The 43,597-nt window shown below is 34.1% G+C and carries 44 protein-coding genes; 5 read left to right on the top strand and 39 right to left on the bottom strand.

The window, feature by feature from the left end:
- Window positions 1-105 precede the first annotated feature (105 nt).
- The 16 genes from fusA to gap all read right to left on the bottom strand — a co-directional run bounded on the left by fusA (window position 106) and on the right by gap (window position 12,776).
- Window positions 106-2,178 (bottom strand): elongation factor G, encoded by a 2,073-nt coding sequence (fusA, locus tag Q0F04_RS03910; RefSeq protein ID WP_295750382.1) that lies wholly within the window; start codon window positions 2,176-2,178, stop codon window positions 106-108.
- A 10-nt stretch (window positions 2,179-2,188) separates the two neighbouring features.
- The gene (locus Q0F04_RS03905; protein WP_117571872.1) at window positions 2,189-2,860 is read right to left on the bottom strand and encodes an ankyrin repeat domain-containing protein; all 672 of its coding nucleotides are present in this window, start codon (window positions 2,858-2,860) and stop codon (window positions 2,189-2,191) included.
- Between the two features lie 222 nt (window positions 2,861-3,082).
- Window positions 3,083-3,463, bottom strand: coding sequence for a VOC family protein (locus Q0F04_RS03900; protein ID WP_295750379.1), 381 nt, complete (start codon window positions 3,461-3,463; stop codon window positions 3,083-3,085).
- Window positions 3,456-5,522: a ribonuclease R gene (rnr, locus tag Q0F04_RS03895; protein ID WP_295750377.1), complete on the bottom strand. Its 2,067-nt coding sequence runs from the start codon at window positions 5,520-5,522 to the stop codon at window positions 3,456-3,458. The genes Q0F04_RS03900 and rnr overlap by 8 nt, the downstream gene beginning before the upstream one ends.
- Before the next feature lie 45 nt (window positions 5,523-5,567).
- The gene (gene secG / locus Q0F04_RS03890) at window positions 5,568-5,798 is read right to left on the bottom strand and encodes a preprotein translocase subunit SecG (protein WP_003866033.1); all 231 of its coding nucleotides are present in this window, start codon (window positions 5,796-5,798) and stop codon (window positions 5,568-5,570) included.
- Window positions 5,799-5,852: 54 nt separating this feature from the next.
- Entirely contained in the window at window positions 5,853-6,623 is a 771-nt protein-coding gene (locus Q0F04_RS03885; protein ID WP_295750375.1) for an HAD-IIA family hydrolase, read from the bottom strand.
- A gap of 24 nt (window positions 6,624-6,647) precedes the next feature.
- Entirely contained in the window at window positions 6,648-7,193 is a 546-nt protein-coding gene (nusG, locus tag Q0F04_RS03880; protein ID WP_117925674.1) for a transcription termination/antitermination protein NusG, read from the bottom strand.
- Window positions 7,194-7,203: 10 nt separating this feature from the next.
- Window positions 7,204-7,401, bottom strand: coding sequence for a preprotein translocase subunit SecE (gene secE / locus Q0F04_RS03875; protein ID WP_117571877.1), 198 nt, complete (start codon window positions 7,399-7,401; stop codon window positions 7,204-7,206).
- Between the two features lie 9 nt (window positions 7,402-7,410).
- A complete protein-coding gene (gene rpmG / locus Q0F04_RS03870; protein WP_117571901.1) occupies window positions 7,411-7,560 on the bottom strand; it encodes a 50S ribosomal protein L33 in 150 nt (49 codons plus the stop codon).
- Between the two features lie 44 nt (window positions 7,561-7,604).
- Entirely contained in the window at window positions 7,605-8,201 is a 597-nt protein-coding gene (locus Q0F04_RS03865) for a hypothetical protein (RefSeq protein WP_295750373.1), read from the bottom strand.
- A 75-nt stretch (window positions 8,202-8,276) separates the two neighbouring features.
- Entirely contained in the window at window positions 8,277-8,993 is a 717-nt protein-coding gene (gene rlmB, locus Q0F04_RS03860) for a 23S rRNA (guanosine(2251)-2'-O)-methyltransferase RlmB (protein WP_295750370.1), read from the bottom strand.
- A complete protein-coding gene (locus Q0F04_RS03855; RefSeq protein ID WP_117571880.1) occupies window positions 8,990-9,376 on the bottom strand; it encodes a ribonuclease III domain-containing protein in 387 nt (128 codons plus the stop codon). Before Q0F04_RS03855 ends, rlmB begins: the two co-directional genes overlap by 4 nt.
- Window positions 9,376-10,707: a cysteine--tRNA ligase gene (gene cysS, locus Q0F04_RS03850; protein ID WP_295750367.1), complete on the bottom strand. Its 1,332-nt coding sequence runs from the start codon at window positions 10,705-10,707 to the stop codon at window positions 9,376-9,378. The genes Q0F04_RS03855 and cysS overlap by 1 nt, the downstream gene beginning before the upstream one ends.
- 71 nt (window positions 10,708-10,778) lie before the next feature.
- A complete protein-coding gene (locus Q0F04_RS03845; protein ID WP_295750365.1) occupies window positions 10,779-11,459 on the bottom strand; it encodes a hypothetical protein in 681 nt (226 codons plus the stop codon).
- Window positions 11,452-11,628 carry a hypothetical protein gene (locus Q0F04_RS03840; protein WP_186998664.1) on the bottom strand — a complete coding sequence of 59 codons (177 nt, stop codon included), beginning with the start codon at window positions 11,626-11,628 and terminating at the stop codon, window positions 11,452-11,454. The genes Q0F04_RS03845 and Q0F04_RS03840 overlap by 8 nt, the downstream gene beginning before the upstream one ends.
- A 134-nt stretch (window positions 11,629-11,762) precedes the next feature.
- The gene (gap, locus tag Q0F04_RS03835; protein WP_117571883.1) at window positions 11,763-12,776 is read right to left on the bottom strand and encodes a type I glyceraldehyde-3-phosphate dehydrogenase; all 1,014 of its coding nucleotides are present in this window, start codon (window positions 12,774-12,776) and stop codon (window positions 11,763-11,765) included.
- A 193-nt stretch (window positions 12,777-12,969) separates the two neighbouring features.
- Between gap and Q0F04_RS03830 the strand changes: the two genes are divergently transcribed.
- On the top strand, window positions 12,970-13,464 hold the full coding sequence (locus tag Q0F04_RS03830; RefSeq protein WP_295750363.1) for an Lrp/AsnC family transcriptional regulator: 495 nt from the start codon (window positions 12,970-12,972) through the stop codon (window positions 13,462-13,464).
- On the top strand, window positions 13,464-14,624 hold the full coding sequence (locus tag Q0F04_RS03825) for an aminotransferase class I/II-fold pyridoxal phosphate-dependent enzyme (protein ID WP_295750359.1): 1,161 nt from the start codon (window positions 13,464-13,466) through the stop codon (window positions 14,622-14,624). The genes Q0F04_RS03830 and Q0F04_RS03825 overlap by 1 nt, the downstream gene beginning before the upstream one ends.
- A gap of 56 nt (window positions 14,625-14,680) precedes the next feature.
- Here Q0F04_RS03825 and Q0F04_RS03820 read toward each other — a convergent pair whose 3' ends face one another.
- The 8 genes from Q0F04_RS03820 to Q0F04_RS03785 all read right to left on the bottom strand — a co-directional run bounded on the left by Q0F04_RS03820 (window position 14,681) and on the right by Q0F04_RS03785 (window position 22,659).
- A complete protein-coding gene (locus Q0F04_RS03820; RefSeq protein WP_295750385.1) occupies window positions 14,681-16,369 on the bottom strand; it encodes a phospho-sugar mutase in 1,689 nt (562 codons plus the stop codon).
- Window positions 16,370-16,442: 73 nt separating this feature from the next.
- Entirely contained in the window at window positions 16,443-16,709 is a 267-nt protein-coding gene (locus Q0F04_RS03815) for a phosphocarrier protein HPr (protein WP_003866017.1), read from the bottom strand.
- A gap of 61 nt (window positions 16,710-16,770) precedes the next feature.
- On the bottom strand, window positions 16,771-17,196 hold the full coding sequence (locus Q0F04_RS03810; protein ID WP_295750356.1) for a DUF523 domain-containing protein: 426 nt from the start codon (window positions 17,194-17,196) through the stop codon (window positions 16,771-16,773).
- Window positions 17,196-18,635 (bottom strand): glycogen synthase GlgA, encoded by a 1,440-nt coding sequence (gene glgA / locus Q0F04_RS03805; RefSeq protein ID WP_118116602.1) that lies wholly within the window; start codon window positions 18,633-18,635, stop codon window positions 17,196-17,198. The genes Q0F04_RS03810 and glgA overlap by 1 nt, the downstream gene beginning before the upstream one ends.
- The gene (gene glgD / locus Q0F04_RS03800) at window positions 18,635-19,750 is read right to left on the bottom strand and encodes a glucose-1-phosphate adenylyltransferase subunit GlgD (RefSeq protein ID WP_295750351.1); all 1,116 of its coding nucleotides are present in this window, start codon (window positions 19,748-19,750) and stop codon (window positions 18,635-18,637) included. Before glgD ends, glgA begins: the two co-directional genes overlap by 1 nt.
- A 2-nt stretch (window positions 19,751-19,752) precedes the next feature.
- Window positions 19,753-20,892: a glucose-1-phosphate adenylyltransferase gene (locus tag Q0F04_RS03795; RefSeq protein ID WP_227992608.1), complete on the bottom strand. Its 1,140-nt coding sequence runs from the start codon at window positions 20,890-20,892 to the stop codon at window positions 19,753-19,755.
- Between the two features lie 115 nt (window positions 20,893-21,007).
- Window positions 21,008-22,228 carry a chloride channel protein gene (locus Q0F04_RS03790; protein ID WP_117571890.1) on the bottom strand — a complete coding sequence of 407 codons (1,221 nt, stop codon included), beginning with the start codon at window positions 22,226-22,228 and terminating at the stop codon, window positions 21,008-21,010.
- 62 nt (window positions 22,229-22,290) lie between these two features.
- A complete protein-coding gene (locus Q0F04_RS03785) occupies window positions 22,291-22,659 on the bottom strand; it encodes a desulfoferrodoxin family protein (RefSeq protein ID WP_295750344.1) in 369 nt (122 codons plus the stop codon).
- A 61-nt stretch (window positions 22,660-22,720) separates the two neighbouring features.
- Here Q0F04_RS03785 and Q0F04_RS03780 point away from each other — a divergent pair, with 61 nt between their 5' ends.
- Window positions 22,721-23,512, top strand: coding sequence for an RluA family pseudouridine synthase (locus tag Q0F04_RS03780; protein WP_295750342.1), 792 nt, complete (start codon window positions 22,721-22,723; stop codon window positions 23,510-23,512).
- On the opposite strand, the gene Q0F04_RS11895 is transcribed toward Q0F04_RS03780, so the two are convergent.
- Genes Q0F04_RS11895 through Q0F04_RS03765 form a run of 4 tightly spaced genes read right to left on the bottom strand, consistent with a single transcriptional unit; the run spans window position 23,485 to window position 26,726 of the window.
- Complete coding sequence (locus tag Q0F04_RS11895) at window positions 23,485-23,946, bottom strand: prepilin peptidase (protein ID WP_366510368.1); 462 nt, start codon at window positions 23,944-23,946, stop codon at window positions 23,485-23,487. The genes Q0F04_RS03780 and Q0F04_RS11895 overlap by 28 nt on opposite strands.
- A gap of 52 nt (window positions 23,947-23,998) precedes the next feature.
- Window positions 23,999-25,195 carry a cation:proton antiporter gene (locus Q0F04_RS03775; protein WP_295750339.1) on the bottom strand — a complete coding sequence of 399 codons (1,197 nt, stop codon included), beginning with the start codon at window positions 25,193-25,195 and terminating at the stop codon, window positions 23,999-24,001.
- Window positions 25,196-25,210: 15 nt separating this feature from the next.
- The gene (locus tag Q0F04_RS03770) at window positions 25,211-26,098 is read right to left on the bottom strand and encodes an RluA family pseudouridine synthase (RefSeq protein ID WP_295750336.1); all 888 of its coding nucleotides are present in this window, start codon (window positions 26,096-26,098) and stop codon (window positions 25,211-25,213) included.
- Window positions 26,085-26,726, bottom strand: coding sequence for an HAD-IA family hydrolase (locus Q0F04_RS03765; RefSeq protein WP_295750333.1), 642 nt, complete (start codon window positions 26,724-26,726; stop codon window positions 26,085-26,087). Before Q0F04_RS03765 ends, Q0F04_RS03770 begins: the two co-directional genes overlap by 14 nt.
- Window positions 26,727-26,863: 137 nt before the next feature.
- Here Q0F04_RS03765 and Q0F04_RS03760 point away from each other — a divergent pair, with 137 nt between their 5' ends.
- A complete protein-coding gene (locus Q0F04_RS03760) occupies window positions 26,864-28,381 on the top strand; it encodes a 4Fe-4S dicluster domain-containing protein (protein ID WP_295750330.1) in 1,518 nt (505 codons plus the stop codon).
- A 65-nt stretch (window positions 28,382-28,446) separates the two neighbouring features.
- Window positions 28,447-30,351, top strand: a complete 1,905-nt coding sequence (locus Q0F04_RS03755; protein WP_295750327.1) for an NAD(+) synthase — start codon at window positions 28,447-28,449, stop codon at window positions 30,349-30,351.
- Between the two features lie 15 nt (window positions 30,352-30,366).
- Here the strand turns inward: Q0F04_RS03755 and Q0F04_RS03750 are convergent, their stop codons facing one another.
- From Q0F04_RS03750 to Q0F04_RS03700, 11 genes are all read right to left on the bottom strand, one after another.
- Window positions 30,367-31,245, bottom strand: a complete 879-nt coding sequence (locus Q0F04_RS03750; RefSeq protein WP_295750324.1) for a YitT family protein — start codon at window positions 31,243-31,245, stop codon at window positions 30,367-30,369.
- 118 nt (window positions 31,246-31,363) lie between these two features.
- Entirely contained in the window at window positions 31,364-31,669 is a 306-nt protein-coding gene (locus Q0F04_RS03745) for a type II toxin-antitoxin system RelB/DinJ family antitoxin (protein ID WP_295750322.1), read from the bottom strand.
- A gap of 79 nt (window positions 31,670-31,748) precedes the next feature.
- Entirely contained in the window at window positions 31,749-32,333 is a 585-nt protein-coding gene (gene yihA, locus Q0F04_RS03740) for a ribosome biogenesis GTP-binding protein YihA/YsxC (RefSeq protein ID WP_295750320.1), read from the bottom strand.
- A 1-nt stretch (window position 32,334) separates the two neighbouring features.
- Window positions 32,335-34,641, bottom strand: a complete 2,307-nt coding sequence (gene lon / locus Q0F04_RS03735) for an endopeptidase La (protein ID WP_295750317.1) — start codon at window positions 34,639-34,641, stop codon at window positions 32,335-32,337.
- 64 nt (window positions 34,642-34,705) lie between these two features.
- Window positions 34,706-35,983 carry a trigger factor gene (tig, locus tag Q0F04_RS03730; protein ID WP_295750315.1) on the bottom strand — a complete coding sequence of 426 codons (1,278 nt, stop codon included), beginning with the start codon at window positions 35,981-35,983 and terminating at the stop codon, window positions 34,706-34,708.
- Window positions 35,976-36,707 carry a DUF3196 family protein gene (locus tag Q0F04_RS03725; RefSeq protein WP_295565178.1) on the bottom strand — a complete coding sequence of 244 codons (732 nt, stop codon included), beginning with the start codon at window positions 36,705-36,707 and terminating at the stop codon, window positions 35,976-35,978. Before Q0F04_RS03725 ends, tig begins: the two co-directional genes overlap by 8 nt.
- Before the next feature lie 115 nt (window positions 36,708-36,822).
- Window positions 36,823-38,199, bottom strand: coding sequence for an MATE family efflux transporter (locus Q0F04_RS03720; RefSeq protein WP_295750312.1), 1,377 nt, complete (start codon window positions 38,197-38,199; stop codon window positions 36,823-36,825).
- A gap of 1 nt (window position 38,200) precedes the next feature.
- Window positions 38,201-38,968: an InlB B-repeat-containing protein gene (locus Q0F04_RS03715; protein ID WP_295750310.1), complete on the bottom strand. Its 768-nt coding sequence runs from the start codon at window positions 38,966-38,968 to the stop codon at window positions 38,201-38,203.
- Between the two features lie 55 nt (window positions 38,969-39,023).
- On the bottom strand, window positions 39,024-41,960 hold the full coding sequence (locus tag Q0F04_RS03710) for a DEAD/DEAH box helicase family protein (protein WP_295750307.1): 2,937 nt from the start codon (window positions 41,958-41,960) through the stop codon (window positions 39,024-39,026).
- Between the two features lie 228 nt (window positions 41,961-42,188).
- Window positions 42,189-42,590 carry a hypothetical protein gene (locus tag Q0F04_RS03705; protein ID WP_295750304.1) on the bottom strand — a complete coding sequence of 134 codons (402 nt, stop codon included), beginning with the start codon at window positions 42,588-42,590 and terminating at the stop codon, window positions 42,189-42,191.
- Entirely contained in the window at window positions 42,562-43,161 is a 600-nt protein-coding gene (locus Q0F04_RS03700) for a hypothetical protein (protein ID WP_295750301.1), read from the bottom strand. Before Q0F04_RS03700 ends, Q0F04_RS03705 begins: the two co-directional genes overlap by 29 nt.
- Window positions 43,162-43,597: the final 436 nt, after the last annotated feature.

Here is a 43,597-nt window from a genome sequence, read left to right as displayed (position 1 = left end):
TCTAAAATAAAACAGTTGATAATCACTGATTTGGATTATCAACTATAAGCACGACTGCCTGTCGTACAAAAAGACAACGATTTCTCGTTGCCTTTTCTCTATGTCCTATTCTTTGTCTTTCTTACTATCTTCAATCACTCTTGAAGCATAAGGTTCTGGCACTGGATCATAACGGTCCATTTCCATTGTATAAGTACCTAAACCTGTTGTCATACTTCTTAATTCAACACAATATCTAGACATATTTGCCATTGGAACTTGTGCATCGATTTCTTGATCTGAATCCACTGGAGTCATACCCATGATTGAACCTCTACGCTTGTTCAAATCACCAATGACAGCACCTGTAAATTCATCTGGTACACGAATCTTAACATTCATGATTGGTTCTAATAAGATTGGACGAACTTTTGTCATCGCATCTTTATAAGCTAAGTGAGCCGCCATCTTAAATGCCATTTCACTTGAGTCAACATCATGATATTTACCATCTAATAATGTTGTCTTCACATTTACCATCTTATATCCGGCTAAAGGACCTTTTTGGCAGCATTCACGAAGTCCAGTTTCTACAGCTGGGAAGTATTGTTTAGGAACAGCTCCACCAAATACCTTTTCTGCGAATACCATTTCTTCTTCATCAGGATTTGGGCTGAATTCAACAAATACATGTCCAAATTGGCCATGTCCACCTGATTGTTTCTTATGACGACCTTCACCAACAGCTGTCTTTGTGATTGTTTCACGATATGTGATTTTTGGATCACTTAATACAACTTCCGCTTTAAACTTAGAATTCAATTTATTCACGATCACATCCAAGTGCTGATCACCAATACCATAGATCACTGTTTCTTTTGTTTCTGGATTGTTTACAACTTTAAATGTTGGATCTTCTTCCTGTAAACGAGCAAGTCCATTTGATAAACGATCCTCATCATTTTTAGTCTTAGGAACAACAGCCTGTCCATACATTGGAGTATCGAATACGATTGGATCGGCCATCAACAATTTACCTTTATCGCATAAAGTGTCATTTGTCTTTGTATTTTGTAATTTTACTAAAGCACCAATATCACCTGTAAATAATTTACCAGCCGCTGTCTGGTGTTTACCTTTAACGATATAGATTTGACTGATCTTTTCTGGTTTACCATTATTGGCATTCACAACTGTACTATCCGCTGCAAGTACACCACTCAATACTTTGACATAACTGATTCTTCCTACAAATGGGTCTACGATTGTTTTAAATACTTGGGCTGTTAAGACTTCTGTTTCACTTGTCAACAATTCAACTTTAACACCATTTGGAGTTGTAGCTGTGTACATACCTCTTTCTGAATATGTTGGGAAATAATCAACAATTAAATCCATCAAACGTTGAATACCAATTGAATTGACTGCACTACCAGAATATACTGGACAAATTTCTCCATTACGTACACCAATACGCACACCACGTTTTAATTCTGCATCACTAAATTCTTCACCAGAGAAGAATTTTTCCATTAATTCATCATCACCCATCGCTACAGCTTCGGCAATCTGATCTTTATAAAGAGCTACTTCTTCTTGCATAGATTCAGGTACTGGACAAGGTTTATCCGCTAATTCTGGACTATAATACCAAGCTTTATTTTTGATGATATTGACAGATCCAATGATTTTTCCATCTTCAACAATTGGCATTTCAAATGGAATAACGCTCTTACCAAATTCTTCACGCAATGCTTGATAGCTTGCATCAAAGCTTGTGTGTTCTTCATCTAACTTATTGATGAAGAAGATTGTAGGTTTCTTTTCAGCAACGGCTTGTTTATAAGCCAATTTAGTTCCTGATTGTAAAGGTTCTTTGGCATTCACGACAATCAAACTTGAATCACCTACCGAAAAACCACCTTGTTTTTCACCAACAAAGTCTAAGTAACCTGGTGTGTCGATGAAATTGATTTTACTATCTTCCCATTCAATTGGAACGATTGTTGAATAAACAGATAGTCCACGACGAATTTCTTCCGTATCGAAATCGATCATTGAACTTCCTTCTGTCGTTTTACCAAAACGATCTGTTGCCTTTGTATAATACAACATAGCTTCTAGAACACTTGTTTTTCCAGCTCCACTATGTCCGATTACACTTACGTTACGTACTTCAAAACTCTGATAATCTCTCATACGCTTAACCTCATCTTAAGATCGGCTCTAATTGAGCTCTACAGTGTTCACGAACATAATCTAATGCAACGCGACCTTGTTTATCCGTCATATCTTTATCAGCACCATATGCCAATAATTTTTCTACTAAGCTTGGATATCCTCCATAAGCTGCACGCATCAATGCAGTTACACCATTATTATCAAATAAGTTTACATCTGCGTTTCTTTCAAGCAATAAGTGAATTGTGTCACGTTTAAACGCAATACAAGCTTCCATTAAAGCACTACGACCTACTTCATCTTGATCATTGATTTTTGCCCCAGCATCTAATAATACTTCAACACAACGATCTTGTCCTAATAAGCAAGCACGCATTAAAGCTGTACGTCCTCTGTCATCTTTGGCATTTACATCTGCACCTGCGTCAATCAAAGCCTTTAAGATTGTTTTATTGCCTTTTTTTGCAGCTGTCATTAAAGCTGTTTTCCCTTTATTATCTGAAATATTCACATCTGCCCCATTATCAAGTAAAACCTGAACAACATCTTTACGATCACGTTTACTTGCACGCATCAATGCAGTACGTCCATCACCATTCTGATAGTTTACATCCGCTCCTGCTTTGATTTGAGAACAAACCATTGGGAAATCTCCATTTGCACATGCATCCCAAAATACCTTATTAAAATTCTGATCCATTTCAATCATCCTCCTCATCATTATTGCTCTTGAAATCACAGAAAAACTGGAATGATCGTTCACCCCAGTTTACATATGCACAAAGAAAAGATTGAAATTTTTATTTACTTTTACACCTTGAACTTGATTCATCTCAATCACTCCTTTGTTTAACTGATTCCATTCTAACAAAGAAAATATTAAGTGCAAATCAAGTACCAACTTGGACAGAAAACCTACCAATTATGCCTTTTCACAGAATAATTCAATAGATTCATGAAGCGGACCCTCAATAAAAGCCACACGAATTGGAAATACAGGATCTGTTTGCATATCTACATCTTTTGGTTCTACACTCACTTTATAACCAGCATTACGAACTCTTTCAACAATTTCATTCACACTATCCGTCGCAAACGCAAAATGACGAATACATCCTTCACCGACTGGTTTTGTACCATCCAAAAAGATTTCAATACAACTATTAAAACAATCCAAATGAATGCCTGTATTCCACTTTCTTAATATTGGAAGTTCTAATAATTCATGATAGAAATAAATCATTTCATCATATTGTTCTTGTGTCTCACATTTAAATGCGACATGATGAATTCCCTTAATCATAATTTTTTCTTTCTAACAAACTAAATGTCACTTGTCCTTTTTCTCTTTGAACATCCGTACAAACAACACGTACTCGCATTCCCATTTGGAACACTTTACTATGTGTTTGTCCCTTTAAAGTCATTGTATCCTCATCATAATCGTAGAAGTCATTAGCCAATGTATGAACCGGAACGAGACCTTCCACTGTATTATCCATTTCCACAAAGAAGCCGAAACTCATAACACCGACAATGGTTCCTTCAAAAACTTGACCAATTCTTTTTTCCATGAACTGTGCCTTCTTATAGTCATTAACCATTCTTTCCATCATGATCGCATCTCTTTCTTTTTCAGAAATATGGAAAGCCTGTTTTTCTATTTTCTTTTCATCATTTGATGGTGTACGCTTTTGTTCATGAAAACAATACGCATGCAACATGCGGTGTACAACTAAATCGGAATAACGACGAATCGGACTTGTGAAATGACAATACTCTTCTAATGCCAAACCAAAGTGACCTAAACAATGCGCATCATAACGAGCCTTCTGCATAGAACGTAAAGAAACCATAGACAAGACTTCATGTGCATTATCATCTTGAATCGATTCTAAGAATTTTTGAATTTGGCTCGCATTGACTTCATCAGGATAAAAATCAAATGGAATACGTAAAGAATTCGCAACCGTACAAATCGTAGCCACTTTTTTAGGATCTGGATTTTCATGTACACGATACATACTTGGAATTTTATTGACATGCATATGGTGAGCCACACAAACATTGGCTAAAATCATACATTCTTCAATCATTTGTTCGGCAAAACCACGTTCTAAAACTGTTACATCTACGGGATACCCATTTTTATCCATAATGATTTTTGCTTCTTTTGTATTAAAATCAATACATCCACGATTATGCGATTGTTTCTTTAATAATTTAGCTAAAGACTCTAAAGTAAACAATAAATCTTTCACTTCTGAATACTCTTCCAATATCGTTTCATCCCCAGCTAAACAAGCATTTACCTTTTTATATGTACAACGCTTGTCGGAATGGATCACACTTGGAAAAACATTGTAAGTCATTAAATTTCCCTTTTCATCCACTTGCATAGCACAAGTTATTGTCAATCGATCCACATTTGGATTTAACGAACAAATACCATTACTTAAATCAAATGGAAGCATAGGCACTACACGATCACATACATAGATTGAGTTTCCTCTTAAGTACGCTTCTTGATCAAGAGCACTATTTTCTTTTACATAATGAGAAACATCGGCAATATGTACATATAATAAATATCCCTTTTCATTTTTCACAATTGAAATCGCATCATCAAAATCCTTGGCATCATCCCCATCAATTGTGACAGTTAATAAGTTTCTTAAATCTTTACGATTTTCAAGTTCATCCTTTTGTACTTTTGCAGGAATTCTTTTACACTCTTTTACAATCTTTCCATTAAATACCTGACGAACCTGATTACTTGTAAGCATCGCACTAATATCCACTCCAGCATCATCTGGATGCCCTAAAACTTGGATAATCCTCACTTCTAAAGGATCTGCATACTTCACAATTTGACATACAACTTTTGTGCGTTTTTTAAAACTAAATTCTTTTTCATTGACCACACGAATTGAACAATGTAAATCTAAATCGCTATAAAAGAATGTTTTCTTCTTTTTAACGATCATGACTCCTGTAATATTTGTCAATCCATGATTAAACACCTTGATCAAAGATGGTTCTGGCTTTAAGCGAACTAACACTTCATCTTTGTCAAAAATCTTCATCTTTTTATTTTTAGGAACATATACCTTGTTGTTTTCATTAAAGACAGCAATTTCATATCTAGAAATATCTTTTGCACTTCCAGCCATAAAATGTATATCATCAATCAAATATAGGCTTGTATGATCATTATAAATCAATTTTTCATCCTCTAATTCATTTAAAGACTTTACCATTTCAGTAAATTCTTTACTTGACTTAGGTCGAACGACTTTTTCTAAATCGCGTATTTTACATTCTTTTTTTTCTTCTAAATATTGAATGATTTTCTCTTTCATTTTTTCCTCCTTTAAAACAGAAAAAAGACCTTAACGGTCTTTTAATTACACAATCTGCAATGCGATCACAATCGCAAAGAACAAAATTCCACAAAACAAAGTTAAACGAGAGATAACTTTTTCAGGTCCTCTTTCTTTTTGTACCGCAAACAAGTTCAAATCTCCACTTCCTGTAAAGGCAGCAGACAACCCGTCTGATTTACCACTTTGCAATAATGTCAATATAATAATAACACCAGATAATGTCATTAAAACCACGTTTAATATATCTTTCATTTTTTATCACACCTTCTACGATATTTCGATTATACCAATAATTCAATAAAAATACTAGTCAAAATTATAGTCTACTAAATCCATCAACGTATTCACTACATGAGTTGGATAAATTTTTAGTCGTTCAATATCTTCCTTGTTGTGAACCCCCGTCTGTACAAGCACGGTTTCAATATTTTGTTCATACCCAAGTTTAATATCTGTTTCTAGATTATCACCAATCAATACAATTCCATCTTCTTTTAAGCCAAAATATTCTAAACACAAATCAAGAATGGCTCGATTGGGTTTACCAATACGAGGTGACTTTTGATTAGCTGCATATTCAAACATATCTACGACACTGCCATTACCAACTTCAAATCCACCTGGTTTTGCCAAAATACGATCATTATTTGTACCAATAATTTTGGCTCCATTTAAAATCAAAGATAGAGCTTTTGAGTAAGATGCATATGTGGCATCTTTATCCAATCCTATAAAGACAAAATCTGGATTTTCATCATCAATCATAAATCCTTCTTGATCCAACGCATCTTTCATGCCTTGTTTTCCAATGTAATAAGCCTTATTTCCTTCATAATGTTTCTTAACATATTGACAAGCTGCCATGGCACTATTATAAAACATGGATGGTTCTATACCTGTATATCCCATATCTTGCATATGCTTCACATTTTCTTGTGGTGTACGCATAGAATTGTTTGTCAAAAAAATAAACGGAATCTTATTTTGGATACAATAATCTAAAAATTGATGAGCACTTTTAATAATCTGCGTACCACGATACATTGTGCCGTCTAAGTCAAATACTAAAGTCTTCATAAACTTACCTAAAAAAAGAAAGTCTTAGTCGACTTTCTTTAAATCCATGTACGGAATTTCTGTTGGTGTTTCACGACCAAATAAAATTAATAGAACTGTAGCTTCTTTCTTTTCTTCATCCATAGCTTCAATAACACCTTCTGAGTTCTTGAAAGCTCCATTTGTGATTTCTACACGGTCTCCCACTTCAAAATCAACTTGAACATTTACATCCTGACGTCCTAGACGACGTAAAACAGCATCTACTTCTTCTTGAGCTACTGGGAATGGTTTAGCACCCTTTCCACTTGATCCGATAAATCCAGTTACACCTGGAGTGTTACGTACAACATACCAAGCTTCATCTGTCATGATCATTTGTACTAATAAATAACCAGAGAATAGATTGTGTGTTTTTTCTACTGGTTTACCATTTTTATATTCAATTTCTTTTTCTTCAGCAACGACAATCTGGAACAAAGAATCTTCAAGACCCATAGTTTTTACACGACGTTCCAAGTTTTCTTTTACACGATTTTCTTGACCTGCATATGTATTTACTACATACCATTCTTTTTTTAACTCTGACATAATTTCCTCCCTATGCGCCAACAATCATTTTTACTAGACCGCTTGATAAAACCTCACAAACAAAGAAATACAAACCAAATAATACTGTAAATACGATTACCAAGCCACTTGATGACATTAATTCTTTAAATGTTGGCCATTTAACAGTTTTTAATTCTTTGAACACTTTTGATGGTGAATATGTTCTTTCTTTTTTTTCTTTACTCATATGGATTCCTCACTTTGTTTCCTTATGCAAAGTATGTTTGCCACACTTTGGACAATACTTTTTAATTTCAAGACGTTGCGTGTTGGTCTTCTTATTCTTTGGGGTCGTATAATTTCTTGATAAACACTCTGTACACGTCAAAACAACTTTATCTGCCAATTCCTTCACGCTCCTTAACTCAATAAATGTACCATTTTACCCAGTCAACTGTCAATTGTCGTATACCACTTTTTTACCTTTTCAAACATAAAACTCACCTTTGAAGCACTTAATCCAAGTTCTTCCGCAATATTTTTTAAGGTATAGCCCTCCATACGATAGTCAATAATCTGTACATAATCTTCGCCAAAAACTCGGTTGATACGATTTTTTGTATATTCCCACATAAGTTTATCTAAAACAACATCATGTACTTCTAATGAATCGAACATGTTCACTTCGCCATAATAAAGTTTTGTATCCTCACGAATTCTTTGATCTAAACTAATACACGTTTGATTTAAATAACACTGCGTTCTTATGTTATGGCGCAAAATATCATAGGCCTTATTTTTAGTACAACGTCTATAAAATCCTGTAAATGAAAGTACACGATCCATTCGATATTCAAAAATGCAATGATACAACAATAAATCGGCATGGCGATAGAATTCTTCTCTATCACACAAAACTGTATTTGTCTTTCGCACAAAGACATCCGCCCATATTTCCGTCACCATAGGTCTATAGTATTGAATCAAATTTTGCATTTCATTAAAATCATTCATTTGAACCATGTATATACATTCATATATATTCATCTTTATCACCTAAATCCATTATAACGAGGCAATGTGAAAAAGACATTAAAAAAGCCGATTTTATAAAAAATCGACTTATTTGATTGGATTTCTTTGATTGTATACTTCATACATCAAGACAGCTGCCGCAACACTCGCATTTAATGAAGTGATACTTCCAACCATTGGTAGATACACCATATAGTCACATTGTTTCTTTACAAGATTTGAAATGCCCTGACCTTCCGATCCAATAACCAATACAGTTGGTGAATCATACATTCCTTCACGATACTCTCTTGCATCCTTCATATCTGTACCAACAACCCAATATCCATCTTGTTTCAAGTTTCTTAGTGTCTGCGATAAATTCGTCACAATGGAAACCGGTACAGTATAAGCAGCTCCTGTACTAGCTTTTACAACAGTAGGTGTTAATCCACAACTATTGTGTTTTGTCAAAATAACACCATCCACACCTGTACAATCACAAGTTCTTAAAATGGCACCTACATTATGTGGATCTTGAACACCGTCTAGTGCCACTAATAAACCAGGTTTTTTAGCACGTCTAACTAATTCTTCAATACTATATGTTTCAATTTCGCTTACTTTAACCGCAACTCCATTATGATGTGTCGAATTCGCTATTTTATCTAATTTTGCTCGGTTACAATACTCTACCCTTAAATTTGATTTTTGAATCGATTTTAAAAGCTTTGCATCCTTCAAACCTTGAAGTACATATACTTTTTCAATTGAATCCGGATCATTTTGAAGTGCAGAATACACATTTTTTCCATATACGATCATAGACTGTCCCCTATCTCAATTATTCTATCTAGACAAACCTTAAGTCTATCCTGATGTCCATATAAATATAAATATCCCAACATAGATTCTAATGCGGTTGCCTCTAAGTATGTTTTGTGTGTCGCATTTTTAGCCTTTGAATGAATCGTCGCATTTCTTCCACGTGCAAGAATCGTTTTCTCTTCTTCCGTAAAAAAATCTTCATCCATCATTGTATTCAACATAACAGATTGCCCTTTAGCACTACAAATTACTGCATTTTTCTTTTGAAGAACATGGGCCTTGCGATAACCTAAACTTAGAAGGTGTTCACGCACAGCCAAAGACATAACGGCATCACCAATCCATGCTAGACTTGTCGCATTCTCAGTTACAATTTCCATTACAGAATTCCTTTTTCAATCAATGCAGCACGAAGTGTATCTGCCGTTTCAAAGTCTTTTTCTTTAACTGCACTTCTCCAGTTTTGATACATTTCTTTATCTTCTGCACTCATTGTGACCTTATCAAATTCAATTCCTAAAATATAAAGCATTTTTTCTAATGTATGTACTAAAACCGCTACATTTTCTACATCCATTTCTCTTTGACGAACCGCCTGATTGATTTTCTTAACGACTTCATAAACAACACTGATCGCATTTGGTGTATTTAAATCATCATTTAATGCATCAATAAATGCTGTATATGTTTCATCAAATGTAGTTGCTTCTGAAGCGTTAGATAAAGCAAGTTTTACACAAGCTTGTTTATAAGCAGCCGCAATCTTATCTAATTCCTTCTTTGAAGTTGCGAAGGCTTCTTCATTTAAGTTTAATGGTGCACGATAATGTGTAGAAATCATCAACCAACGCGTTAAGTTTCCTCCGTGGTTTGCAATCAAGTCTTTAGCCCACCATACATTACCTAACGATTTAGACATCTTGATACCATTGATATTGATCATACCATTGTGTACCCAGATATTTGACAAGTGTGTATTGTTGCATACTTCGCATTGGGCAATTTCATTTTCGTGGTGAGGGAATTTCAAATCTAAACCACCACCATGGATATCAATCAATGTTTTCTTAAATACATCCTGAATCATCACCACACATTCTGTATGCCATCCTGGACGTCCTTTTGACCATGGTGAATCCCATTTAATACCTTCTGTTGTTTCTTTCCATAAAGTAAAATCCAATGGATTTTCCTTCTTTTCGTTTTCATCAATACGAGCACCAACCATTAAATCATCGATACTTTGATGAGATAGTTCTCCATACTTCGCATCACTATTTACACGGAAATAAACATCACCACCCACTTGATAAGCTGATCCATTTTTAACCATCTTATCAATAAACTCAATAATACGATCCATAGTTTCTGTAACACGAGGTGCATAATCAGGAAGATCTGCATGCAGTCCTCTACGAACATCATTGTAGGCAATAATGAATTTATCTGTAATTTCTTTTTCAGATACATTTTGTTCGATAGCCGTTTTAATGATCTTATCATCCACATCTGTATAGTTGGAAGCGAAAGTAACTTCATATCCTTGTGCAGACAATGCCTTTTTTAATGTATCAAATACAACGATAGGACGAGCATTTCCAATATGTGGATAGTTATAGACCGTTGGTCCACATACATACATGGAAATCTTTCCTGGTTCGATTGGTTTTAATTCTTCAATGGTTTGAGAATAACTATTATATAATTTCATAATAAAATGTCCTCCAATTCATATTGTTTATTATACAATACAAAACATGAAAAAAAAAGCTAACCAAATGGTTAGCTTACATGTAAATTCGTCATGATACGACGAATATCTTCTTCATATGGAGTGCCTGCTAAATTTTCTAATGCAGGGTTAAAGTATTCCATCATATGATCGATATCTTTTAAATATGAATATTGAAGACCAATTAAATACTGAATGGTTCCAACAGGGAATTTTTTATTGTTGTCAAGATCAGACTTACCATCCCACATACCATTTAAAATTTCTTTACAGTCATCAATATATTTGGCTTCTTTCTTCATTAAGATACTAAATTGAATCTGCATATTCTTGAATGTCTTTTCATCAACATAGCTTTTTCCATAAGAAAGCATGCCCTCAGCTTTTTTGATTTTTCCTTTTTCTAAATAATAATAGAATCCACGAGATGCAACACTAGCCTTTTGTTTATTTGAAATACGCATGTTTTTCAACAATTCAAATTGTTCTTCAATTTTTGCATCATTTCTCTGTGCCAAATAACCACTTAAGCGCATGTATTCACGGTTAAATGCCTGATATGAGAACTTGCATGCTCCTGTATCTAATGTTTTATAGAATTCGTCATATTGTTCATTATTTAATTGAGTTAATAACTTCTTCCATACAACTTTTTTCATAATCATTGGCACTAATATAAATACTAATGTCAATACAATTATGATAACTACATTCAATGTCTTACTATCCATTTTGTTCCTTATCCTTTTCTAATTCTAAAGTTAAATCACGAAACTGAGCTAATAAATCTTCATCAATTCCATCTTTTCTTAATTTTTCCATGTAAACAGCATCTAAATCGTCTACATCTTTTGTTAGATCATCACGCTCAGAATCCGTCAAACGATGTCGAATACCCATCGCTAACACCTCACAATCTCTAAAAGTTAGAATACATGATTTACCTATTTATTTCAAGGTTTTGATTTGCACTTTTTAGTAAAGTAGGCAAAAAAAAGGAACCCTATTGGATTCCTTTAAAAGTCTTACAATTATTAAGCTAATTCTGAGAAGTACTTAATTGTACGAACCATCTGGCTTGTGTAAGAGTTTTCGTTGTCATACCAAGAAACAACTTGTACGTGAGTAGTTCCGTCACCTAATGAGTGAGCCATTGTTTGAGTTGCATCGAACAATGATCCGTAACGCATACCAACGATGTCGCTAGATACTAATTGTTCTTCAGTGTATCCGAATGATTCAGTTGTAGCAGCTTTCATAGCAGCGTTGATTTCATCAACTGTAACTTCTCCGTCAACAACAGCTACTAAAATAGTAGTTGATCCTGTAGGAGTTGGAACACGTTGAGCAGATCCGATTAATTTTCCGTTTAATTCAGGGATAACTAATCCGATAGCTTTTGCAGCACCTGTTGAGTTAGGAACAATGTTAACTGCAGCAGCACGGCTACGACGTAAATCACCTTTACGTTGAGGTCCGTCCAATGTCATTTGGTCACCAGTGTAAGCGTGAACTGTAGTCATGATACCTGATTTAATTGGAGCTAATTTGTTCAAAGCGTTAGCCATAGGAGCTAAACAGTTTGTTGTACAAGAAGCTGCAGAAATTACTGTATCTTCTGGTTTTAATGTTTCGTGGTTTACATTGTAAACGATTGTTGGTAAGTCATTTCCTGCTGGAGCAGAGATAACAACTTTACGAGCACCTGCTTTAATGTGTGCTTCTGCTTTAGCTTTTGAAGTATAGAATCCTGTACATTCTAATACTACGTCAACTCCTAATTCACCCCAAGGTAATTTAGAAGCATCAGCTTCTGCGTAGATAGTGATTTCTTTTCCATCTACTGTAATTGAATTTTCACCAGCAACAACTGTGTCAGCCTTAGCGTAAGTTCCTTGAGTTGAATCATATTTCAACAAGTGAGCTAACATCTTAGGGCTAGTCAAGTCATTGATAGCTACTACTTCGTAGCCTTCAGCACCAAACATTTGACGGAATGCCAAACGTCCGATACGTCCAAAACCGTTAATCGCAACTTTTACTGTCATGTCAGTAAATCCTCCTTTAAATACCATTGTTATTATAAAAGCCTACTGTTGATTTGTCAATTCTCTAACAAGTAAAACTTTTTACAACTAACAACTACTTATATTTTAGACTATTTACACTTCATTCTCAAGCATTTTCATACTTTTTACATAACCTTAATTGTGCTATTATATTCAAAAGGAGGAATTAAAAATGAACCAAAGTTTAATCCTAGATTTACTAGAAAACAACGCTCGTCTAACTTCACAAGATCTAGCCGATATTTTGAATGAAGATGAAGCAAGTATAAAATCAGAGATTCAATCTTTAGAAAAAGACAAAATTATTTGTGGTTATCACACAATTATCAACTACAATAAAGCGTTAAAAGATCAAAAAGTTTTAGCATATATTGAAGTAAGTTGTACACCAACAAGAAATAGAGGCTATGATAAGACAGCCGCATTGATTGCCAACTATCCTGAAGTAGACACAATGTATCTATTAAGTGGAGATTGTGATTTCTTATGTTTGGTACAAGGTAAAACCATGTTTGAAGTGGCTCGCTTTGTTTCCGACAAGATTGCCTGTGTTGAAGACGTTCGATCTACAAAGACATTATTTGTTTTAAAACAATATAAACAAAGTGGTATTGTCATGATTGACAAGCCTAAAGATAAAGAATCAAGATTGGTTGTGACTCCATAATGAAAAGTTTATCTACAAAAGCAACATCTATCAAGCCAAGCGGAATCCGTAAATTCTTTGATTTGGCAAACACAATGGAAGGTGTTATCTCTTTAGGTGTTGGTGAACCCGATTTCGCAACGCCATGGCACATTTGTGAAAATGCGATTCACTACATGAGTACAGGACACACGCACTATACAGCCAATCGTGGTTTATTAGAGCTTCGTGAAGAAATCTGTAAATTCCATAAGGAACATTACAATCAAATATATGATCCTGAAAGTGAAGTCATTGTCACAATTGGCGGTAGTGAAGCTATTGACTTATGTATGCGTGCCCTATTGAATCCTGGCGACGAAGTTATTGTATTAGATCCTAACTACGTTGCTTATGCACCAAGCGTTACATTAAGTGATGGTGTTGTTGTCCCTTTACAATTAAAAGAAGAAAATGACTTTAAAATCATTCCAGAAGATTTAAAGAAAGTCATCACCCCAAAGACAAAAGCTATGATCATCAACTATCCTAGCAATCCTACTGGTGGTGTCATGACTTATGAAGATTATGCTAAGCTAGTTGATATCATCAAAGAATCAGGTATATATGTTGTGAGTGATGAAATCTATGCCGAACTTAGCTTTGATCAGCTTTTTGCATCATTAGCACAATTTGATGAAATCAAATCACAAATTATTGTCGTAAACGGTTTTTCAAAAGCATATGCTATGACAGGATGGCGTCTAGGCTATTGTATGGCCAATAAAGAACTATCTTCCGTTATGAATAAGATTCACCAATATGTAATCATGTCAGCTCCTGTCATGTCTCAATATGCAGGTATTGAAGCTATTAAAAACGGCTATGACGATGTATTGATGATGAAAGATGATTATCTAAAGAGAAGAAATTTCTTAGTCAATCGATTAAATCGTATGGGACTAAAGACAAATATGCCTCATGGTACATTCTATGTATTCTGTAACATTCAATCAACAGGCCTTGATTCCGAAACATTCTGCGAAAGATTACTACAAGAACAAAAGGTTGCCTGCGTTCCAGGAAATGCCTTTGGTCCAAGTGGTGAAGGATACATTCGTATCTCTTATGCGTATAGTATTGACCATATCAAAGAAGCCGTTGTGCGCTTAGAACAATTCTTAAAGGGTTTAGACAAATAAGTCTAAATCCTTTTTTTATGCAAAATAAAAAGGATGCCCTTAGACATCCTTCAATACTACTTGGCAATCAAATCATCCATTGCCTTTTGGAAATGAACTGTTTTGTTGTGAGCATCTTCTTTAGAAGATCCCTTGATACAATAGTAGAATTTACATTTTGGTTCTGTTCCACTTGGACGTACCGCAATCCAGCTTCCATCTTCAAGATAATATTTTAATACGTCAGATTTAGTGAATCCAGTAAGCTCAGTTACTGTATCTCCTTCTTTGATTACACATTCTTTATAGTCTTCACTACGAACCACTTTTGTTCCGCCAATTTCAGTAGGTGCATCTTTTCTTAAAGTAGCCAAGATTTCTTTAATACGCTTAGCACCAGCTTCACCAGCTAATGATAACGCAACTTGACTTTCTTCATATGTACCATGACGGTCATATAAGCTATCTAATACGTCAACTAAATCTTTACCTTGTTCTTTGTAGAATGCACATGCTTCTGCCAGCATTAAACAAGCCTGAGGAGCATCTTTATCACGTACGAAAGGTTTGATTAATGAACCATAACTTTCTTCATATCCAAATACATAGTTCTTTTCGTGTGTTTTTTCATATTTCGCAACTTTTTCACCAATGAATTTGAATCCAGTTAAAGTTTTTTCAGTTGTAACACCATAATCAGAAGCTACTTTTTCTCCTAGATCACTTGTAACTACTGTATTGAACATTACAGGATTTTCAGGCATTTTACCTTGTTTTTGAAGTTGTGAACAAATATATTCAATTTCAACAGAACCAGATTGGTTACCTGTTAATACAACATATTCACCATTATGTAATACTCCAACACCCATACGGTCAGCATCTGGGTCACAAACTAAAATTAAGTCTGCTTGATTTTCTTTTGCGTATTTTAATGACAATTCATAAGCACCCGCTTGTTCTGGGTTTGGTGTAGGTGTATTTGAGAAATCAGGATCTGGACTGCATTGTTCTACGACTGGAATGCAAGTATATCCTGCACGTTTATAAACTTCTTGAACAGGAATATTAGCCGTTCCATGTTCTGGTGAGAATACGATCTTAATATCTTTTTTTACTTCAGGATTCAATTGAATACTTAATACATTTTTGTAGTATTCTTCATCCACATCTTTACCAATAACTGTAATTAATTTCTTTTGTTCTTCTGTACAGTTTGCATCAATTGCCAATTCATCTTCAATCGCATTAACCTTATCAATAACCTGACTAGCTAAGCAAGGAATCAACTGACATCCTTTATCATCATACAATTTATATCCATTGTATTCTTTAGGGTTGTGACTGGCAGTAATCATAATACCACCAAAGCAATGTAAGTGACGTACCGCAAAACTCAATTCTGGAGTTGGACGTAATGATTCAAACACATATGATTTAATGTTGTTTTTAGCCAATAAATCAGCACAGTCAAACGCAAACTCTTTTGACATATGACGATTATCATACCCAATCGCAATACCAGCTTCGCCACCATTATTTTCATTGATGTAGTTTGCATATCCTTGAGTTGCCTTACGAATTGTATGAATATTAATACGATTTGTTCCTGGACCTAAAAGACCACGCATACCTGCTGTTCCGAATTCAATTGTAGTATAGAATGCATCATTTTTTTCTTCAGCATCCATAGCTTCTAAAACAGGTTTATATTGAGGGGCTAAATTTTCATGATTTAACCATTTTGAATATCTTTCTTCAACAATAGACATTATTCATTCTCCTTCTTTTCTAGCATTGAAATAAAAAAGTCTCATAAAACTATGAGACTTTCTTTAATTAAGCAATGATCTTTTGAGCGCGCAATACTTCTTCGATTGCAGCTACAGCAGCATCTTCATCTTCGCCTGAGCAGCTAATTGTGATTTCTGACTGTGTAGGAATTCCTAAAGACATAACTCCCATGATAGATTTCATGTTTACTTCGCGTCCTTTGAAAGCTACATTGATTTCGCTTTTGAATTTACTAGCAGCGTTAACAGCTACAGTTGCTGGACGTGCGTGAAGACCTACTGGATCTACTACAGTTACAGTTACTTGTTTCATAATTATCCTCCTAAATCAAATCTAAATGTATTTTATGACATTTTGCCAAAGAAAACAATACCTAAACGAATTTTTCTGATTCCGCTTCCATAATCGGAATATTTAAACCTTGCAACATTTGCGCAAAGACACCACTACCAGTTACTAGATTCCCTGTAAAAGTCCCATCATAAATAACAGAGTATCCACAACTTGGGGATCTTCTTTGTAAAATCGCAAGATCTACTTGTTTTTCTTTCGCTATATTCAGAGCAATTTCTGCCCCTTTGATAAACTGTTTTGTACAATCATTTCCCTCTTTATCCAAAATTCTATCTCCTACTTTTTCACAAGGAATACGAGGACAACAAAGTCCTCCAAGCATCTCTGGACATACAGGAATCACTTCATGCTCTTTTAGAAGCTCTACAATTTTTTTGTTTAAATTGTTTTTTCCATTATACTTACAGTCATATCCTAATAAACATGCACTAACAAGAATTCTCATCAGTCAACTAATTCATCATACAACAAAGAATATGTTTTAGCACTTTGTTGCCATGACACATCTGTATTCAATGCATTTCTTTGTAACATTTCCCAATCCTCTTTACGATTGTAATAAACGTCACAAGCATAATATAAAGTATGGATCAATTCATTTGAATCATAGTTTTCAAAACTAAATCCATTTCCTGATTTTTCATACTCATTATATGCATCCACAGTATCTTTTAAACCACCAGTTTCACGAACAAGAGGTAAAGTACCATAACGCATAGAACACAATTGTGAAATTCCACATGGTTCAAATAAACTAGGCATCAAGAATAAATCACTTGCCGCATAGATACGGTGTGCCAAGCTTTCATTGTATCCATAATAGAAACAAATCTTTCCTTTATTTCCATCTTCCAATTCACGGAACTTGTTTTCAATTTGACTTTCACCACTACCCAAAATAACCAATTGGATTGGAGCTGCACATAATGCGTCTAATTGTTCCATCAATAGATAGAATCCTTTTTGCCAAGTCAAACGAGAAACGACACCTACCATCATAACATCAGGATTCTTTTCTAATCCAAGTTCTTCTTGTAGAGCCATTTTTGCCTTTTTCTTTTGAGCCGCAATATTCACTTTATTAAAGTGATATGGAATTTCTGGATCTGTGTTAGGGTTCCATAACTCGATATCAATACCGTTGACAATACCCCATAGATCATATTTACGCATATTCAATACAGCTTCTAAGTGTTCACCATATTGAGGCGATAAAATTTCTTGTGCATAAGTTGGTGATACAGTTGTAACTTTGTCCGCATATAAAATACCAGACTTCATAAATGAAATACCACCATCAAAACGTACATTACCATTGTCTAACAAATAGTATGGTAATCCTAAACAACTATCTAGCATTTCAGGACCGAAATTTCCTTGATAAGCCATGTTGTGGATTGTATACACAAAACGAATTGCACGATATCTAGGATCTGCATCGTGAGTTTCTTTGACCATACAAGGAATCATACCTGTATGCCAGTCGTGGCAATGGATAATATTTGGCCAGTAATTCAACTGGTTCAACATTTCAATAACAGCCTTTTGGAAATAACCAAAACGCTCGCCATCATCTTGATAACCGTATAATGAATCTCTTTCAAAGTAACCTTGATGTTGAATGAAGAAGAAACATACATTATCTACTACTTTTGAGAATACACGTACGGGTACTTCATGATAATTGATTGAAACTGAATATTCACAATCAAAGTGAAGTTCATTATAGTATTTATCACTAATTTTCTTATATAAAGGCATGACAACCTTTACTTCATGTCCTCTTTCAGTAAGTGCCTTTGGTAAAGAACCAATTACATCAGCAAGTCCACCTGTCTTAATGAATGGTAATCCTTCCCCAGCAACCATCAAAATTGATGCCATTAAACGTTCTCCCTTCTACCAATATACAAAGGTTGTTCTTCTAACCCTGCTAAATCTTTTTTCTTTGCGATTCTAGAATGTTTATCTACAATCACATTCTTTAAGTGAGCACCATCTGCGATTTCTACATCTGGCATAATAATGCAATTTTCGATCAATGCATCTTTTCCAATTTTACAAGAACGACCAACAATAGAATTCTTAACTACACCACTGATTTCACAACCATTCGAAATTAATGAACCTGTTGCAGTACCACCATTCAAATAAATGGCTGGAGCTGAATCGCTTGTACGAGTATATACAGGCCATTCTGGATCTGCGATATCTTTCATTTTTTCTTCCGTTAAGAATTCCATATTACTTTCATAATATGATTTCAAATCATTGATTACATAAATGTGTCCACGATAATTCAATCCACGAATATCCATATCTACACATTTATCATTTAAGATATCTTTAAACCAATACATTGAACTTGTTTCCTGAGCTTCTTCAACTAATGTTTTAAAGATTTCTTTTGACATGATGTAAGTCTGTAAAGATAAATATCTAGATTTATAGTTACCTAAGTTTTGATCAATACTTAATACACCACGTTGTTTATTCATTTGAAGCACATCACATCCAATGTAGTTTTCTTTTGCGTTATCTACATGTTGATACAATACTGAAACTTCAGCACCACTTTCGATGTGTTGTTTCAACAATTCTTCATAGTTTCCTTTATAAAGCATATTAACAGGAGCAATCACAACATAATCATTGTGGTTTTCCATAACTGCATGAATGTTTTCTGCATAACATGAAACATCTGTAGTAAAACGTGAAGTTCCACCTTCAGAATATACAGGCACTAAAGACAAGTGTCCATGTTTAGAGTTGATATTATAGTGACGACCAGTACCAACGTGATCAATTAAAGAACGAGGATTTCCATTTACATAAATTTGAATATCATCAATTCCTGAATTTGACATATTTGAAATCGCAAAGTCAACTAAACGATAACGTCCTAAAAAACTGAATCCAGCGATTGGACGATATTTTTGCATACCTTCTACATATACAGAAGAATCATTGTAAGTAATTATTCCTAAAGCGTTACACATAATTATTCACCCTTCTTTACTCTCTTAGAAATCAATTCGATTTCATCACTGTCTGGACTACCAACAACAGCACCATCATCAATCTTCACACCATCGGCAACGATAGCACGATAGATTTTTGCACCTTTACCAACTTTAACATTTGGCATTAACACAGCTTGAGATACATATGCATCTTCATCAATTTCAACATTGTTGAATAATACTGAATCGACTGCTTCACCACGAATGATAGCTCCCTGGTTGATGTAGCAATGTTCAACTTTTCCAGTTGGACCTACATAGTGAGGTAAAGTTGGAATATCTTCTGTATAGATTTTCCAGTTTGGATCATCTAAATTCAATTCATTGTTCTTGTTCAATAAGTCCATATTTGCTTCCCACAATGAATCGATTGTTCCAACATCTTTCCAATATCCTTCAAACTTATAAGCATACAGACGCTTATTTGCGTTTAAGAAGTTAGGGATAATATCTTTACCAAAGTCATGGTGACTACCTTCTGCAGTCATATCTGAAATCAATTCTTTACGTAATTGTTTCCAGTTAAAGATATAAATCCCCATACTAGCTAAATTGCTCTTTGGATGTTCTGGTTTTTCCTCGAATTCAACGATTCTTCCTTCATCATCTGTATTCATAATACCGAAACGGCTAGCTTCCTTCATTGGAACTGGAAGTACCGCAATTGTACAATCGGCATTATTTGCCTTATGACAAGATAACATATCTGCATAATCCATCTTATAGATGTGGTCACCTGAAAGAATCAAAACATATTCAGGATCAAACTTATCAATAAAGTCAATATTTTGTGTGATGGCATCTGCTGTTCCTTGATAAACATCAAATTTTGTACCATCCTTTTCACGTGGTGGCAAAACATAAACACCACTTCCACGTGCATCAAGTCCCCATCTTTGACCAGCACCAGCGTATGCGTTTAATTCTACAGATTCATACTGTGTTAAAACACCTACAACGTTGATATCTGAATTCGCACAGTTACTTAGCGGGAAATCAATAATACGATATTTCCCTCCGAAATAAACAGCCGGTTTCGCATTCTTTTTAGTTAGTTCTAAAAGACGTGTTCCACGGCCTCCCGCTAAAATCATGGCGAGCATATTATTCTGTTTCATAATCATCCTCCTAATAATACTCTTTATATAAATAAAGTATAGCACTTTTTCAAATAAAATCTACTCGTTTCCTTAAATTTGTATGCGTTTTCAAAACACTACAAAAAAAGACAAATCATTCTCTGACTTGTCTTTGCAAAGCATAAATTGATTCGTTTTGATTTGCGATATAAGATATAGCACATACAATAAAGAAGAAAGGAAAATATTGATATCCAAAAACTTCCATGCCAATCGCAATTGGCGCTAAAAATGTGTTTGTTGCAGCCCCAAATACACTACTATACCCTAGTGCAGCCACAAACAATGGATCTAAACCAAATGCAGGTGCAATTATAACTCCAAGACTTGATCCAATCGCAAATAATGGCGTAACCTCACCACCTTGAAAGCCAGCCGATAGTGTTAAAATCGTTAAGGCAAACTTTAAGATCCAGTCATATCCATAGATTTTTTCGGATGTAAAAGATCCGACAATCAAGTTTTCACCCACACCAGAATAACGACATCTTCCAAACACAAATAACAAAAGTGCTACAAAAATACCCATCATAAAAATACGTTTATAAGGATTTGTGATTTTAGTTGTGACAAAAGCTTTGGTGTGTTTTAAGAAATACGCAAATAAACCACCAACCATACCAAACAAAATTCCTAAAACTAAAAGTTTAATTGAGAGTTCAACATCCAAATCACTTACATTTCCTATCTTAAAAGTACTCTTGTGTAATCCAAACAAGCTAGAAACATAAGCTGCCGTAAAACTAGCCGGAATTGCACAAGACATAGCTCGATATTTCAAAGTTCCAGCAACTAAAACTTCTAAAGCAAAGAAAATTGCCGTAATTGGCGTACCAAACAATCCGGCAAAACCAGCTGCCATACCGGCAACCATAAAGATAACTCCACTGTTTTTAAAGCGGAAATACTTACCAAAATAATGTGATACAGTAGCTCCAATCTGCATCGCAACACCTTCTCTACCAGCACTACCTCCAAAGAAGTGGGTAATCCAAGTCGATACAACCATAAAAGGAGCCATACGAAGTGGAATCCAATCACTCTTTCCTTGATCAACTTCAAAGACAAGTCCCATACCTTTTCTTGATATTCTTCCCCAATGATCAAATAAGAACACGATAGCTAATCCTGCAAAAGGAAGCCCTACTAACATTATACTTCCCATATGTTCTCTAAAATTCAAGATCCATTCTAATCCTTTACCAAAAATGACTTCACATATCGCAACGATAGCACCTATAAAAATCCCACAAAAACACTTTAATACAATTTCATCATAAACTTTAAACGATTCTCTTAACTTCTCTTTATACATATACTTATTATAAAAAAACAGATTGTTTATTTCAACAATCTGTCAATCTTTTTACATTTTTATTACAATTCGATTTCATTCTTCCACAAACCATGCAAGTTACAATACTCATACACAGTTACCTTACCAGTTCTTCCTTTTGGATCAAAAATAGATTCTGGTTTCATACCTGGAACTAAGCCTGCACGATCCACTGTTCCATCACTATATTCCACCCAAATATTCGTGATATAGTGTGCCTCTAACATTGGATGTTCAACACTTCCCACAACAACTTTAAGTTTATTATCTTCTACACTTACTTGTGGAACATGTTTTTCTTGTGCTGCATCCACTTCACCAGCTTTTAATTCACGATACCCACTAGGAATTTCATCCATCAACAATCCTTCAACAACGCTACCAGTTTCTAAATTCTTATAGATTTTCATAAGTATTCCTCCTGTTCTTCTATTGACATTATGACACGCATCATTAAAATATTCTATTGATATGCTCATAAAAGAAATAAATGAAAACTACATGCGCTATACGACAACTTCTCAAGAGATTTTTGAGACTTTTAGTATTTCAAAAAACCACAAGAAATATTTAAAAATAGATGAAAACAATAAAACCATCTATTTTAATTATCCTGAAAAAGACGTTGAAATCAATTATGAGCCTGTAAACATTTTATATGAAGATGTTTTTCTAATAGTAGCCTTTAAACCTCCCTTTTTATTAGTACACGATGATGGAAACAGTCAAGATACGCTACAAGCCCGTGTAAATGGATATCTTTTACTAAACGGAAACAAATATCCAGCTCAAGCGATTCATCGTATCGATTATGAAACGAGTGGTTTAGTCTTATTTTGTAAGCACCCATTTTTCCAGGCGTATTGTGATAAAAACATGGAAGAACACCATATTAAAAAAGACTATATCGCATTAGTTCAAGGTCATACGAATTATAAAAATAAAAAGATTGTTTCAAATATCGCAAGAGATCGTCATAATGCCAAGAAAATGATCATTCATCCAAATGGAAAAGAAAGTATTTCAATATTTAATACACTTAAAAACTATAAAGATTGTTCGTTGATTCAAGTAACGATTCTAACAGGAAGAAAACATCAAATCCGTGTTCAATGTGCTTCTTTGAACCATCCCATATTAAACGATCCTTTATATGGTGGTAAAAGAATTGATAATACGGGACTTTTACTTCAAAGTCATCATATTCAATTTAATGACATTGATATCACTTGTCCTCAAGAAAAAAGATTCATTAGAAAATAGAAAATCGTATATCCTTTCAGATAAGCTATCCAGACACCTATTGATAAACAAGATAGATATGGAAGGATATGCTTTTTTTTATATAAAATCCAAATAAACCCAAGTAAAACACTGATATATAAAGCTACAAGCATTCTTTCTATCCCTAAATAAAAACCAAAAAAAGTTAAAAAACATACATCAGCACTACCTATCCAATCGGGTTTAATCATTTTAATAGTTCCACTGACCAACAGAAAAACCAGACTTGTACATACTCGATTGAATAATGGCACATAACTTGAACAAAAGAATAAAAGAAGTATAGACGGAAAAATCCAATATTTTTCAATATACATCGTTTCATAGTCTTTTTTTGCCAAAAAATACAAAAATAAAACGAAATACACAGTCGACAATTGAAATGGTTTGATTAGAAAAGTAATGATCAACATTAAAAAAAGAGTCTTCATACTTTAAGTATAAAGACTCAATGTGAAAATATTATTAACAATTTGCAGTTTGTACAAAATCTGCATCGTTAGGTTTCTTTTTATATACAATTTTTAATAAGATTGGTGTAATAACCGTTGTGAATACGACACACAATAATACTGGAGTCACAAAGACTTCTGGTAAGATTCCTAATGCCATACCTTTATTTGCGACAATCAAGGCAACTTCTCCACGACTGATCATACCACATCCAATACGAATAGCTTGTGTTGGTGTATATTTACATACAATAGCACCCAAACCACATCCAATAATTTTTGTCAAAACAGATATGATACATAAAACAATTACTAATTCAATCAATTCAGCACTCCATGTAATTGGTGAAAGTTTTAATCCAATGCTCGCAAAGAATACAGGTGTAATCAGCATGTAAGATAATGTTGAAATACGTTTAGTGACATAGGCACATTGTTTTGTACCAGAAAGAATCAAGCCTGCCACAAAGCTTCCTGTGATATCGGCTACACCAAAGAATGCTTCTGAACAGAATGCCATAATCAATGCGAACGCAAAAGATACGATTGAATATCTTTGTAGTCCACCACGTGAATCATGTTCAAACCACCACGAGAATACTTTGTGTAAAATTACCCCAACAACAACTGCAAACACAAAGAATAGTAAAATCTTAAACATGACAACACCAATGTTCACTGAACTGTCAGCCATACCTGTTACTAATGTCAAACAAACAATTCCTAAAACATCATCAATAACAGCTGCAGCTAGAATCGCATTTCCACTTTCAGTAGACATACAACCCATTTCTTTCAATGTTTCTACCGTGATACCTACACTTGTAGCTGTCAAGATAACACCTAAGAATAAGTTGTGTAACCAAGCATCTGGACCCACATTATAGAATCCACCAACTACATAGCCAACAGCTAAAGGAACTAACACACCTAGTGTTGCAATAATAAATGCTTTTAATCCAGCCTTTTTTAAATCTGTAATACTTGTTTCTAGACCAGCCGCAAACATTAGGACAATAACACCAATTTCTGATAAAGATTCAATCAACTTACTTGGCTCAACTATATTTAACACCGCAGGTCCTAAAACAATACCCGCAATCAATGCACCTACTACAGATGGCATACGTAAACGACGAGAAAAAAGTCCAAAGGCTTTTGTCATTAATAAAATTAAGGCAATATCTAATAAATATCGATATTCTTGCATATTCATATCCTCCCACTATGCTCTTGGAATTTCAAACACCGTTTGTTGAAGTGGCAAATCTACATCACGAAACTCCAACCGATATGCCATCAATTTTATCGGTCTTTTCTTTCCATGATATCCATATTTGACGTCACCCAACAAAGGATGCTTTATATGCCCCATCAGGGCACGAATCTGATGAAATCTTCCTGTATGAAGTGTAATTGTACATATTGAATTCTCGCCATCATTTCTTTCAACATGCACATCCATTAATACTTTCTGATAGCCTTCTAATTTTTTATCACTTACTTTCGCAATCGTATTTTCTTTGCGAATGTAATAACACATACTAAAATCTTTTTCTTTAAAAGTACCAGTAACATATGCCCGATACATCTTCTGGATTTTACGATTTGCGATTGCTTCGTTTACTTTTCTTAAAGCATTCGCATTCTTTGCAGCAATCACTAGACCTGTCGTATTTCGATCCAGTCTATGACAAATACTTGGAGCAAAAGAATGTTCCTTATTTGGATCATACTCGTTTTTTTCCATTAAGTATGCTTGTACACGATTTACCAAACAATCTTGAGTTTTGCTTTGATCACTCTGTGACAATAAGCCATAGGGTTTATTCACAATCAAGATATTTTCATCTTCATAAACAACATCCAACTGTGATGATATATATTGCGTATCTACTTGTTTCTCTTCTAAAACATCCGGAGGTAAAAACAATAGAATACTATCATTTTCCTGGATTTTCTGATCAAAAGTACAACGCTTGCGATTCACTTTTATTTTTTTATTTCGAATCGCCTTATACATCATTGATTTACTCAATTTTGGAAAAGTCTTCATCAAAAACTTATCCAGTCTTTGATTTGCATCATTTGAATTGATTTTAATCTCTTTCATAAATTAAATCCAAACTTTCCATTAAACTGTCCATAACCGGTACATGTACGCTTTCTAATGTCGCTCGATTTTGATGTCCAGTAGTCACCAAGATACACTTGGCACCAATACTCTTTGCGACTTCATAATCATGAACACTATCTCCTACAAAATAAATTTCATCATCTAGGTTACAAGTTTGTTTAAATGCATGAGCTAATTCCACTTTACTTTTCGCATAAATATCATTGATTCCGTATATCGAATCAAACAATGTATCGACATTTAAAGTTTTCATTTGTTTAAGAAGATAATCCATTTTACTTGCAGAAAGAACGGTTTGCGAAAAACCCAAATCCTTTGCCCTATTCACAACATCCAATACATCTGAATGTAAATCACAAGCATAGCTTTTTTCTTGATAATCCTCCATATATTCGTGAGCCAATATGGAAAAAGGTGTTTTATCAAAATCAAAACCTACCCTTTTATAATAATCTTCTATTGGAAACGTAAATACTTCTCGATATTGACCTAGAGTATCTAAAGGTTTCAAATCATGACTGACTAAAAGACGGTTGATACAAGAAAAACATAAGTCAACATCATTCAATAATGTTCCATTCCAATCCCATACTATTTTTACCAAACAATTCACCCCGCACGGTATTATATCACTATTAGAAAAAAATAATAACATTTTATACTAATTAAAACTTTCACAAATATAGTTTTTACTATATAATATTGTATGAGTATATATGAGGAATTGAATTAGGAGGAAATATGAGAGGAATTTATAACTCGGTAACTGACCTTCGTCGTCAGGTCTTTACTGCCATCGCTTCAATGGCGTACGATGACAATACAGATTATTCTAAACGTATGGAAGAAATCCCATATGAAATCTTACCTGGTACAAAAGCAAAATATCGTGATAGTATTTTTCTAGAACGTGCAATTATCGGTGAAAGATTACGTTTGGGTATGGGCTTGCCTGTTCGTGATATTACTGAATATACAAATATTTCAGATGGAATCGAAGAAAGTACAATTGCGAAAAAATATTATGATGATCCACTTATCAATATTATTAAGTTCGCATGTAACGCATGTCCTGAAAAAAAGGTTTTCGTAACAAACGCTTGTCAAGGATGTTTATCTCACCAATGTACTGAGGTATGTCCAAAGGATGCAATTCATATCGTAAATGGAAAGAGCTGCATCGATCAGGAAAAATGTATTAAGTGTGGACGTTGTATGGATGCTTGTCCATATCACGCAATCACTAAATTAGAACGTCCATGTGCTGCAAGTTGTGGAATGGATGCGATCAAATCGGATGAAGATGGAAAAGCAGAAATCGATTACGATAAATGTGTTAGCTGTGGAATGTGTCTAGTTAACTGTCCATTCGGAGCTATCGTAGATAAAGGACAAATTTTCCAAACAATCTATGCCATGAAAGAAGGCTATGAAGTCATTGCGGCTGTTGCCCCTGCTTTCGTTGGTCAATTTGGTCCAGCTGTAACGCCAGACAAAGTAAAAGCTGCATTAAAAGCTGTAGGTTTTGCGGATGTTGTAGAAGTTGCCATTGGTGCTGACTTATGTACAATTGAAGAAGCTGAAGACTTCTTAGATAAAGTTCCTGAAAAGCAACCATTTATGGCTACAAGTTGCTGTCCTGCATGGTCAGTTATGGCAAAGAAGAACTTCCCTGACTTTGCACCATACATTTCAATGGCATTAACTCCAATGGTATTAACGGGTCGTTTGATCAAAAAAGAAAAACCAAACGCAAAAGTTGTATTCATCGGTCCTTGTGCTGCTAAAAAATTGGAAGCAAGCCGTAAATCAATCCGTAGTGATGTTGACTTCGTATTAACTTTTGAAGAAGTTATGGGTATGTTCAATGCGAAAGGTATTGAATTAGATCAAATTACAACTTCAGATCCATTGACTGAAGGAACAAATGCTGGTCGTGGATTCGCCGTTAGTGGTGGAGTTGCCAAGGCTGTTAAAGACTTGATTCAAAAAGAACACCCTGGAACAGAAGTTAAGGTTCAGGCTGCTGAAGGATTAAAGAACTGTAAGACAATGTTGATGATGGCTAAAGCTGGAAGATTAAACGGATACCTACTTGAAGGTATGGCATGTCCTGGTGGATGTGTTGCCGGTGCTGGTACTTTACAACCAATCAACAAATCAAGCGCATTAGTTAAAAAATATGCGACTGAAAACGATAAGAAAGAAGCAGATGAATCTGCATATGGAGATCGTCTTCACGAATTAAGTGAACAATAATCAAAGACGTCCTTAAAATGGACGTCTTTTTTTGATATAATTTTCAATGGAAATGAGGTATGAACATGCATCGTTATTCATATTATAAAACGGCTGCCTGTACTCCAAACGTTTCAATTGGAGATCCACAGGCTAATAAAGAAGAAATTTTAAATTGTATTCAAAAATTAGATTCAGATACACAACTTGTAGTATTTCCAGAACTATGTATTACAGGATATACATGTCAGGATTTATTTTATGAACACACATTATTAAATAAAGCAAAACAAGTTCTATTTGAAATTGTTGAAGAATTACCAGAAAATCTAGTTACAGTTTTAGGCTTACCTTTAGAAATTGAAAATAAGCTTTATAATTGTGCTGCCATTTGTTTCAACAATGATATCCTAGGTATTCAAGTAAAAACATATATTCCTAGCTACAACGAATTCTATGAAACTAGATGGTTTTCAAGTGCGAGTGAAATAAAAGAAAACACAACTTTTAACTTTAAGAATAAAAAAGTTCCTGTTTCAAATCATATTGTATTTAAAGATACAACTACATCTGCTTGTCTAGGTGTTGAAATTTGTGAAGATCTATGGGTAACCATTCCTGTAAGTTCAACACATGCATTAGCTGGAGCCAATGTGCTTTGTAATGTAAGTGCTTCGAATGAAATCATCTCAAAAGCGAATTACAGAAAGAATCTAGTCAAAGATCAAAGTGCTAAATGTTATGCAGGCTATGTATATGCCAGTGCAGGACCTACTGAAAGTTCGAGTGACTTGGTTTTCTCTGGGCACAATTTAATTTGTGAAAATGGGACTATCTTAAGTGAAACTAAAACAGACAAAATCATTTATGGACAAATCGATTTAGACCATTTAAATCATGATCGTCTACACTATAAAACAAGTATGCAGGATTTATTCCATGTAAACTATACAACCGTAGAATTCACATCTAAGCCAATTGAAGAAATTGAATTTGACCGCTATATCGATGCCTATCCTTTTGTCCCAAATAATCAAGATGAAAGGATTGCGCGTTGTTTAGAAATCTTACACATTCAAGCCCAAGGCTTGGCAACACGCCTTTCAAAAATTCATTGTAAAGATGTTGTGATTGGAATTAGTGGAGGACTCGATTCTACTTTAGCTTTATTAGTTTGTCATGAAGCCTTTAAAATCAATAATTATGATTCAAAAGGGATTCACGCGATCACAATGCCTGGTTTTGGAACGACGAAACGTACTAAATCCAACGCCCAAATCTTAATGGATCTTCTTCATGTATCTAGTGAAGAAATTTCTATCGTGGATGGTGTAAACCAACACTTTAAAGATATTCACCATGATCCAGAAGTTCATAATATTACGTATGAAAACTCTCAAGCTCGTGAAAGAACTCAAATCTTGATGGATTTAAGCAATGCCTATAATGCGATTGTTGTAGGTACTGGAGATTTAAGTGAACTAGCACTAGGTTGGTGTACATATAATGGGGATCACATGAGTATGTATGCAGTCAATGCCAGTGTTCCTAAGACATTAGTTCGTTATATTGTGGAAAGTGTTGCCTTAAAAGACGAAGTATTACATGATGTATTAATGGATATTTGTGATACACCAGTATCTCCAGAGCTTTTACCACCTGATAAAAATGGTAAGATTGCTCAGAAGACAGAAGAAGTATTAGGTTCTTATGATCTTCATGATTTCTTCTTATATCAAATGTTAAGACATCACGATGAGCCTAAGAAAATCTATGATTTGGCTTGTGTTGCATTCAAAGATGTGGATAAAGAAACAATTAAAAAGGCCATCACAACATTCTATAATCGTTTCTTTACGCAACAATTTAAAAGAAACTGTATGCCAGATGGTGTTAAGGTTGGATCTATTTGTTTCTCACCTAGAGGCGATTGGAGAATGCCAAGTGATGCATCAAGAAATCTATGGACAAAACAAGTGGAGGAAATTTAATTCCCCCACTTTTCTTTATGCTTTATCTATATTGTTAGAAAAAATATCTGCCACTTCACTCATGATAATATAAGCCCCAGAATCAATTTCATGTACGCTTTCTTTCATGCGATTGACTTGGTAGCGATTGACTACAAAATAGACGATAGATTTAGGCCGTTTTGAATATCCACCCGTGGCATCCACTCTAGTTACGCCACTGCCAAACGTTTCACTTAATGCTTCACATATTTCTTTAGGATATTCTGTTACAATCATTGCACATTTAGCTCGATCAATACCTTCAACGACAAAATCAATTGTCTTTAATGCCGCTGAATAAGCAACTACCGAATAAAGTGGTAATACCCAGCTATTTAATACAATTCCGCAAAATATATACAGAATGACATTATATATCATCACAAAAGTTCCTACTGTAATACCTAAGCGTTTTGCGAATATCACAGCCATGACTTCAATACCATCCATGGCTCCACCAAAACGAATGGCCAAACCACTTCCTATACCTGAAATCATGCCACCAAATAATGCGCAAAGAAGTAAATCTGTACCAGCTAGTGGTGAAGCAATACTTACATCAATTGGAAAAACATCCGTTATAAGCCATGCGAATAAGGAATATATAAAGACGGTATAAATGGCATAAAATGTAAATTTCTTCCCTTGTTTTTTGAGTCCAAAAAGAAACAATGGAATATTTAATATCAACAAGAACAATGATAAGGACAAATAAGATGGTGTAATCTGTTCTAACAACATAGAAGTTCCAGAAATTCCACTATCATACAATTTCACAGGTGTCATGAATAGTGTAATACCAAAGGCATTCACAATCCCTGCAATTGTAAGCATAAATAAATTGGTAATACGAGGTGTTGGGTTTTGTTTCATAAGCTCAGCACTCCTTTTTAGGGCTTCATTTTAACATACTCACACTTCAAAATCATTCCATTCACAAATCTTTTAGACAATTATAAAGAATAGACTATTCCATACGCATTTTCAAAATTCATAGTTTTAGATCCTTTTTTAATGATTCATTAAATTGATCAAAAGGAATTGTATTCCCTTTTAATACTTCATTATGAGCCGCTAATATCTCCTTAGCTAATTCCTCTTTTGTAAGTTCATCTTCCTTTAAAATTTTATTTGATGGTATCTTCACATCAAAAGATAAACCATTATTTAAAATAATTTGATTGTAGAACATGTTAATTGCGACAGAAGATGGTATTCCTAATTTTGATAAGATTGCTTCCGCTTGTTCTTTTGTTTCTGGTTCAATTCTTGCATATACATTTGATGTTTTTGACATATAATAAGTTCCTTTTTGTTAATTTAAGACATTGTACATACATTCGCAATCTAATGTAAAAGCATTTTAAAAGAACAGACTATTTTTTAGCCTGTTCTACAATTTCATTGATTCTTTCTAAGACAGGTTCAAAACCTGTTTTTTCTGTACTACTGATGCCAAAGATGTTTTTCATTGGCAATTGAAGCTGTTGAGAAATATCTTTCAATGCACGAACACGTTTTGTCTTAGGAATCTTATCGACTTTTGTAGCTACAATGACGATTTGAATTCCAAGACTTTGAATCATTTCAATCATATCTAAATCATCATGTGTTGCGCCATGTCTTGCATCCACAAGTTGTACAACGCAACAAATCTGTTCTCTTTGTGTAAAATATGTATCCATCATTTTACCCATTTTGATCAACATTTGTTTAGACATTTTCGCATAACCATATCCAGGAACATCCACCAACATCCAAGTATCATCAATCTTAAAGAAATTGATCAAACGTGTTTTACCTGGTGTATTTCCTACATAGGCCAATCTTTTTTTATTTGTCAGTGCATTAATAAAGCTTGATTTTCCAACATTACTACGTCCAACGACTACAACTTCTGGTAAATCAGATTCTGGCCATTGTTCTTTTTCAACAGCACTAATCACAAATTCACTGATCATACTATCTTACCAATGCGTTATGTAATACTTGAGAAACATTTGAACAAGGAATAAAAGTAACTGCATCTTTTACTTCTTGAGGAACATCATCCAAATCTTTTACATTTTCTTTTGGAATCAAGATCGTATCAATTCCAGAACGATGTGCTGCCAATGATTTCTCTTTCAATCCACCAATAGGAAGAACATTTCCTCTTAGTGTAACTTCACCCGTCATAGCTAAATTTGCCTTAACCGGAATATTTGAGAAACAAGATACTAATGCCGTTGTCATTGTAACACCAGCACTAGGTCCATCTTTTGGAACAGCACCTTCTGGTACGTGAATATGTACATCGTTTTCTTCAAACAATTTAGGATCAATTTTAAATTCTTTCGCATGTGTACGAACATAGTCAAGCGCAATACTAGCACTTTCCTTCATGACATCACCTAATTGTCCTGTAAGAACAAGTCTTCCTTTACCAGTAAAGCGAGTTGCCTCGATTTGAAGGATATCTCCACCAAAACTTGTATAGGCAAGTCCTGTTACAGTTCCAACTTGATCTTTCTTTTCTTTTTTACCATAATCTACTTTTTCATTACCCAACCACTCATGAACTAATTTCTTAGTTAACTTGATGCTGCGCTTGTTGTTTTTCAAAATCGCAAGTACTGTCTTACGGCAAATTGTCGCAATTGTACGCTCTAATGAACGAACACCCGCTTCACGAGTATAGTAACGAATCAAATATAGTAACATGTCATCATCAATTTTTAATTGAGATGCTTTTAAACCATTTAATTCTAATTGTTTAGGAACTAAGTGATCCTTGGCAATATGTACCTTTTCTGCATCTGTATAGCTTGATAATTCAATAATTTCCAAACGATCTCTTAATGCAGGTGGAATGTTTTCTAAATAGTTTGCGGTTGCGATGAATAACACTTTAGATAAGTCATAAGGCTCTTCAATATAGTGATCTGAGAATACTGAGTTTTGTTCAGGATCCAATACTTCAAGCATTGCACTTGATGGATCTCCCTTATAATCACTAGCCATCTTATCAATTTCATCAATCAAGAACACAGGATTTGTAACTCCAGCCTTTTTCATACCCTGAATGATACGTCCAGGTAAAGCTCCTAAATAGGTTCTTCTATGGCCACGAATTTCTGCTTCATCACGAACACCACCAAGTGACATCTTCACAAATTTACGGTCCAAAGCACGTGCAACACTTTTTGCCAAAGATGTTTTACCAACTCCTGGAGGACCTACCAAACAAATGATTGGCGCATTCAATGAATTTGTCATTTGTTTAACAGCCAAATACTCTAGAATACGTTCTTTTACTTTTTCTAGACCATAGTGATCTGCATTTAAAATAGCTTCAGCTTCATTTAAATCTTCATTGTCCTTCGTTTCTTGCCACCAAGGAAGATCCATCAACCAATCAATATATGATTTAATGACACCTGTCTCTCCACTTGCCATAGGTAGCATTTCATAACGACTCACTTCATCCGATACCTTTTTCTTAATGTAGTCTGGGTATGGATTTTCAGCTAAACGCTTACGAATCTTAGCCGCATCTTCATCTTGGGCAACTGTATCCCCTAATTCTTCACGAATGACATTCATCTTTTCACGAAGATAGTAATCTTTTTGTCCTTGATCAATTCTTTCTTTGACAGTTTCGTTGATTTGTTGTTCAACTTCACTCATCTTTTTCTCTTTAGCCATATCTTGAAGCAACATCATTAGACGATCATTTACCCCTAATGTTTCAAGATACTGTTGTTTTCTTTCAATATCTAAAGGCAATCCTTGAACAGCTTTATCACTTAAGAATTCACCGCCCATACCCTTTGAAATTTCCATAACGATTTCTTTTGTCACAAAACGATCTTGACCTTGCATACGATCAAGCTCATCTGCGATCATACGAATCAATGCTTCTTCTTCAACAGCATCCTGTTTTTCGCTTTCAAGAATTTCAACTTCGGCTAAATCACTTAGGCTTCCATTGATCCAATTGTTTAGCTTAACACGCTTAATTCCACGGAACTTAACACGTAAGAAGTTATCAAAACGACGAATATGACGAACTTCACACAAAGTTCCAACAGAATATATATCTTCTTTTCCAGGATTTTCTTGTTCAAGTTCTTTTTGAGAAAATAAACAAATCTTTTTATCATAATTATCCTGTGCATTTTCAACAGCATGTACAGAAGTATCTCTACCTACATCAATCACAATTTCTTGATTTGGATATAGTACGACCCCTCTTGTACAAACTAAAGGATAGGTATTTAATTCCATACGAAAACCTCCTTATATTAAATATGGAAAAAGACGCTAGGCGTCTTTTTTCTTTTACATTATACTACTTTACAGAAGTTTTAATGAAGTCTAATGCTTTTTGATTTGCTAAGTCTACTTTGATACTTTCTGGAGAAATCAATGATTTGATTTTTTCAACTTCCATGTTGTACATTTCAGACATTGTAGTAAATTCTTTTTCTACATCTTCATCACTAGCTTCAATGCTTTCTGCTTTAACGATAGCTTCTAATACTAATTGAGTTTTAACACGAGCAGCAGCTTCTGGACTCATTTGAGCACGGATTGCTTCTTCAGTTTGGTGAGTTGCTTCTAGGAATTGTTTAGCAGTAAATCCAGATTGTTGCATACGACCTTCGAATTCTCTGTACATACGATCAACTTCTGCATCGATCATTACTGTTGGAATTTCAACATTAGCGTTGTCACAAACTTTTCCTAATAATTCATTAGTGAAGTTTTCTTCAGCTTCTCTTTCTTTTTGAGCAGTTAAATCAGCTTTTACTTTTTCTTTATAAGCGTCTACTGTTTCAACATTTTCAATTTTTAATTTTTTGATTAATTCATCATTTAATTCAGGAAGATCTTTATATTTTACTTCGTGAACTGTGCAGTGGAAAGTTGCAGGTTGACCAGCAAGTTCAGCTGCTTGGTAGTTTTCAGGGAAAGTAACTTCAACGTCTTTTTCTTCACCTTTCTTAACTCCAACTAATTGTTCTTCGAAACCTGGAATGAATGATCCTGAACCAAGTTCTAATGGATAGTTTTCTCCAGATCCACCTTCGAACGCTACACCATCTTTTGTTCCAACAAAATCGATAACAACTTGATCACCTAATTGAGCAGCATCGTCATCTTCACGAACAACCCAATCAGCATAACGATCTTGAACACGTTTAACTTCGTTTTCAACATCTTCTTCTGTAACTTCTACGTCTGCTTTTTTGATTTCTAATCCTTTGTATTCACCTAAAGTTACTTCAGGAAGTACTGTACATGTAAATACTAATACGGCTTTTTCATCATCAGCTTCTTTAACATCTAAAGTAGGACGAGCTACTAAATCGATATTGTGTTCTTTGATTCCTTCTGACAATGCTTCATTAGCTACTTCTTCGCTAGCCATATCATATAATGCTTTTGAAGAAAGTTGTTTTTTAACTAAAGCATCAGGGATTTGTCCTTGACGGAATCCTTTCAAATTCATGTGAGATTTAGCATAGTTTAATGCTTTTTTCTGTGCTTTTTTCCAAGCTTCACCTTCTACAGTTACTTCTAATTCACCAGTAGAATTTTCTTTCAAAGTCCAAGTACTAGTCATTGTTTTCTCCTCGCTTTTCAATGGATAACTCAATATCCTCAATTTTTTCAAGACCTTGTTTCTTGACAAAACCAGGCCATTCATCGGATTTCTGCATTGCATCATACACAAGTCTTGTGATACCTTTCGCAAGCTGGTAAGGATCTTTGTCTTCTTGATCAAATGGTCTTTCATATAAAACTAACTGCATCAAAAGTGACATACAAAATTGAATCATAGTAGGATCCTCATTTGTAAACCAACTTTCAAATAATGAGCTAGCCTCATTGATTGACTGATCTTGCTCCATAGGTAAAATAGCACTTGGTATAAACGTAATGTTCAACCCGGATTTTATCAAATCAAACGGATCATCAATTTTCTGCTCCATTAAAGCTTCAATCAATGTACCCTTATATTCATCAGGTAAATCTGAATCCAGTAATTCCTGAACTTCATCATGACACATTCTCAAATTCATGTTTTCTAGAATAGAAATCGCATAGATTTTCTGTTCTAGAGTACCATGAACATAATCCTGTAACTTACTGAAATCCATACTCTTACTCTTTTGTTCCAAATAAGGTTTACATTCAGACTTATAATATTCCAATAACTCCAATGCATCTTCTGGAACATAAGGCATATTCAGTTCCTGACAAATCAATTCGTACGCCTGGGCATAACTTTTTTCATCTATCTCTTTTTTTATTTCTTCAATTAAAGAATGATAATATGCGTTCACTTATACCTCCATGCGAAACATTAGTATTCTACCATAAATATCGACAATAATCAATTCTACGCCTTTTTAAAATACAGAATTCAAAGAATGTCATTTCAAGAAAAAAACTCTCCTATTAAAGAGAGTCTACTTTCATACTTTTTTCTAATTCATTTAACTTCTTAAATTCAGCTAATATACAAATAACAGATACTACAAATGCTACAAAATCCGCAATTGGAGCTGCATATAGAATTCCATTCAAGCCAAAAAACTTAGGTAAGATCAAAACGAGTGGAATCAAAAATAATACTTGTCGTGTCATAGACAAAAACATACCTAAATATGCTTTTTTAATGGACGCAAAGAAACTTGATGATAGCATCTGTACACCATCAATGCATACTAGCATTAGATAGATTCGCATAAACATTGTCGCAAATTCAAAATAATTCGCATCTCCTGATCCAAATATAGATAATACAGTACTTGTGCAGAATTGAAATAAAGCCCAACCAATAAAAGACACAATCAAATTGGCACCAACAGCTAGTTTAAATGTTTTTTTAACACGCTCATATTTTTGCGCTCCATAATTAAATCCAATGATTGGCTGCATACCTTGCGAAATTCCAATAATAATAGCTAATAATATCGCATTTGTTTTCATAACGATACCACAGGCAGCTAAAGGAATATTACTACCAAACTTAGTAAATTGACCATAATATGTCAATGAATTATTTAATACGATTTGCACAAATAAAATCGCAATCTGATTCAATGAAGCACTCATACCAATGGTTGCCATTTCCTTTGTATCATTCAAAGAAATACGTAAGCTACTCTTATCAAATTCAATATGTTGAAAACTCTTGATATACCAAGCCGCAATCACAAACGAAATCACTTGACCTGCAACAGTGGCAATGGCAGCACCAGCAACACCCATGTGAAAGACAAAGATAAATAACGGATCTAATATTGTATTGACTATAGCTCCTGCAACCATACATATCATTGAATATTTTGGTGATCCATCCGCACGAATCAAGTTACTGATCACATTTGTCGTAATCAAAAATGGAACACCCAAAGTTGTAATTCGTGTATATTCAAGTGCCAAAGGCATAATTGTACTTGTAGCCCCAAACGATTTTAATAATGGTTCTAGAAACAACAAAACCAATACTACATAAATCACAGAACAAAGTACAGATATGCTGATGCCATTGCCTGCAATACTACTTGATCGTTCTGGCTTCTTTTCACCTAGATATAAACTAAATAAGCTTGCTGATCCAATTCCAATCAATAAGGCGATTGCCAACGCAATGGTTGTAAGTGGAAAAGCTACATTGGTTGCAGCATTTCCTAAAAAACCAACACCTTGACCAATAAAGATTTGATCCACAATGTTGTATAGTGATGATACAAGCATAGAAATAATACTTGGTATCGCAAACTTCTTTAATAATGATGACTCTTTTTCATATCCTAATGGATTTTGCATACTAATATAATTCCCTCTTTCTAAACTGTGCAATTAAATGCTTATTTCCCATTGAATGCTCTTTGATCACATTCAACTCATTTCCTCTTTCATCAAACCAACCCACAAATTCATAACCTGGCTTTGTAGCCGGCAATAAATGAATCGTATCCGAAAAATACGTATATGACTTTGGATTTCTTCGACTACTTAGTCCACCATTCAAATCATACGTAATCTTATATTGACTGACTTGCCAATGGGCATATAAAGTACAAGACTCATGAATCGGTTCATCCAAGTTATAACGCCAGCGATAATCGCAATCCCAAAACCATCCATCAAAAGTATATCCCACGCGAACTGGCGGTTTTAAATCCCCCAATAAACCATGTTCATCCGTACATACGTCCATATAATTGGCTCCACCACATGTTTCAAAGTGGATAACAGGACACTCTTTATAAATAGCTGTCAATATAACTGGTTCATGAATGCCTGCTGGTAAACTCGTAATAATTTCACCATTAAGCTGCCAACCCTCAAACATAACACCCTTTTTAAACGCCGGATACAACAACAATTCTTCCGATTCAATACATGTGTATCTAGGGTTACGACGCGACATAACTCCACCATCCACATCATATTCAATGGGATACCAAATAGGAATCCATTTATCATATAATGTCACAGAATGAGGAAGTACCCCACCTGGATTTAATCTTTTTGTACACTCTTTATCTATATACCAACCAACAAACTGGTAACCTTCTCTTTTCTCACTCATCAAATATCACCTGCCCATTATTTTATCACAAATAGAAAAACTTCTAGGAAAATTTCTAGAAGTTATTCAAATAATTATACAAACTATTTCCAAAAGTCATTTCCATAAGTTCATTTGCGATTTCTTTATTTTGAATACGCATAATATGATCTTCTACATCTTGTTTACCTAACAAATTCATATTTCCATACCATACAATTTCCTGATCAACAATCGCAAAATGTTCGCAATTATCTTCTGCTGATTTTAGATAAAAACCAGATTGTCTCATTTCTTCTAACAACTGCATTCTATAATTTGAACTTCCAAACCTAATTTTATCTGGCATCCAAGAAACTACGGTTACTTCCACTCCATCTTCTATCTTATTTTTAACTAATTTTGTAAAATTTGCAATCTTATCACCAGATAATGAAGGACTGGAAACAACAATATTTTTCTTTGCGCACATTAAGTCTTGACTATACATATCATAATAATTACTTGCATCATATATAGATTGAGAAATTTGCGATTCACTTTTTATGCCGTTAGTATCCGAAATTAATTCATAACCTGATTCTTTGTAGGCCTTTAATCTTTTTCCATACATTCGATCAAACATTGGAATATGAACATCTACATAATCATATACAAGCATTGTATCTTTTTTATCATATAGTCGATGAATTCTTCCGGTAAATTGTTCTATAACACTACTACTAGCCATGGGAATTGCGAGAAACAAAGTATCCAATCGATCAAGGTCAAAACCTTCTCCAACGAGTGATCCTGTCGCAACTAAAATCATAGTTTTATCTTCAGGCACACTTTTCATTAATTCAACAATATGATTATTTTCCTTTTTTGATTGACTTCCTATCAATAAGAAAACAAAATCTGCCACGCCCTCTAATTGTTCATATAGCTTTTTACAATGTTTCACATATTTAGACAGAACCACAGGCGTACGCTTTTTCTTTATACATTCTTTTATATCTTGTATAATCATTTGATCTCGTAAATCATTATCTCGTAATATTGAATATGCTTCATTTGGATTTTTTTCATCTTTCATCATTCCTCTTGGTACAACCACATGCGTAAACCGAGGATATAATAAACGAGGAATCCCTTGTTGTTTTGCTTGTTCTTTTGCGGAATATTTATGTCGTATTGGACCAATAAGCATAAAATTCATCTTATCTAATTGATCCGTTCGATCAACGGCTGTAACACCATATACATATTTAGCTTTAATTTCCTTTAAAACAGCACTTTCTGTATTTGATGCAGCATGATGACATTCATCCACAATGATCATGCCATACTCATTCAACAATTCATGAAATTTTCCTTTTTTACATATAGAACCAGCCATTGCGATATCAATTATACCTGTCATAGAATCATGAGAACCTTGCAAAGTACCTATCAAAGATTTTCTCTTTTTGACCAAACCTTTAGGCGTTGTATATTCAGGTAACTCTTCATTTATGTCCAAAAATGTCTGCAGCTTATCTTTCCATTGTTCTAATAAGGATGAACTCTCCAACAAAATGAGTGTATTCACTTTCTTTGTCGCAATTAAATCTGCACAAAGAACTGTCTTACCAAAAGCTGTAGTTGCTAACAAAATACCATTTTCATGCTCAATCATTTTATGTAGAGCCACTTCTTGTTCTGGCTTTAACTCACCTTTAAAAGTAACATCAATACTTTTCCCTTGTTGTCTTTTATCATCCACCACCATTTGAATCCTAGCATTCTTATTGTAAGACATTAAAGTATCATAACAACCTCTAGGAATTTGTATATATCCACTATCGTGATCTTCCCCAAGATAAATATATTTATACATGCCAAAAGTAGAAATTCCCATACCTTGATTTTTATAATAGACTGGATTACTAATTCTAGCCAATTTACGAATTTTATTTTGAATAGATACACTTAAATTTGAAGTATCCACATAAATACCATTTGACAAAGTGATATGCATTTTTCCATCCACTTCATTCTTTTCAAATTCTTTAATAGAATCCCAAGGTTTATCATTTAGATTACCTTGCCATTCTTTTATCTTTTCTTCAACAAACGACTGTGAAAGCTTAGGCTTAGACCATAATACATTCCATTGATTTGAATAGGCATTCCAATTTTCATCAATAAATGCACTGTTGCCATCTTTCAATGCTTGTCCTTGTAACGGCAAAGCAATTAAATTTCCAAGACCGCCTTTTGGCATACTATCTTGTGCAGGTATCATTCGATCATAGTATTTAAACGATTTTAAATTTACTTGTTCAGCACCTTTATCCAATAAGGCATTTCCAAAATTTCTTGCTAAGATAGATGAAATAGGTTTATCAAAGAAAACCCAAATATGCGCTCCTTTACCAGATCTAGAACGCTCAATCAATGGATCAATCCCATTCATTTGACATATCGTACGCATCGCATTGACTTCTTCTTTCCAACTCTCATCTATATTCGCAAAATCATTTCCTGCATCTTTATCATGATTATCAAAGTCAAACACTAAAAAGCGACACGTATTATCTTTATGCATTGGATAAACACCAATCACTTCATTTCCTTTTAAATGTGACATAATACTATCAATTGTCAAAGCTTTATATTTTTGGTAATGACAATCTTGGCAACGAAATCCTGCATTCCATTTCTTGCCACACCCATCCGACCAAAAATTAATACATTGTGGATAGTATCCCGCCTTATTTGTTTTCTTGTTTTCTACTCTTTTTGCGTATACGTCTGTACGACCCCAAAAACGTGCAAAAAATCGATTTGCCATATCTTTTGTGATTTCATTTGGAAAAACAATACGACTACCTTGATTTGTTTCAAAAGGTTCTGTATTTGTAGAATTCTTTAATTGATCCAGTTCTTTCTGATAAGAAATTCCTTCTCGATCCAAAATATTCTTCAAGCATTCAATCTCTTTTTGTAAGTCATTTATTATAGCCAAATTATCATTTGCTTGTTTCACAAAACCACCTACTCTTTTCAATACTATTTTAATTGAATTCACAATTAAAAAAAACACCCAAGACTCCGTTAATTAGACGGAGAGGAGTGTTTTCAGAACACATCTGCAAGTAGTAGTCTTGTAGTAGTTCTACATATATAATAGTCCTTTTTACAAACCAGTGTGTTAACACAAACACACAAAGACAGAAAAACAAGAATAAATCATGCCTTAACCGCTTTTAATATGTTAATCCAATCTGTTTTTTTCATGAGCCATTCTTTTTAACTTTTTATCTATCTGTTTTGCGATTTTATAATCTTCTTCAAATTGAAAGTTATGTTGAACGACCGGATTTTTTGATATATATACATATACCTTTTCTTTATTTGATAGTTCAATTTCAATACCTACATACACTTTTTTTAATTCAATAAAAATACTCGTATTAAACGTACTAATTAACACTTTATGCGAAAACAATGGTGATTTACCTTTATATTTAGCATGTTCATAAACTATTTGACTTCTAACAACATCACAAAATTTGTAAGTTCCTAAACTACCATCACATATTGTAAATTCTTTGTTCTTCTCATCAAAAAGGATGCTGTCAGCTATTTTATTGATATACAATGTTGAGATGCTCATTATTTCTTAACTCCTCAGATTTTTGCATAACATATATCAAACTTAATCCATTCTCTGCTGCAAATTTTGTAGCTTCTTGAATATCAAAAAACAGCTCATTTCCTTGTTCATAGTAAACAATCCATTCATCAGGGTTAATTGACTCATTATTTTCTAATGACCGAGCTCTTGTAGGAACAGCTGTGATTGTGTTTGTCAACGAGCCCACGTAAACTGGCGTACTTAGAGCTGTGTTAGCATACACAGCAACATTAATATTATATGTTATTGCATTATTGGCAGAATGAACAAGCTTAGATGATTGACTTGGAGAGATTGTACACCCATATTGTAGAGCATAATGCTGGCAATTTGATCCATATAAACTAATATCATTAGCATAAGTGATTGTACCATTATTATGTTGTACACTTATGTTATACCAATACGAATACGCATAAACTGAAAGATAGCTTCCTGTCACTTGTGCTCTCTTGTTGTAAGAAGCCGCATATAAACTAATAGTCGACATGCTTACAATACTAATACACAAAATCAAAGTAATAATGCCATAATATATTTTATTTTTCATCACATATTTCCTTTCTTTTTATTTTTCTTTTATTTTTTACATCAAATAAGTATGACCATATAAACTGTGTCCATTGCTATCACATCTCCTAAAATATGATTTCTTATTATTATCTTAATTTTTCCACCATTTAAATATAAGACTACACAATTAACTTTCATATTAAGACTTTATTTACAAGATTGTGTCAATGAAAAAGGGTGTTTCTAAAACATATTTTCAAATAATTGTCTTGTAGTAGTTCTACATATATAATAGTCTTTTTTACAAACCCATGTGTTAACACAAACACACAAAACATAAAAATTTTCAATTGACAATTCCATCAAGCAGATTAAAATAATGTCTAATTCATAGATAAATCGGAATTTGGGAGGATATATAGAATGTATCGAAAAGCGACGTTAAATGATTGCGAAAAGGTCTATCACTTAAT

The sequence above is a fragment of the uncultured Holdemanella sp. genome, from assembly GCF_934772795.1.
Classification (GTDB): Bacteria; Bacillota_I; Bacilli_A; order Erysipelotrichales; family Erysipelotrichaceae; genus Holdemanella.
Note: the sequence above shows the minus strand (reverse complement) of the source record. Positions and strands in the feature narration are given on the sequence as shown.

Excerpts from the sequence above, each read along its gene's own strand:
- nusG (WP_117925674.1), bottom strand. The coding sequence starts at position 7,193 with ATGTCAGAGTTAAAAAAAGAATGGTATGTAGTAAATACATATGCAGGT.
- Q0F04_RS03855 (WP_117571880.1), bottom strand. The coding sequence starts at position 9,376 with ATGGAAATTGTAACTGAGAATGCGACAAGTCTAGCATGGATTGGTGAT.
- Q0F04_RS03700 (WP_295750301.1), bottom strand. The coding sequence starts at position 43,161 with ATGAAAAATAAAATATATTATGGCATTATTACTTTGATTTTGTGTATT.
- rlmB (WP_295750370.1), bottom strand. The coding sequence starts at position 8,993 with ATGATCGTATATGGAAAAAATGTGTATTCTGCACTTCAAAATGATCCG.
- fusA (WP_295750382.1), bottom strand. The coding sequence starts at position 2,178 with ATGAGAGATTATCAGAGTTTTGAAGTACGTAACGTAAGTGTAATCGGA.
- secG (WP_003866033.1), bottom strand. The coding sequence starts at position 5,798 with ATGAAAGATATATTAAACGTGGTTTTAATGACATTATCTGGTGTTATT.
- Q0F04_RS03750 (WP_295750324.1), bottom strand. The coding sequence starts at position 31,245 with ATGAAACAAAACCCAACACCTCGTATTACCAATTTATTTATGCTTACA.
- Q0F04_RS11895 (WP_366510368.1), bottom strand. The coding sequence starts at position 23,946 with ATGTTGATCATTACTTTTCTAATCAAACCATTTCAATTGTCGACTGTG.
- Q0F04_RS03715 (WP_295750310.1), bottom strand. The coding sequence starts at position 38,968 with ATGAGTGAGAAAAGAGAAGGTTACCAGTTTGTTGGTTGGTATATAGAT.
- tig (WP_295750315.1), bottom strand. The coding sequence starts at position 35,983 with ATGACTAGTACTTGGACTTTGAAAGAAAATTCTACTGGTGAATTAGAA.
- Q0F04_RS03815 (WP_003866017.1), bottom strand. The coding sequence starts at position 16,709 with ATGAAACAAGTAACTGTAACTGTAGTAGATCCAGTAGGTCTTCACGCA.
- rnr (WP_295750377.1), bottom strand. The coding sequence starts at position 5,522 with ATGAAAGAGAAAATCATTCAATATTTAGAAGAAAAAAAAGAATGTAAA.
- Q0F04_RS03830 (WP_295750363.1), top strand. The coding sequence starts at position 12,970 with ATGAACCAAAGTTTAATCCTAGATTTACTAGAAAACAACGCTCGTCTA.
- Q0F04_RS03865 (WP_295750373.1), bottom strand. The coding sequence starts at position 8,201 with ATGAATATATATGAATGTATATACATGGTTCAAATGAATGATTTTAAT.
- cysS (WP_295750367.1), bottom strand. The coding sequence starts at position 10,707 with ATGAAATTATATAATAGTTATTCTCAAACCATTGAAGAATTAAAACCA.
- Q0F04_RS03785 (WP_295750344.1), bottom strand. The coding sequence starts at position 22,659 with ATGAAAATCTATAAGAATTTAGAAACTGGTAGCGTTGTTGAAGGATTG.
- Q0F04_RS03755 (WP_295750327.1), top strand. The coding sequence starts at position 28,447 with ATGCATCGTTATTCATATTATAAAACGGCTGCCTGTACTCCAAACGTT.
- Q0F04_RS03825 (WP_295750359.1), top strand. The coding sequence starts at position 13,464 with ATGAAAAGTTTATCTACAAAAGCAACATCTATCAAGCCAAGCGGAATC.
- glgA (WP_118116602.1), bottom strand. The coding sequence starts at position 18,635 with ATGGCATCAATTTTGATGGTTGCTGGGGAAGGATTACCATTCATTAAG.
- Q0F04_RS03775 (WP_295750339.1), bottom strand. The coding sequence starts at position 25,195 with ATGCAAGAATATCGATATTTATTAGATATTGCCTTAATTTTATTAATG.
- Q0F04_RS03790 (WP_117571890.1), bottom strand. The coding sequence starts at position 22,228 with ATGTATAAAGAGAAGTTAAGAGAATCGTTTAAAGTTTATGATGAAATT.
- Q0F04_RS03840 (WP_186998664.1), bottom strand. The coding sequence starts at position 11,628 with ATGGGTATTCGACATCGTTTGACGGATTCTGAGCGTGATGATCTAACA.
- glgD (WP_295750351.1), bottom strand. The coding sequence starts at position 19,750 with ATGTGTAACGCTTTAGGAATAATTACTTACAATGATTCTTCTGTATAT.
- Q0F04_RS03885 (WP_295750375.1), bottom strand. The coding sequence starts at position 6,623 with ATGAAGACTTTAGTATTTGACTTAGACGGCACAATGTATCGTGGTACG.
- Q0F04_RS03705 (WP_295750304.1), bottom strand. The coding sequence starts at position 42,590 with ATGAGCATCTCAACATTGTATATCAATAAAATAGCTGACAGCATCCTT.
- yihA (WP_295750320.1), bottom strand. The coding sequence starts at position 32,333 with ATGATCAGTGAATTTGTGATTAGTGCTGTTGAAAAAGAACAATGGCCA.
- Q0F04_RS03845 (WP_295750365.1), bottom strand. The coding sequence starts at position 11,459 with ATGGATAGTAAGACATTGAATGTAGTTATCATAATTGTATTGACATTA.
- secE (WP_117571877.1), bottom strand. The coding sequence starts at position 7,401 with ATGAGTAAAGAAAAAAAAGAAAGAACATATTCACCATCAAAAGTGTTC.
- Q0F04_RS03745 (WP_295750322.1), bottom strand. The coding sequence starts at position 31,669 with ATGTCAAAAACATCAAATGTATATGCAAGAATTGAACCAGAAACAAAA.
- lon (WP_295750317.1), bottom strand. The coding sequence starts at position 34,641 with ATGGAATTAAATACCTATCCTTTAGTTTGTACAAGAGGGGTCGTACTA.
- Q0F04_RS03760 (WP_295750330.1), top strand. The coding sequence starts at position 26,864 with ATGAGAGGAATTTATAACTCGGTAACTGACCTTCGTCGTCAGGTCTTT.
- Q0F04_RS03780 (WP_295750342.1), top strand. The coding sequence starts at position 22,721 with ATGCTCATAAAAGAAATAAATGAAAACTACATGCGCTATACGACAACT.
- gap (WP_117571883.1), bottom strand. The coding sequence starts at position 12,776 with ATGACAGTAAAAGTTGCGATTAACGGTTTTGGACGTATCGGACGTTTG.
- Q0F04_RS03810 (WP_295750356.1), bottom strand. The coding sequence starts at position 17,196 with ATGAGAATTCTTGTTAGTGCATGTTTATTAGGATATGACTGTAAGTAT.
- Q0F04_RS03770 (WP_295750336.1), bottom strand. The coding sequence starts at position 26,098 with ATGAAAGAGATTAAAATCAATTCAAATGATGCAAATCAAAGACTGGAT.
- Q0F04_RS03720 (WP_295750312.1), bottom strand. The coding sequence starts at position 38,199 with ATGCAAAATCCATTAGGATATGAAAAAGAGTCATCATTATTAAAGAAG.
- Q0F04_RS03905 (WP_117571872.1), bottom strand. The coding sequence starts at position 2,860 with ATGGATCAGAATTTTAATAAGGTATTTTGGGATGCATGTGCAAATGGA.
- Q0F04_RS03900 (WP_295750379.1), bottom strand. The coding sequence starts at position 3,463 with ATGATTAAGGGAATTCATCATGTCGCATTTAAATGTGAGACACAAGAA.
- Q0F04_RS03795 (WP_227992608.1), bottom strand. The coding sequence starts at position 20,892 with ATGAAACAGAATAATATGCTCGCCATGATTTTAGCGGGAGGCCGTGGA.